The organism is Nocardia sp. NPDC003183, assembly GCF_053590715.1.
Genome location: NZ_JBSFTG010000003.1, coordinates 509,575 through 566,115 on the forward strand (window position 1 = coordinate 509,575; position 56,541 = coordinate 566,115).

Sequence of the window (56,541 nt, forward strand, 5' to 3'; positions counted from 1 at the left end):
CGAGCCGACGGCGCCGATATCGCGGTCGACTACACACTGCCGGATTGGCCGGCGAACGTACGCGCCCAGCTGGGCGGCCGGGCCGCGACCGTCGTGTTCGACGGCGTCGGCGGGCCGGTCGCCGAAGCCGCCGTAGACCTGCTCGGCCCCGGCGGCGCCCACCTGGTTTTCGGCTGGTCGGCGGGCGCTCCGGCACAGGTGGACACCGCCGCGCGCGGCATCACCTCCGAAACCGTGCTCGGCCCGCCGATGATCCAGCGGGCGGGCGGTGACCTGCGGGTCCTGTCCGAACGCGCCCTGGCCGGCGCGGGCACCGGCTTGTTCCGTCCCGCAGTGACCGAATTCCCACTGGCCGAGGCCGCCACCGCCCACCACGCTCTCGAATCCCGCTCCACCACAGGCAAAGTCGTGTTGATCCCCTGACAGGTCGAGATCATCGGGCTCCGGCGGTGGTGATCCGGCCGGAATCTCCGGTACCCGGGCCTGATGATCAACCGACCAGCTCACCGGTCGTCGGGCGCGTCCCCGAATGTCGGACGACGGGGCGAGGGTCGGTGGTGAAGACTGGACCTATGACCGACGCGCAGCCGCCCGCCGATCGTCGCCTCGCCGCTCAGTCGCTGGCCGCGAACGATCCGACCGGATGGTTCGAACCGCTCTACGCCGAGGCCGCCGCGGGGACCTCGGTGGTTCCGTGGGATCGCGACGTCCCCAATCCCCTGCTGGTCGACTGGCTCCGCACCGCCACCCTGCCTCAGGGAGCGCGGGCCGTGGTGATCGGCTGCGGATACGGCATCGACGCCGAATTCGTTGCCTCCCAAGGTATCCGAACCACGGCCTTCGACATCTCCCCCACCGCGATCCGTGGCGCCCGTGCCCGATTCCCGCATTCCCCCGTCACCTACAAGGTCGCCGACCTCCTCCACCCGCCGCCGACCTGGCTCCACGCCTTCGACCTGGTCGTCGAGTCGATCACCGTTCAATCCCTACCCCTGGACGTCCGCACCCACGCCATCACCGGTATCCGGGACCTCCTCGCACCCGGCGCGACCCTGCTCGTGATCGCCGACATCAGCCAGACCCCCGCGACCGCCGGCCCGCCCTGGCCGCTCACCCGCGCCGACATCGACTCTTTCACCGCCTCCGACCTGACCCCGGTCCGGGTAGAAACCGTCTCTCGTGCCGACGCCTCAGGTCTGCACCGCTGGCGGGCGGAGTTCCACCGCCCGCCGCGCACCGCCGACTGACACCGGGCAACGCCAGGCAGAAGCGGTCCGCGGGGGCGGCCGAACGCGGACCGAGCGCGCGAATCGCGATCAAGACCAGGCCCAGGGCCGCGTACAGCGTGAGAATGTCGCCGTCCCCCAGACGGAAGAGCGCCGAATCGGCGTCTCAGACGCCGGGCGCAGCGTTCTGTACGGGGCGACGCCACGTTGGGACGGTCAGGTAGGTCGCGGCGCGGAGCAACCACTCCACCGGGCCGTACGAATGACCGCGTAGCCACCAGGCGCTGAACGCGAGCTGGGCGGCGAAGGTGAGCAGGGCGATCGCGATGACGCCCAGGGGTGCGATGTCATCGGCGAGGGCTAGGCCGTATCCGGTGTAGACGAGCATCAGCACCACGGATTGCCCGATGTAGTTGGTGGCGGCCATGCGCCCGGCCGGGGCGAGCAGAGCGGTGCAGCGGCCAAGGCGTGCGGACTGCGCGGCGAGCAGGACCGCGGCGACATAGGCGAACGTCATGAACGGGTTCACCAGCATCTGCAGGCCGTGGATCACCGCGGGGGCGTGCCACCAGGTCATCGACTCGGCGAAGGTCATCGCCGAGATCGGAACACCGATGCCGAAGCCGATCACGAGTGCGCGAAAGGACCAGCGGCGCAGCGTATCCGGATCCGCGAACAGGTTGCGTTTGCCCGCCGCCATGCCGATCAGGAACATCGCCAGGCTCGGTACGCCCTGACTGAACCAGATCAGCAACAGGAACACCGGCGCGATGGCCGTCTGCGCGGAGAACGTCGATGCGAAGTCCGCGGTGTAGTCGGCCGACATCGCGGGCAGGTCGACGAGCTCGCCGAAGGCGAGAAGACCGGTACTGCCGGGCAGGAAGCTCCACGCCGACCACGTCGCGTACAGCACCACACCGGTGATCACCGCGGTCCGCGGCCGCAATTTGCGCAGCGCGATGAGGGTCAGGCACAGGAACGCGTACAAGGTGAGGATGTCGCCGATCCACAGCAGGTAGACGTGGACGAGTCCGATCGCCATCAGCGCGGCACACCGCCGCAGCAACCGCCGCACCGGCGAGGCCCCCGCACGCTGGGCCGCCGCGATCTGCAACGTGAACGAGTACCCGAACAGAAACGCGAACAGCAGGTAGAACCGCCCGGCGAACAGCGCGTCGACGGTGGCCCGTACCAGCAGATCGACGGTGCCGCCGAAACGCAGTACCGGATCCTCGCGCGTGCCTACCACCGACCACAGCGAGGTCGCCACGACCACGTTGGTGATCAGGATCCCGAACAGGGCGAACCCACGCAGGATGTCGACCTCGGCGATCCGCGATCCGGATCGCACTGCGGGCGAGCGTGTTCCGAGCGCGTCTGCCATGCACCGAGGGTACGCACGCCTCCCGGTCACATTCGTCCACCGTGCGAGCTATTTCGACGCCCTGTCGGAGTGACCCGCTCTCAGCCTTGCGGGGTATTGACAGCCGGGCCCGAGCAGGGGGCATCCCTGAGCCACCCGCGCCCGTCACGGTGCCACAATGGAGCACGATCACGCTCGGCAGGGACTCGCAACCACCACGGAGGCGGACATGCAGGCAGTTGTCATCGATGAATTCGGCGAACCGAAGGATGTGCTCACCGCACAGCAGGCGCCCACCCCCGACCCCGGGGCGGGTGAGGTGCGGATCGCGATGTCGCTGTCGCCGATCCACAATCACGATCTGGCGATCATCCGCGGCGTCTACGGCTATCGGCCGCCGCTGCCCGCGATCCCCGGAACCGAGGCGGCCGGCGTCGTCGAGGCGGTCGGCCCCGGTGTCGACGCACTTCAGGTCGGTCAGCGGGTGGCGATCGCCGGCGTCCGTGGCGCCTGGGCGGATTCCTTCGTCGCCCGCGCCGAACAAGCGGTGCCGATGCCGGATTCCGTGCCCGACGAGACCGCCTGCCAGCTGCTCGCCATGCCGCTGAGCGCCCTGATGCTGCTCGACGATCTCCAGGTGCGGGCCGGTGAGTGGATCGTCGTGAACGCCGCCAACGGCGCGGTCGGTCGCCTGCTCAACCTGTTCGCGAAGGAACGCGGAGTGCGGGTGCTGAGCCTGGTCCGCGGCCAGTCGTCGGTGCAAGCGCTGGAAAAGCTCGGCTACGGTCCCGTGCTCGACACCGAATCGGTGGGCTGGCTCGCCACGGGGGCCGACATCACCGGTGGCGAACCGATCGTGCGCGCCGTCGACCAGGTCAGCGGTCCGGCCGCGGGTGATCTGATGGCGCTGCTCGCCCCGCGCGGTGAACTGATCTCCTTCGGCGCGCTGTCGGGCAAACCACTGATCATCGACACCGGCGCCGTCATCTTCAAACAGGCTGTGGTGAAAGGATTCTGGGGCCAGCAGCGCAGTTCCGACATCGACCGAGCCGACTACGTGCGGTTGATCACCGAACTCGTCACCCTCGCCGCCGACGGCACCCTGCGACTGGATGTCCAGGCCGATTTCGCGCTCGCGCAGGCCGCCGAGGCCGCGGTGGTGTCCGAAACTCCCGGCCGCAACGGCAAAGTGGTCCTGCACGCCGGACCTCGCTGAACGCTCGGCCGGGCGGGTGAACGCGCCACTCACCCGGCCGAACTCTTTCCGGACTCCCAACAGCAGGCGAAATTTCCGCGATGGGCTGTTCCCGCGCGCCGTCAGCGGGCAGGATTCGCCGCAGGAGCAGCGGCGACGCCGCGCCGCTGCCGAGCAGAGGACTGAGCCGATGACCGCAGCACAGGCCCCCAATCCCGACTTCGCACAGCTGGTCCCCAGCGTCGTGCTGTCCATGCCCGCCGCCGCGCACCTGGGTTTCCACTTCAGCCGGGTCGAGCCCGGCGACGTCGAGATCGTGCAACCACACCGGCGCGAACTCACCCAGCACGACGGCTATTTCCAGGGCGGCGTCCTCGGCTCGCTCGCCGATTTCGCCGCCGGCTCGGCCGCGGGCACGCTGCTGCCCGCAGGCTGGGTGAACATGACCATCGACTACACCGTGAAGATTCTCGCGCCCGCCAAAGGGCCGAACGTGGTCGCCCGCGGCCGGGTGATCAAGCCGGGCGCACTGCTCACGATCGCCGCCGCCGACGTGTTCTCGGTGGAGGAATCCGGCGAAATCCTGTGTGCCACCGCGCTGGTGACGATGCGCAACGTTCGCCTCGCGGCGGCCTGAGCACCGGCGGCGAGCGACCCCATGCCGATCATCACTCTCGACGATGTTCCGATCTCCTATACCGACACCGGCGCTCCCTCGGGCACACCCGACGCCGCCACCGTGGTCTTCGGCCACGGATTGTTGTTCGGTGGCTGGATGTTTCGCGCCCAGCTCCAGGCCCTGCAAGGCGACTACCGGTGCGTCACCCTCGACTGGCGAGGTCAGGGCGATACCCCACCCACCGCCGGCGGCTATGACATGGACACTCTCACTGCCGACGCGGTGGGGGTGATCCGCGCTCTCGACGCGGGCCCCGTGCACTGGGTCGGGCTGTCCATGGGCGGCTTCGTCGGCCAACGACTGGCCGCCAGGCACGGCGAACTCCTGCGATCGCTCACGCTTCTCGACACCAGCGCTCAGGCCGAGGATCCCGCCAAGATCGGCGAATACCACCGGCTGGCCCTGGCGCTGCGCTGGCTCGGCATCCGCCCCATCGCCGGCCGGGTGGCCACGCACCTGTTCGGCCCCTCGTTTCGGGCTTCCGGCACCGGCAAGGAAGTCGTCCGCGAGTGGTCGCGTCGCCTGGCCGGAATCGATCGTATCGGCACCCGCAACGCCGTCCACGGTGTCACCGAACGCGGCGCCGTCGACGGCGAACTCGCGGCGATCACCGTCCCCACCCAGATCATCGTCGGCGCGGACGACGCCGCCACCCCGCTCCCGCATGCCCGCCAGATCGCCGCGCTCATCCCGCATGCCCGGCTCCACACGATCCCCGCGTGCGGTCACTCGAGTTCCCTCGAACAACCGGAGGCCGTCACCGAACTCCTTCGGGATTTCCTGGCATCGGTCGAGTCGAGCACCTCGACGACGGAGCCACGCACCACCTGATCGCGAATTCGTTTTCGTCACAGGGCTTTCCGTGCTTCCGGTGTGTACGGTCGATGCGCGTTCGGCCCGGCGCGGGTACCGTCGATTCGATGGCCGACCTCACCGCTTCCGCCCCTGTCGAGTCCATCGGCGCCGACTTCTTCGACGATCCGCACGCGCAGTACCGCCGGTGGCGCGCCGAGGGCCCCGTCCATCGGGTTCGCTTCCCCGACGATGTCGTGCGCTGGGTGGTCGTCGGCTATCCCGAAGCCAAGATCGCGCTCGCCGACCCGCGCTTGAGCAAGGACGCCGTGCAGCTCAACGCGATCCTGCACACCAAGCGCGACACCACGGCGACGGACCCGAATATCGTCGCGCTCCTGAGCCATATGCTCGGCACCGACCCGCCCGCGCACACCCGCCTGCGCAAGCTCGTGAACAAGGCTTTCACCAGCCGCCAGGTCGCCCTGCTGCGACCACGTATCGAGCAGATCACCGCGTCGCTGCTGGATGCGATGGGTGATCGCGACGAGGTCGATCTGATGAACGATTTCGCCAATCCCCTTCCGGTGACGGTGATCTGCGAGCTGCTCGGTGTCCCGTTCGAGGATCGCGCGGATTTCCAAGCCTGGACCAAGGCCCTGGTCACGGTGGTGGGCGAGGGCGAGCAGGACGAGCGTCCCGCCGCGTCGGCCGCGATGGTCGGCTATCTCGCGAAGCTGGTGCGCACCAAGCAGTCCGCACCCGCAGAGGATCTGCTGTCCCAACTGGTCCTCGCGGACGAGGAGGGCGATCGGCTCACCGATCAGGAACTGGTGTCGATGGCGTTCCTGCTGCTGGTCGCGGGCCACGAGACCACGGTGAACCTCATCGGCAACGGCGTCCTCGCCCTGCTCCGCAACCCCGAGCAGTGGCAGGCCCTGCGCGCCGACCTCACCGGTGTCCCCGCCGCGATCGAGGAATTCCTGCGCTTCGACGGCCCCGTCGACATGGCCACCGCCCGCTATACCGCGGAACCGGTCACGCTGGGCGACACCGAGATCCCCGCAGGCGAGATCGTCTACGTCGCCCTCTCGGCCGCCAACCGCGACCCCGCCCGCTTCGCCGCCCCCGACACCCTCGCCACCGACACTCCCACCGCCGGCCACCTCGCCTTCGGCCACGGCATCCACTTCTGCGTCGGCGCCCCCTTGGCCCGCGTAGAAGCCGAAATCGCCTTCACCGCACTCCTGCACCGCTACCCCGACCTGACCCTCGCCCCCACCGCCGACCTCCGCTGGCAAACCAGCACCCTCATCCGGGGCCTACTCGAACTACCGGTCCGGCTGCGCTGAGGCCGCTGACCGCCACCACGATGCAGATCGGCGCCCGGGTGGACTTTCCACCATCGGCCGATCACCCGGTGACAGCGTCGCCGAACCCCGCCAACGACTGACGACCACGACGAGCACCGATGGTGCGGTTCGTGGGTCGGTGGGGTCGAGATGATTGGACCGATCGACGTTCACTATCGCCCCGGCGCGGGGGCCGTGGCGGGCTCGACACTGGGCCCATGGCACGACTGCAGATCGAAGCGGTGTCGAAGAAGTTCGATGCCGAGTACGCGGTGCGCGAGGTGAGTCTCGACATCGCCGATGGTGAGTTCATGGTGTTGCTGGGGCCCAGTGGCTGCGGCAAGTCCACGTTGTTGCGGATGATCGCGGGGCTGGAGGAGCCGAGCGCGGGGCGGATTCTGGTGGGCGACGTCGACGTGACGGACGCGGCGCCACAGCGGCGGGATCTGGCGATGGTGTTCCAGAGCTACGCGCTGTATCCGCATCTTTCGGTGGCGCGCAATATCGGGTTCCCGTTGCGGGCCCGGCGCAGGCCACGGGCGGAGATCGCGCGGCGGGTCGCCGAGGTGTCGGCGACGCTGGAGATCTCGGCGCTGCTGGAGCGACGCCCGGTCGCCCTGTCCGGCGGACAGCGGCAACGAGTCGCGCTGGCACGCGCCATGGTGCGCGATCCCGGCGCGTTCCTGATGGACGAACCGCTGTCGAACCTCGACGCGAAACTGCGCAGCGCGACCCGCGCCGAACTGATCGCGCTGCACCAGCGCCTCGGCGCGACCTTCCTCTACGTCACCCACGATCAGGTCGAGGCGATGACGATGGCGACGCGCATCGCGCTGCTCAACCAGGGCCGCATCGAACAGTGCGGCACCCCGGAGGAGCTCTACGACCGCCCGCGCTCGACCTTCGTCGCCGGCTTCCTCGGATCGCCGCCGATGAACCTGTTCCCCGCCGTCGTCACCGCGAGCGACGGCCATATGACGGTGATGGCCGACGGCATCGATGCCGCCCTGGACATTGCCGAGGATTCCGGCGACGCCACCGCCGTCGTCGCCGGAATCCGCCCGGAACGCCTGCGGATCGACGACACCTCGACCGATGTCCGCGGGCGGGTACGGATGGTCGAGAACCTCGGCAGCGAAGAACTCGTGCACCTCGAGTCCGGCCTCTGCGTGCGCGCGGCGCGACCGGCCGGTGTCCGGGTGGGCGAGGACATCGCCTGCCGCGTCGACCCCGCCGACATCCACCTGTTCGACCCCGACACCGGCCTGCGGCTGACGTGGCAAGCGCCCAGCTCCCCCGCGGAACCGGCCGTCGACGCGGCCGCGATCCCCGTCCCCTGATTTCGGCACCACCCCGATGACAAGGATAGAACCACGATGAAACGCACACTGCCCGCGCTGGGCGTGGTGTTCACCGCCGCCCTCGCCCTCACCGGTTGCGGCCTCGGCACCACCGGGTCCACCGACGCCACCACTACCGCGCAGATTCCCGAACTGGCTGCCGACCAACAGGTTTCGATCGTCTTCGAGTCCTACAGCTACGGTGTGGCGGGCGCCTGGACCGACACCTTCAACGCCCTGATCGCCGACTTCGGCGCCAAGCACCCCAATATCAAGGTCACCGCGCAGAAGCCGCAGGGCAACAGCCCCAACCCGGCCACCGACACCGTCTCCAGCATCCAGAACCAGATGGTGGCGGGCACCCCACCCGACGTCGCCCAGCTCGGCTTCTCCGACCTGGACTTCACCATCCACCAGCTCAAGGCCAAGCCGCTGGACCAGCTGGTCGGCGCACCGGAAGTGAAGCAGAACTTCGACGGCGCCCGCCACGCGTACGCGCCACGCGCCCGCACCCTCGACGACTGGGACGGCCACACCTACGGCGTTCCGTTCGTCTTCTCCACGCCCGTCCTGTATCTGAACGCGTCGCTGTTCGCCGAGGCCGGTCTCGATCCCGCCAAGCCGCCCACCACCTGGGACGAGGTCACCACCGCCGCGAAGGCGATCGCCGACCGCACCGGCAAGGGCGGGGTCTACATCGACTGCCTGACCAAGACCGCCAAGGACTGGTGCTTCCAGTCGCTGGTGCGCTCCAACGGCGGCCGCGTGATCTCCGAGGATCGCAACACCCTCACCTTCGCCGACGCGCCCGCCGTCGAGGTCACCAAGATGGCGCAGAACCTCGTGAACAGCGGCAGCATGCCCAAGCTCAATCAGAAGCAGGGCTACGAGGCGTTCGGTCGCGGCGAGATCGGCATGATGCTCGAAACCAGCGCGTTGCAAAGCGTTTTCGTCACCGGGTCCAAGGGCAAGTGGGACCTGCGTTCGGCGCCGATGCCCGGTTTCGGCAGCAAAGCCGCCATCCCGACGAATTCCGGTGCGGGCCTGCACATCCTGTCCAACGACCCCGCGAAACAGCGGGCCGCGTGGGAACTGATCAAGCACCTGACCAGCGAGGATTCCTACAAGAAGATCGCGCAGAACATCGGCTACCTGCCGCTGCGGACCGGCCTGCTCGAGGAAGCGGGTGGGCTGAAGGAATGGGCCGACCAGAACCCGCTGCTGCGCCCGAATGTCGCGCAGCTGGCGAACATGGAGCCGTGGGTGTCGATGCCGGGCAACAACTATCTGCAGATGCGCGACGGCATGATGGACGCCGTCGAGGCCGTCGTGTTCCAGGGCGCCGACCCGCAGTCGACGCTCACCGCCGCCCGCACCGCGGGCACCGAACTCATGCCCAAGTCATGAGCGGGCTGACGATCGTCCAGATCACCGACACCCACCTGCGGCCCGAGGGCGAACTGCTCCACGGTGTCGACACCGCCGCCAATCTGACCGCGGTGCTCGACCGGCTGCGCGAATTCGGGCAGCGCGTCGACGTGCTGATCTTCTCCGGTGATCTCAGCGACAACGGTTCGCCCGAGGCCTACCGGCGGTTGCGGGCCGCGGTCGAGCCCGTCGCGGCCGATCTCGGCGCCGAGATCGTCTACGCGATGGGCAATCACGACGAACGCACCGCCTTCGGCATCGAACTGCTCGACCGCGACACCGTGGACCCGGATCTCCCACACGACCAGAGTGTCGAGATCGCGGGCGTGCGGATCATCGTGCTGGACAGCACCACACCGTTCCAGCACGACGGCAAGCTCGAGCCGGAGCAGCTGGCCTGGCTGGCCGAGCAGCTACGCACCCCCGCCCCGCACGGCACCGTGCTGGTGGTGCACCATCCGCCGCTGCGTTCCCCGCTGGCCACCCTGGACTTCCTCCGGCTCAAGGACGCCGAACAGCTGGCCGAGGTCGTGGCGGGCACCGATGTCCGGATGATCCTGTGCGGACACAACCACCTCACCGGCGCCTCGGCGCTGGCCGGGATTCCGGTGTGGATCGGTCCCGCGACGGCCTACCGGGTGGACCCCATGGCACCGGCGGGCAGGCACCGCGGTTTCGTCGGATTCGGGTTCAGCCGCGTTGACGTCACGGAGTCGACGGTGCTGGCCACCGCGATCGACGCCGCTCCGGCGCCGAAGGTCTATGACCGGCCGGAGTCGGAGATGCTCGAGCAGATCGCGGCGATCGTCGCCGCGCGGGCGGCGGTGCGGTAGATGTTCGTCATCGATGCGCCGGCGTCGCCGGTACCGCCGGTCGCGGCGACACCGGTGCGCCGGCGCCTCACCCGCCGCCATGTGGCCCGGTTCGTCGCGCCCTACCTCTATCTGAGCCCGGCACTGGTGCTGCTGGTGGTGTGGACCTATCAACCGCTGGTGCAGGCCCTGCAGCTGTCCACCTACTCGTGGAACCTGCTGCCGACCGCACCGATGACACCGGTGGGCACCGCGAATTACGAACGGCTGCTGGACCTTCCGGCGTTCTGGGGCGCCCTCGGTCGCACCGGGACACTGATCCTGGGCCTGTTGCCGTTCACGGTGGTGCTGCCGGTCGTGATCGCGATGGCGAGCAGACGGGTCACCGGTCGGGCGCGCACGATCTATCAGGCACTGGTGTTCGCGCCGTTCCTGGTCGCGCCGGTCGCGGCGGCGGCGGTGTGGCGCTGGTTGCTGCATCCGGGGACGGGCTTCCTCGCCCAGGTGACCGGTTCGGACCGCAACTGGGTGTACGAGACCGCGACCGCGCAGGGCGTGATCATCGCGATCACCGCCTGGCACCTGATCGGCTTCGCGGTGCTCGTGGTGTGGGCGGGCCTGGCCGGCATCAGCGGTGACTACGACGAAGCGGCCAGGGTCGACGGCGCCTCCCCCGGTCAGATCCGGCGCTGGATCACCCTGCCGCTGCTCTCGCCCACCGTGCTGTTCCTCGTCCTCACAACCGTGTTGCTCAGTCCCACACTGACTTTCCCGCTCATCGACTCGATGACCCAGGGCGGTCCCGCGCAGGCCACCACCAATATCTACTACCTGCTCTGGGATTACGCCTTCCACAGTTTCGACGCCGGTTTGAGCGCTGCGGCCGGTGTGCTGCTGTTCTTCGGCTTCGGTCTGGTGGCCGCGCTGCTGGTCTGGATCTCGGAAAAGGTTGCTGTCCATGACGATTGAACGACTGCGCGGGGCGGGCAGCCACCTGCTGCTCGCCGCCACGGCGCTGGTGTGCGTGTTCCCGATCTACTGGCTGTTCGCGACGTCGCTGCGCAGACCCGAGGACGTCACCTCGCTGTCGCCGATCCCGTGGCCCCTGTCGACGGCCAACTACCTCGACGCGGCGCAGAAGGTCGACATCGCCGGTCTGATCGCCAACACGTTCTTCGTCGCGGTGCTCTCGGCGGCGGGCCAGCTACTCATCGCGTTGCTGGCGTCGTACGCGTTCGCCATCTACACCTTCCCGCTGCAGAAGCTGCTGTATCTGGCGTTCGTCGGGGTGTGGCTGGTGCCGTTCCAGGTGACGATGCTGCCCAACTACATCCTGCTCAACCAGCTGGGCCTGATCAACACCCTGATCGGCGTCGTGCTGCCGACGCTGTGCTCGGCGCTGGCGGTGCTGCTGTTGCGCCAGCACATGTCGGCGTTCCCGAAAGAGCTCATCGCCGCCGCCAAGATCGACGGGCGCTCGTCGTGGTCGATCCTGTGGACCGTCGTGGTCCCGAACCTGCGACCCGCGCTCGCCGCACTCGGCATCCTGCTGTTCATCAACGCGTGGAACGAGTACTTCTGGCCTGCGGTCGTGCTGCGTCAGTCCAACAGTGTGCTGCAGCTGGGACTGCGTAGTTTCATGGGCACCGAAGGCGATCAGTGGGGGCCGATGATGGCGCTGGCGGGTCTGGCCTGCCTGCCGGTGCTGCTGCTGTATCTGGTGCTGCAGCGCCACATCGTCAATGCGTTCGTGCGGTCGGGATTGAAATGAACGACGACTTCACGCCGTCAAGACCTGGTCGTCGGCCAGGGCAGGTGCCGTGGACGCGAGGCAATCCAGAAACATCGCCACCGCCGGATTCTGTTCGTCGGCCCGCCACACCACGTGCAGATCCAGGGTCGGGACCGGATCGACCAGTTTCACCGCCACCGGGTCGGTGTCCGAGGACCCCATACCCGCCGACACCGCCCGTGGCAGCGAGGCGAATCCGACCAGTGGGCGCACCGAGACGATGTGGGCGGTGGCGCCCGGATCGTCGGCGATCTGGGTGATGTTCAGCGCGATCCGGGTCTGCGCGGCCGACCGCAGGATCGCGTCGTACATCGCCGGACACTGTTCACGGGCGAACAGCACGCAGTCCTGGTCCCGCAGTTCGGCGAACGGCACGTGCGAGCGGTGCGCCCAGCGGTGCTGCCTGCCGACCACCGCCACCAGCGGAATCCGGTGCAGCAGCCGCCGATACCGGAAATCGGCGGTGCTGGGGTGGCCGTAGACCATGGCCAGGTCGAGGGATCCGTCGGCCAGGGCGGCCAGCTGCGGCCCGGTTCGCTTCTCCCACAGCGACACCGAGATGCCGGGGTGGCGGTCGGTGAGCTGGGCCAGCGCGTCGGGCAGGATGTGCTTGCTGGCGGGCAGGTTGTAGCCGACGTTCAGGCTGCCGGCGCGACCGGCGGCGGTCGCCTTCGCGGCCTGGGCGGCCCGGTCGAGCTGGGCGATGATCTGGCGGGCCTGCAGCTCGAACTCCCGGCCCGCCGGCGTCAGCCGCACCTCGTGTGAATTGCGCGCGACCAGCTGCACTTCCAGGGATTTCTCCAGCTTCTGCAACTGAGCGCTCAGGCTCGGCTGCGTCAGATGCAGGCGCTGCGCCGCCCGTCCGAAATGCAATTCCTCGGCGAGCGCGATGAACGAGACGAGATGACGGAATTCCATGATGGCGGCTCCTGAAGTCGAACAGTCCCACGCTAGCGGCAGCGAACAACCTCCCGATGAATCCCGGACGCCCGGCAATGACCCTGCGCATTGCCGGGCGGTGAAGATCAGGAATTCGGGCCGTTCACCACGGCGTAGGCGAATCCGTCCCACCCTTTCGCGCCGACGGTCTGGATGACGGTCGCGTCGACACTCGGTTCGGCGGCGAGCAATTCGATCAGGTCGCGGCTCGCTCGGGCATTGGGATCCTCGGTCTGCTCGTCGGCCACCGCGCCCGCGCGCACCACGTTGTCGACGATGATCACCGAGCCCGGGTGGGTCAGGCGCAGCGCCCACTGCACGTAGTGGGAGTTGTTGACCTTGTCGGCGTCGATGAAGACCAGGTCGAACGGTTCGGTCAGATCCTCGGCGACACCGGGCAGGGTGTCGAGGGCCGCGCCCACCAGGATCTCGACGCGCTCCCCCACGCCGGCGCGGTCGAGGTTCTCGCGCGCGACCTTGGCGTGGCGGGGTTCGAATTCGAGGGTGACGACGAGACCGCCGTCACCGACCGCGCGCGCCAGCCACTCGGTGCTGTATCCGCCGAGGGTGCCGATCTCGAGGACCCGGCGCGCTTTCGCGGTGCGGGCCAACAGGTTCAGCAGTTTGCCCTGGGGCGGGGAGACGTCGATGGCGGGCAGCCCCGCGTCGGCGTTGGCGGTGAGTGCGGGCGCTCCCTCGTCACCGACGAGCGTGGTGACGAGGTAGCTGTCGACATCGGCCCAATCGTTGATCGTCATAGACGCAGTCTGCCACCGAGCGCGGGTCGGCACCGGCTCCTCGGCTGCTACTTCGCGGTCTCGACCTCGGTCACGCCCTGGATGATCTTCACCGCGCTCTGCGCCAGCATCTTCGTATCGATCAGCGCCTGTGCCAGTTTCACCAGCATCTGCGAGACCGTCACCGTGGCCAGCGAGATGTCGAGCAGCGCCCTGGCGATGAGCGCGGGGGTGGCAGTTCCGGCGGAGGCGATGAGCAGCGCGGTCATCTCGGCGAGCATGCCGGCGAGATTGCTCAGGATCTCGACCACGATCTCGCGCACTGTCTCGACGATGCCCTTCATCGCCGCGTTGCACTCCGACAGCACCTCGGCGACGGCTGCCTTCTCGGCGATCTTGCCGGTCAGCTCGGTCGCCTTGGCCACGTAGGCTTCGGCCGCGGCACCTGCCCATTCACCGATTCCGGTGTCGAGCGCGGTCGCCCACTCCTGCGCGGTGGTCGTCAGACTCTCGGCGATCGCCTTCCACGAATCCGAATACGCCTGGACCATATCCGGGCTGCCGGTGATCGATTCCAGTGATTTGCGCACCGGTTCGACGTGTTCGAGCATCCAGCTCATCAGTTGCGAGCCGAGGAAGTTGAACGGGTCGAACTTCGCCAGCGTGGAGGTGCCCTTGATCGCCTTGCCGAACATCGTCGCCGCCGACGCCCAATCACCCGCGGTACCGGCCGCTTTGGAGATGGCGTCGACCTTGGTCATGATCGACCCGTCGCCGGTCATCGCGTTGTAGAGGCCGAGGCCGTTCTCCCAGGTGTCACCCTGGAGCGTGCCCTTCATGATGCCCGCGTCGGGTTCCTCCCCGCCCGTCGGCCGGCCCACGTTGCTGAACAGGAAGTTGTTTTCCTGGTAGTAGGTGTCCCGATAGTCGACGCCGTCTTGGAGCAGGTCGTTCTCGGGAGCTTCGCCGTCGTCGAAGGTGCTCACCGTGCCGGGCAGGACGGTGTGCTCGTTGAGGAACGTGCCCGCCGCGTTGGGTCCGTCGGCCATGGTCAGACGTTCCTTTCGATCTCGGCGGTCTTGCCCGTGAGATCGCCCGCCCGGGTGGTGTCACACGTTTCGAAGGTGTCGGCGGCGGTGCGGAGTTTGCCCGGCATCTCCGCGGCCAGGGTGTCGAGCTGCGCCAGTGCCTCGGTGATGTCGTCGTGGAGCGAGTTGAGGGTGCTCACCGCGTACGGCTTCACGAGCAGGCCGTAGCCGTCGTCGGCGTGGGCGAGATAGTTCGCCGCCTCGAGCGCCTTGGCGACCCCGCCGGACACGCCGTCCACCGAGCAGGCCTGTGACCTGATCGCCTCCAGATTCACATTCACCAGACTGGTCACGCGGAATCCCTCCTCCGGCGAACTCGGTCGAGTCCGCAGCTCTCGATCTAGTTGGACGCGCCCCGGCCCCGTTCGGTTCCCTCGAATGTGTGCCGGGTTGTAGCGGTGGCTACTGCAACCAGGATTTGCGCTGGTAGAACATGTCCTCGTCGGACGGCTCCTCGGGCGCGACAACCCGATCGCGGTCGGGTTTGCGAGTGGCGGGAGCCTCGGGCGCGGCCGGCCACGATGCGGCGGGGGCGGCCGGAGCGGCGGGCGGCGGCGACGGCGGGACGGGCGCCGACGCGGTCGGGTCCAGGTCGGGGAACCGGTCGCTGTACTGGCCGACGATCGCCTCCCCGGCCTCGTCGGTGCCGACCGTGTCATGGACCAGGCCGGTGACCTGGTCACGCAGGCGCGCCTGGGCGCGATGCGTGCAGGCCATGAGCTCGGCCGCCACGGCGGTGGGATCCATGCCGCGCACGGCGGCCGCCAAGGTGATCGCGGTGGTCGAACCGTTGGCGTCCACGGTGACGCTGATCCGGCCGTCGGCCGAGGTATCGGTGACGCTCACCGCGGTCATCTTGGCGTGCAGCTCCTGGTAGCGCTGCGCCTTCTGTTCCAGGTCCTCCGCCCAGCGCGACAGGTCCGCGGCGGCGTTGTTCAGGTCGTCCATGCTGTGTTCCCCTCCCGCCGGGGTCCCCGGCGCTGTGCGGCGGAAGGCGTGCCGAAACCCGCCCCGCTCGGATCGCGACGAGCCTAATGGACACAGCCGCGACAGCGTTCATCAGCCCGGCACGGACGCAGCGAAGACGGCGGTCAGAAAAGGAAGTAGCGCTGGGCCATCGGGAGTTCGGTGGCGGGTTCCTCTGCCCAGACTTCGCCGTCGATGCGGACAGTGAAGGTATCGGGGTCTACTTCGATGTGGGGCATGGCGTCGTTGTGGGGCATGTCGGCCTTGGTGACGCGGCGAGCGTTCTTGACCGGCACCAGCTTTCGGCGCACGTTCAACCGGTTCGCGAGGCCGTCGTCGATGGCCTGTTCGGAGACGAAGTGCAGGGAGGTCGCCGCGGCGGCCGGGGCCGCGGCGCCGAACATGGGGCGTGGAAGCACGGGCTGCGGGGTGGGGATGGAGGCGTTGGCGTCGCCCATCGCGGCCCAGGCGATCATGCCGCCCTTGAGGACCGCGTGCGGCCGGACACCGAAGAACGCCGGTTCCCACAGCACCAGGTCGGCGAGCTTACCGACCTCGATCGAGCCGATCTCGTCGTCGAGTCCGTGCGAAACCGCCGGGCAGATCGTGTATTTGGCGATGTAGCGCTGCACGCGGGCGTTGTCGGCCGCACCGTCACCGGGCAGGGCGCCACGGCGGCGTTTCATCACGTGCGCGGTCTGCCAGGTGCGCATCACCACTTCACCGATCCGGCCCATCGCCTGGGAGTCCGAGCCGATCATGGAGATGGCGCCCAGATCGTGCAGGAGGTCTTCGGCGGCGATGGTGGACGGGCGGATCCGCGATTCGGCGAAGGCCAGGTCCTCAGGGATCGACGGGCTCAGGTGATGGCACACCATCAGCATGTCGAGGTGCTCGTCGAGGGTGTTGACGGTGTGCGGCCGGGTGGGGTTGGTGGAGCTGGGCAGCACATTGAGATGGGAAGCGACAGTGATGATGTCGGGCGCGTGGCCGCCACCCGCACCCTCGGTGTGGTAGGCGTGGATGCCGCGGCCCGCGATGGCGGCGAGGGTGTCCTCGACGAAACCGGCCTCGTTCAGCGTGTCCGAGTGCAGTGCCACCTGCACGCCCGCCGCGTCGGCGACGGTGAGGCAGGCATCGATCGCGGCCGGGGTGGAGCCCCAGTCCTCGTGCAGTTTGAAACCCGATGCGCCGCCACGCAATTGCTCCCACATCGATTCCTGGCTCACCGTGTTGCCCTTGCCGAGCAGCACGATGTTCATCGGCCAGTGGTCCAGGGATTCCAGCATCCGCGCCAGGTGCCAGGAGCCCGGTGTCACGGTGGTGGCCTTGGAACCCTCGGCGGGGCCGGTGCCGCCGCCGATGAGCGTGGTGATGCCGCCACCGAGCGCCTCGTCCATCAGCTGCGGGCAGATGAAGTGGACGTGGCAGTCGATGGCGCCCGCGGTGAGAATGCGGCCGTTGCCCGCGATGATCTCGGTCGACGGGCCGACAACGAGATCGCGGTGCACGCCCGGCATCGTGTCGGGGTTGCCCGCCTTGCCGATTCCGCAGATCCGGCCGTCGCGAATGCCCACGTCGGCCTTGATGATCCCCCAGTGGTCGATGATCACGACACCGGTGATGACGGTGTCGGGGGCGCCGTCGGCGCGGGTCGCGCGTGACTGCCCCATCGACTCGCGCAGCACCTTGCCGCCGCCGAACACCGCTTCCTCACCGGCGAGTCCCGGTCCGCCACTGCGGTCTTCGGTGATCTCGACGATCAGGTCGGTGTCGGCCAGGCGAATACGGTCGCCGGCGGTCGGCCCGAACAGTTCGGCGTAGCGGGCGCGGCTCAGTTCGGTCATCGGCTCTCTCCCGGACGTCGCGGCGAGAGGCTTGCCGCGCGATGGTTGTCGGTCACCTCAGGCATCCAGGTGCCCGGGCGGGTTCATGCTGATGCCGTATACCTCGCGGGTACCACCGAGCGGAACCAGCGAAATCCGCTGCGGCAGACCGGGTTCGAATCGAACGGCGGTGCCTGCCGGGATATCGAGCCGGTGCCCGTGGGCGGCTTCGCGATCGAACTCCAGCGCGGCGTTGGACTGCGGGAAGTGCACGTGGCTGCCCACCTGAACGGGGCGGTCGCCGGTATTGACCACCTCGAGCTCGACGCGTACCGCGCCCGCGTTCAGTTCGATCGTGCCCTCGGCACAGAGGTATTCGCCGGGAATCATGGGTCTCGCCTATCCGATCGGGTGGTGCACGGTGACGAGCTTGGTGCCATCGGGAAACGTCGCCTCGACCTGCACGTCGTGAATCATCTCCGGCACCCCCTCCATCACATCCTCGCGGGTGAGCACCGATCGCCCCGACGACATCAGTTCCGCCACGGTCCGCCCGTCCCGTGCTCCCTCGAGCACGTGATCGGTGATCAACGCGATCGACTCCGGATGGTTCAGCTTCAACCCCCGCGCCTGCCTGCGGCGCGCCAGCTCGGCCGCATAGCTCAGCAGCAGCCGTTCCTGCTCGTGCGGCGACAGGCGCATACGTTCTCTCCTCGGCGGGTCGTGGTCGGTGAGCGACATTCTGGCACGTCGCCCGGCTGCGCGGCGACCGCCGCCGAGCGCGACCGGGGACGACCCCGAGGCGATTAACGAGATGTTAACGATGGGTCCGGGATCGGCCAGGGAACAGCCAACTCACCGGCCGAGCAGCGGGTGCGCCTGTGCCACGAATCGCCGCGCGACGAATATCACTGGAGCACACCACGACGCGCCCGTACCGTCACACCCATGAACGAGTGGACCGGCCTGCTCAACGTGGTCGACGTGGAAGCCACCTGCTGGGCGGGCGACCCGCCCGCCGGACAGGTCAACGAGATCATCGAGATCGGGATCACGGTGGTCGATCTCGCCACCCGGACCAGGGTGAGCAAGCACGACATCATCGTGCGCCCGACCAGGTCCACGGTGAGCGATTTCTGTACCGAGCTCACCACCCTCACCCAGCAGCAGGTCGACAAGGGTGTCGAGTTCGGTGAGGCGTGCCGCCGGCTGGCCGACGAGTTCGCGGCAGGCGAGCGGCCGTGGGCGAGTTGGGGCGATTACGACCGCAAACAGTTCCGCGCCCAGTGCGCGGCCACCGGCGTCGACTATCCCTTCGGCCCCGAGCACACCAACGCCAAACAAGTCTTCACCGAGTCCTACGACCTGCGACGACGCCCCGGCATGGACCACGCGCTCCGGATCGCCGACATCCCCCTCGAAGGCACCCATCACCGCGGTGACGACGACGCGTGGAACATCAGCGCGCTGGTCGTCGAGGTACTCGGCCGCGGCGGTTGGCGGGTCACCACCCTCGACTGATCCGAGGGCTACAGCCTCCGGAACTCGCGGATCACAGCCGAGCCAGCACTCTCACCGTTTCGTCGAAAAGCTTGATAGCCGCCGCGGAGTCGAAGGCAGGCCCCGCGGTGTCGAGCCGTGCGCCCTGCACGATCGCGACCAGTGGCTCCGTCGGCGGTTCATCCAGGACGCCCAGAATCGGACCGATCGCTTGATCGATCGATTGCGCTGTCGCGCGCATCGCCTCGACCCTCACTGCCATCTCCGCGTCATAGTCGCCCGACAGGCCGGTATCGACCACACCGGGGTGCAGCAGGACATAGCGCACGCGCGTCGAGGACGATCGGCGCGCGAACTCGATACCCAGTAGATCGTTGAGCTGTCCACCCTGGGACAGGGCACGCAACCCGTGGTAGTCACGCTCGAAACCCCAATCGTCCCAGCGGATCTCCTCGGTCCCGCTGCCTGGCCCCGCCACGTTCAAGACGACCGGGTCGACCGCGGAGTCGAACAGATCGATCAGTTCGTAGCTCAGCACGAAGCGACTCAGGTAGAACAAGGCGAAGGTGTATTCGAACCCCTCCACCGTGACCAGCCGCTCGGAGCGATAGTGCCGCGCGCACAGCACGAGGGCATCGAGTCGGGTGAAGTGGGCGCGCACGGACTCGATCGCGGTGCGCGTCTCGGCGATCGAACTCAGGTCCGCCCGCACGAAATGCGCACGTCGGTCCGCGCCGATGGCCGCCGCCGCGGCGAGGAGGTCCGCGCCCTTCGCCGGATCGCGCCCGATCACCACGACGGCATCGCCCTTGGCGAGTCGGTCCAGTGCGACCGCCCGCCCCAACCCGTCTGTCCCGCCCGCGACTACAACGTGCTTCACAAGGACCGATGTTATCGATCCCGGTACGCCGATGCCACCGGACTCGTACAGAAAGCTGAACTCACAGGTTCAGACCGGAACGACGCCGAACCCGGCAAGGCCGGGGGCTCCCATGGACCGCTAGGCGGCGAGGTTCTGGAGGCGGACCTGGCCGCGGGCGACGGTGCGGCCTTCCGCGTCGGTGATGACGACGACCCAGAGCTGCTGGCTGCGGCCACGGTGGATGGGGGTGGCCTCGCCGGTGAGGACGCCCTCGCGGACCGCACGCAGGAAGTCGGTGTTGTTGTTGACGCCGACGACCGAACCACGCTCGCCGAACCAGACGCCGCCGCCGACACTCGCGAGAGTTTCGATGATGGTGCAGTAGACGCCACCGTTCTGGATACCCGCGGGCTGATGCAGTTCGGGACGCACCTGCCATTCACCGCAGACCCGGTCGGGGGTGACCTCGGTGTAGCGCAGGCCGATGAGGTCGGTGAAGGTGCCTTCGCTGGCCTTGGTCATCAACTCGGGGGTGACATCGGCCAGGGACAGGGGCGTTTCGCTCATACCGTCCGGTTTACACCATCCGAAACGGCGCTCAACAGCCGGTAAGACGTAGCGGCGGGCTCCGTCTCGAAAACGGAGCCCGCCGCGGCAGGATGGCGGAGTCGACCGCAGCCCTCGGGACCACCGGCTCATCCGTACGCCGAGATCAGAGTAGGTCAGGCTTACCTAAGTCGTCAAGTGCTCGCGGATTTGTCTCATTAATGTCTCATAATTCGTCTCATAATTAGTCTTTGAGATACCGATACACGGTTGCTCGCGAGACGCCGAGCGTAGCGGCGATCTCCGCGGCGCTGCGGTGCTCGACCCGGCTCATCCTGCGCGCCGCGGCTACTCCCGCATCGTCGAGCAGTGCGGGCCTACCACGGTGCACCGCAGCAGCATTCATGTCGTCGGGGTACAGCAGATCCACCCCGGCCAGCACTTCCGCACGCAGAGCCGTCGGCGATTCGTCCGCGAACAACACCACCGGGTCGCTGAGCACGCCCAATGCCTGCACGGCGCGCACGCGATCGGACAGCGTCGGATTCGGTCCCGCTACCAGCACATTCGCGGCCAATACCAAGTCGCGGAACCGTTCGAAGATGCTGCCCGACGCGGCGAGCGCGAGATCGTTGACGTTGAGGCGCAGCAGATATCGATGCTCGATGTAGACCTCGAGAATGCCTTCGAGCGCCTGCCTGCGGGCGACCCGCGGATCGGGGTCGGCCGCTGCGGCCAAGGCGGCGGCGAGGGCGACGAGCAGCGGCTCGGCCAGTCCGGCGAGAATGTCGTACTTGCTCGGAAAGTGGTAGAGGACACCAGCCTTGGAGATGTCGAGCTGGTCGGCGATCGCCCGCACCGTCGTGCGGTGGTAACCGTGGGCGCTGAACAGATCCATCGCGACGGCAAGAATGCGCTCCCTGGTGCCGACCGCTGCGTCATCACTCATCGGCGCATTCTATCCCTTGACTGACCATCGGTCAGGAGCCTACGGTGAAAACTGACCAACGGTCAGTCACTGAGGAGTCGTCATGTCGACCAATTCCCGCATTCTCATCTCCGGCGCCAGCATCGCCGGGCCCACTCTCGCCTACTGGCTCGTCCGCCAGGGGTTCCGTCCCACCGTCGTCGAACAGGCTCCGGCGCTGCGCGCGGGCGGCAACGGCGTCGATCTGCGCGGCGCCGCGGTCGGTATCGCCGAATCCATGGGGGTGCTGCCCACGTTGCGCGACCTCGCCACCGATATCCGGGCGCTCACCTTCGTCGATGCCGAGGGACGACGAGTCGCCGGTATGCCGACCAGCACCTTCGACGAGCCCGGCGATATCGAGGTGATGCGCGGCGACCTCGCCCGCGTTCTCCACGACGCCACCGCGCACGATGTCGACTACCGCTTCGGCGACACCGTCGACACCATCGCCCAGGACGGCGACACGGTCCAGGTGAGTTTCGCCGGTGGCACCAGCGCGGAATTCGACCTGGTCGTCGGCGCCGACGGATTGCATTCGCGCGTGCGCAATCTCGCGGTGCTGAGCGAGGCCGAGGCGGCGCACCCGCTCGGCATCGGCTTCGCGACCGCCACGGTGGATGTGAGCTTCGGCGCGCGGCGAGAGGTGACGCTGCACAATACGGCGGGCCGCGTCGCCGGGGTGTATCGATCCGGCAATCACCGAGACGCGCAAGCGTTCTTCGCGTTCCGCACCTCGCGCGAGTTCGACTTCCCGCGCGACCGGGAATCACAGATCGAGCTGTTGCGCGAGCAATTCGCCACCGCCGGCTGGGAAATCCCCACTCTGCTCGACGCCGCCACCGCCGATCCGACGTTCTATCTCGACGCGATGACACAGATCCGGATGCCGACCTGGTCGCACGGCCGCGTCGGCTTGGTCGGCGATGCCGCCTACTGCGCCACCGCGTTCTCGGGTTCGGGCGCCGCCCTCGCCATCGAAGGCGCGCATCTTCTCGCCACCGCCCTCGCCGAGAGCGACGGCCACACCGCTGCCTTCGCTCGCTACGAACACGCCTTCCGCCCGATCGTCCGCACTCGCCAGCGCTCGGTCGGCACCGGCAGCGCCATGCTCGTCCCCGCCACGAACACCCGGATCTGGCTGCGCAACCAGCTCACCCGGCTGATGGTGTTGCCACCGTTGGCCGCCCGCGTGTTCCGGGCGGACCCTCCCGCGGCGGGCCCGACCGATCCGCTGCGGCGCGTGACGCGCCGGTAGCCCGGCCCTGGGCTTGCTCAACACGATCGTAATACTCCATGATCGCTGTACCTCTATGTTTTCCGAGGCTTGTGTCGATGGTGAAAGCTCATGTTCTGGGCGTACGACGACCAGGGCTGGGCGCGGCGAGAGAGGCAAGATTTCGTGAGTAGTAGTCGTATTCCCCGATGGGCCGTGCAGGCGGTGATGTGCGCGGCGGCGGTCGGGGCCGCGGTCACAGCACCCGTTCAGGCCGAACCACTGTGGCCCGGCGGGCCCGATGTGCCCGGCGTGCCCGCCATCATTCCCGCCCCGCCGCCGGAGCCCGTGGTGGCTCCGTGCAGCGAGAAAGCCCGTGCGTGCCTGCAGTTGTCGACCAACAACGCGTGGTTGATGGACAACGGCAAGGTCACCTTCGGGCCGAGCCCGATGTCCCACGGCCGCCCCGGTTACGAAACGCCGCCCGGAGTCTTCAAGGTGGCCTTCAAGAAGCCGTTCCACTGGAGCACGCTGCACAACGCCCCCATGGAGTACGCGGTCTTCTTCAACGGTGACATCGCCTACCACATCGGACCCACCGAGGAGCAGTCCCACGGCTGCATCCGCCTGACCCCGGAAGGCGCCAAGGCGCACTACGAGTGGCTGGAACCGGGCGACATCGTCGAAGTCGTTCCCTGAGTTCTGCGTCGTGACAAGGGGAGGCCGGTCAGTCGCCGGCCTCCCCTTGTCACGTCACCGACGTGGTCAGGGCGTCGAAGAGCCAGAGTTGGGTGGTGCCGGAGGTGGCGGTTTCGCCGGTGAGAGTTGTTGTGAGGTGCCAGTATCGGCGGACTCGGTGGTCTGCGCCCGCGGCGTCGACGAGGAGTTGGCGGCGGAAGGACGGGGTGTCGTGGCGGTCGCGGGCGGTGGCGTGGATCGCGACGTAATGGTCCAGTTCAGGGCCGGAGTGGGGTGGGTGGCCCGCGGTGACGAGGGGCGCGACCGCGACGCAGGCATCGGCTACGTCGAACAGGAGGCGCCGTTCGTCGCGGATGCCGGGGGTGCTGCGGTGCCGGATGGTGTCGTACACGGCGGTCGCGATATCCGGATTCGAGGCCACGGCAATCAGTTCCGCGTAGGCGAGGAGGTGTTCGGGGTGGGCGCCGGGTGCCAGTTCGGGGACGTTCATGCTCAGGAAACCGTCGATGGCCGCGGCCGGTAGCGGGGTGAGTTGGCGGCGCCAGAACGTGACGAGGACATCGTGGGCCGCGCGCGGATCGACCACGGCGGCAAGCAGATTCAGGCGTTCGTCATGCCGGTCGGGAGCGGCCGATTCGACGGCGCGCAGGAGCGCCCGACGACGATTCAACGCGTCGAGTTCGTCGTCGACGGCGACGCGTTCGGCCGCGATCACCTCGGCGAGCGAGCGAGTGCCGTCGAGCACGTCCTCGATCGCCGCCAGTCCGATGCCGAAGGAGCGCAGCCGGCGTAGCAGCACCAGCCGGTCGACCGCGCCGGGTTCGAACACTCGGTGGCCGGTGGGGGTGCGCGCCGCGTCCAGCAGGCCAGCGTCGCAGTAGTACCGGACCGTTCGCACCGCGACGCCAGTCCTGGTGGCGAGCTCGCCGATCGTCAGATATGTGATGTGAGTCACTTTCGCTGGCACCTCCACCTCGGTGGAACTCCTACGGTACCGAGGACGCCGACGCGAAGGAGAACCGACGATGACCCGACCGGACACGAGGAACGACACGATCTGGCAGGCGGTGGCCGACGAACGCACCACCCTGGTCGAATTGCTGCGCGGCCTGCCCGCATCGGCGTGGGACACCGCGTCCCTGTGCGAGGGGTGGCGGATTCGGGACGTTGTGGCGCACCTGGTGCTGGCCACCCGCGTCACGGTCGCGGCCTTGCTGGTGAACCTGATCCGCGCGCGCGGCAACACCGACCGCCTCATCCATGACACCGCTGTCCGGCACGCCGACCGGACACCGACCGCCGAGTTGCTCGCCGAACTGCGCGCCACGATCGACTCCAGGGCCATCCCGATCGGCACCACACCGGTCGATCGGCTGATGGATCTGCTGGTGCACGGGCAGGACATCGCCGTCCCGCTCGGCATAGACCGGGTGATGCCACCTGCGCCAGCGCAACTCGCACTGGACCGGGTATGGACGATGGGCGCCCCTTTCCACGCGCAGAATCGGCTGGCCGGATACTCGTTGCGAGCCACCGACAGCTCCTGGACCGCGGGCAACGGCGCACCGATCACCGGCACGGCGGCAGAACTACTGATGGTGGTCACCGGCCGCACCTCCCCCGATGAACGAGTCGACCGGCGGTAACCGCCGACGCGCAACTCCGGAATCCCCGACAGATTTCACGTAATACTCTGCAGAGCAGTGGATACAGCGATCCGCAGCACCCGGCGAACTGGGGCTGCGGATCGCTCTCGGTCGATGAGATCGCGCGACCGTCAGACAGCGACGGTGGGTCGCTCGGCGACACCGCCTGCCGCCGAAACCTCCTTTGTCTCCGCATTTTCCGGCACCGAGGTCGCCCCGGCCGGGATCCGGCGCAGCAACGCCACCGCCAGCACCGCACCGGCGGCCGAGAGCACAGCAGCGGTCCACGCGGCGGCGTTCAGTCCGTTGGTGAACGCTTCCCGAGCAGCCAGTACGAGCGAATCGGCGAGGTCGGCGGGCAGCGACTCGGCCGAACTCAGCGCTGCCGGAAGGGTTTCCGAGGCAGCTCCCTCCGCCTCGGACATGTCGGCGCGGTAGATGGCCGCGCCCACGCTACCGAGCAGCGCGACGCCCAATGCCACGCCCAGGTCGCTGGCGGTACTGTTCACGGCCGAGGCCGCGCCTGCCTTCTCCGCCGGGGCCGCACCGATGACCAGGCCCGGGATCAGTGCCATCGCCGGGGCGATGCCCGGGTAGAGGACGTAGAAACCCACGATGAGCAGCGGTAGCCCGGCAACACTATCGACCTGGGTGAGCACCAGGTAGCCGACCGCCGAGACCGCCAGGCCCGCGGCGATGAGAGAGGCGGGACGAATGCGGCGAGCGAGCGCGGGGGTGACGGTGGAAACGATGACCAGGCCGATGGCAGCGGGCAGAATCCACAGCCCCGCCTGCAGCGGCGACTGGGCCGCGACCAACTGCAAGTACTGGGTGAACAGCAGGTATACCCCGCCCAGGGCGACGGCGGCCAGCATGTACACGCCGAGCGACCCACTGAACGTGCGATTCGCGAACAGTCGCACGTCGAGCAGCGGATCGGCCAGGCGCAGCTGCCTGCGGACGAAGACCACCGCGAACACCACACCGGCGAGCAGCGTGAGCAGCGATTCGGCGGCGAATCCGGTCTCGGCCAGCTTCTTCACGCCGTAGACGAACGGCAGCAGCGCGGCCAGCGACAACGCGACACTGATCGGATCGAGTCGACCCGCGCTCGGCGCACGGTATTCGGGAATCAGCACCGGTACCGCGGCAACGACGACCAGCATGACCGGCACACCGATGAGCATCGACGCACCCCACCACAGCGAAGCGAGCATCAGACCACCCAGCAGCGGCCCGAGCGCCACACCCGCCGACACCGACGCGGCCCAGAGACCGATGGCGGTGGCGCGCTGCCTGTCGTCCCGGAACATGGTCGTGATCAGCGACAACGTGGCGGGCATGACGGCAGCCGCACCGAAGCCCATCACCGCTCGGGCGGCGATCAGCAGTTCCGGGCCCGGCGCGAACGCGGCCAGGATCGAGGCGGCGCCGAACAGCACGGCTCCGGCCAGCAGCAGTCGGCGACGGCCGAGCCGGTCACCGAGGGTGCCCATGGTGACGAGGAAACCGGCCATCACGAAACCGTAGATGTCGTTGATCCACAGCAGCTCACCGCTGCTCGGCGACAGATCGGCGGCGATATACGGGGTAGCGAGGAACAACACGGTCATGGTCAGGAACAGCAGGACTGTCGGCAGGAGCAGGACCGCGAGTCCCAGCCATTGGCGGGTACCTGCCCGCTCGGGGACATCGGTGAACTCGGACATCAGGAGTTTCCCTTCGAGGACGATTCGAACTGCGACCGACAGTGCCGGGCCGTGCTGCAGGAACCCTTCGGGTCGACTCCAGACGACCTCGAGCGGTTACGTGAGGCGATGATCGAGGCGCGGCGGGGCTCGCCGTGCGTGGTCGGGTCGGCGGCCGGGCCGTTTAGGGTGGGTGACATGCGTTTCGGAGTGCTCGGTCCCTTGGCGGTCTGGACCGACGAGGGACGATCCGTGCGGGTTCCAGAGCTCAAGGTGCGGGTTCTGCTCGGCGCGCTGCTGGTCGAACCGGGCCGGATCGTGCCCACCGACCGGCTCGTCGAGCATCTGTGGGATACGGCCCTGCCCGCCAACCCCGCTGGTTCGTTGCAGACGCGAGCCTCACAATTGCGCCGGGTTCTCGGCGACGCCGAGGTGGGCGGGCGCGAGCTGCTGGTCTCGCGCTCCCCCGGCTACCTGCTCGAGGTCGCCGACGGCTCGGTGGACTCCCAGACCTTCCAGCATTTGCTCCATCGGGCGCGTGCCACCGACGACACCGCCACTCGGGCAACGCTTCTCACCGAAGCGCTGGCGTTGTGGCGGGGCGAGGTCCTGGCCGACCTCGCCGATCACGAGTTCGCGCGGATCCCGGTGCTGCGGTGGGAGGAACAGCGCCTCACCGCGGTCGAGGAACTCGCGCAGACCCGGATCACCCTCGGGGAGCACGATCAGGTCGCCGACGAACTCGGCGAACTCACCGAGCTCCATCCGCTGCGGGAACGGTTGCGCTCGGCCCACATGCTGGCGCTGTACCGATCGGGACGACACGGCGAAGCCCTGGAAACCTACCGTCGGCTGCGCGAACACCTCGCCGAAGAGCTCGGACTCGATCCCAGTCCCGAGCTCACCGCATTGCATCGTGCTGTGCTGGAACAGGATCCGGCTCTCGGCGCGCCCGCGCGGCCCGCACCCGCGACACCGGTGACACCACGCCGGAACCTGCCCGTCGCGCCCACCTCCCTGATCGGGCGCGCGGACGATCTCGCCGCGGTCGAGGCGCTGGTCACTGCCGAACGACTGGTGACGCTCACCGGGCCGGGCGGTGTCGGCAAGACCCGCCTGGCACTGGCCACCGCGGCCGCGCATCCGGCGCGCGACGGCGTGCTGTTCGTCGAGCTCGCCGGACTGTGCCTGGGCACCGACACCGACAGCGCGCTGACGACGATCACCGAAGTCGTGACGGGCGCCTTCGATGTCCGTGACGATTCGGCCGGTTCGAGCCCGTTCCCCGCGCCCGGCAACGGCACTCAGCTCGACCATCTCGCCGAGGCGGTGCGGGCCAAGCAGGTGCTGCTGGTGCTGGACAACGGCGAGCACGTCGCCGACGCGGCCGCCACGGTGGTGTCACGCCTGCTCGCCGCCGCACCGGAGCTGCGGGTGCTGGTCACCAGTCAGGTGCCACTGAATATCGCGGGCGAGCACATCCGGCCGGTGGCGCCGCTGGCCCTGCCCACCGCACCCGCTGCCGGACCGGGGTCGCGCGAGGTGGAAACCTCACCTGCCGCACAGCTTTTCGTCGAACGGGCCCGCTCGCGCGCGCCCGGCTTCGCCGTCACCGACGACAATGCGGCGGCGATCGCGACGATCGTCACCCATCTCGACGGCTTGCCGCTGGCACTGGAACTGGCGGCGACGCGGGTCCGCGCGCTCGGGGTGCACGTGCTCGCCGAACGGATCGAGGACCGTTTCACACTGTTGTCGTCCGGCTATCGGGACGCACCCGATCGCCAGCGCACCCTGCGCGCGGTGATCGACTGGAGCTGGGAACTGCTCGATGAGCCAGAACGTGCTGTGCTGCGGCGGCTTTCGGCCCACGCCGACGGCGGCACGCTGGAATCGGCCGAAGCCGTCTGCGCCGGTGGCGACATCGCGGTCGCCGAGGTCGCGGAGTTGCTCGCTCGTGTGGTCGAGCGCTCCCTGATCATCACCCCCGCCACCGATACCCGCCCGCGCTACCGGCTGCTGAAGTCGGTCGCCGCCTACGGTGCGGACCGGTTGCGCGACAGCGGCGAGGAACCCGACACACGAGGGCGCCATCTCGCCTACTACCTCGCGTTCGCCGAACTGGCCGACCAGCACCTACGCACCGGTGACCAGCGCCGCTGGCTGTCTCGGCTCGACGCGGAGTCGGCCGACCTGCGACGGGCACTCGAGACCGCCCGTGCCGCGGGCAGGTCCGAGGACGCGCTGCGGTTGGTCAACGCCCTCGCCTGGTACTGGGTGATGCGCGGACGCCTCGCCGAGGGCATCCGGTCACTCGGCATCGCTCTCGCGGTATCCGGCGAGACCGAGCCCGCCACACGCCGGGTTGCCCTGTTGTGGCGCGGCGCTCTCGAGATCGGCGCCGGCCGTACGGTCGATTCTCTGCCGGCCCTCGCTGCGCGACCCACGCCCGCCGAACTGCGTGCCCGCTGGTACCTCGCGCACGTCTACTCCGGATTCGCCGCCCACCAGGGCATGGACGACGCGGCCCACCTGCGAGATGCCTTCGCCGACAACGCCGATGACTGGGGCATCGCGGCGGCCTCGGTGTCGCTGGCGCGCGACGCCTTCGCCCGCGGCGACCTGATCGGCCTGAGCGAGCACGCCGAGCGGAGCCGGGAGCTGTTCGCGAAGGTGGGCGATCGCTGGGGTCAGGCCATCGCCGGATTCCTGCTCGGCAGCCACGCCGAGGTGACCGGCGACCTCGACACCGCCCGTGACCACCACCGCGGCGCGCTGGCCACTGCCGAGGAACTCGGCCTGTGGACCGAAGTCGGCGAGCGGCTCACCTCGCTCGGCCGGATCGCGCTGCTGCGCGGTGAGCTCGACCGCAGCGCCGAACTGCACGAACGGGCCCGTCGGGTGGCGGTCGACCAGGGACACCTCGTCGGGGAAGAATCCGCGGTACTCGGGCTCGGTCTGGTCGCGCGCCGCCGCGGCGACCTGGCGGCGGCGCGCGAGTACCTCGGCACCTGGCTGGACTGGCATCTGCGGGCCGGGTCGCATTTCGGCGCCGCCCTGATCCTCGCCGAACTGGGCTTCACCGCCGAACTCGCCGGTGACGCCGGCGAAGCCGAGCGCCAGCACCTGCGTGGACTCGCCTGCGCCCTGCGCACCGGCGACCCCCGTGCCCACGCACTCGCGCTGGAAGGCCTGGCCGGAGCCCGGTCGCTCGCCGGATCTTCCGCCCACGCCGCGCGGCTACTCGGTGCCGCCGATGCACTGCGTCGGTCCACCGGCGCCCCGCTGCCCGAGGCCGAACGCGGCGATGTCGACCGCATCGAGGCACGCATCCTCGCCGACATCGGAACGAACCAGTTCGCCGACAACCTCGCCGAGGGTGAGCGAGCCGAACCCTCGACCCTGCACCTCGCGCAAGTCCCGAACCTGCCCTGAGCCCACTGCGGACGCTGTCGACCGACCTCGATCGCCCGACCGCCTCGAGTAGGCCCTGAGTCCGGCCGAAGCCCTCCCGGGCACGGTGAATCCATGACTCACACCGTGACCGACAGCCCCGATCCCCCGGTGACCGACCACGTCCGCCGCTACCTCGCCACCGACGGGCGTGCCGGCTTCCTCGACGGCGGCACCACCGACCTCGTCCTCACCACCGTCGGCCGCCGCGCCGGCGTGCGCGTCGAGGAGCGGTAGTGAGCAACCGCACCCGCGCCCGCGTGCACACGTTCGCCGATATCAAACCCGATTTCGACGCCATCGTCGGCGCCGTCAACTACGCGACCATGACCACCGTCGACGCCAAGGGACGCCCACGGTCGCGCGTCCTGATTCCGGTCTGGGAAACCGATACCGACCACCCGGCGGGCTGGCTCGGAACCTATCGCACACCGGTGAAGGCCGCCCATATCGCGGGAAATCCGCATGTGACGTTCTCCTATTGGAGCCCGGCACAGAACACCGTCGCCGTCGACGCGGTCGCCGAATGGACCGATGACCCCGGCGAGCGCGCACACGTGTGGGACCTGTACCGGCACGGCAGTCCTCCCGGCGCCGGCTACGACCCCGGACAGTTCTGGCAGGGTGCCGACGACCGGGCCTTCCAGGTACTTCGCCTCACACCGTGGCGCATCCAGGTGCTGCGGCGACAAGATCTGGTCAGCGGAATTCCGGCACGTCTCTGGCGCGGCCAACTCCAGGGGGATTGACAGATCCGGCGGCGAACGCGGTCGTTCATCGTCGGATCCGACGGGACTGGACGTCTGTACAGGTCACGGCGCGATTCTTCGTGACGGGTACCAATACCCATCGGCACTTCCATCAGGAAGGATCTCTGCCCGAATTGCGCGAATCGGACGATTTCCTTGCCGTAGGAAATGAGCGGAGCTACGTTACCCCCATCACAACAGAGATCTGATTGTGATCCACATCCCGGCCGACGGTACGACCATTTTCCGGCGGGATGCTTACCGATCATGCAAGGAGATTCACCATGGGTTCGCTGACGGAAATAATGATGGCCGCAATTGCGGGACTGGGCTCGATGGTGGAGGGCGACGGCCTTCTCGCGGTCTTCCTCGGCTCGGTCGAGGCCTTCTTCCCGTAAACGCGCCACCCGGCCAACGATAATTTTTTCATCACCCGAGGAGAAGACACATGGGATCCCTGTACGAATTGATGGCGACCGGCGCAGGCAGCTTGAGCGACGCCGTCCTGCCTTTCATTCAGGCGCTGATCACGGTCAGCGGCGGTACGCCGACGCCAGGTAAGTAATACACGGCAACACAGTCGGGGGCGGGCCGTTGACGGTCCGCCCCCGACCCATTCCTACCCACCATCCATGCCCGTGTCAACGCGTCATTTCAATAGCTGATCGACATGATTCACACCGGGTCTGCGTCGGAAAAAAGAGGATGGCCGACATCGGCCTGATCGCCGGACATCCAGCACAGCGGCGAACCACTCGACAACAGACAGCTACGGAACTACGGCCGTTTCACCCGATGCGGCCAGAATCCCTCATCGAAGAACCTCACGCCGCAAGCCACCGGCCCCAGCCGCCCAGCCTCACCGAACCACCGCAGATCAGACTGTCCAGAACCGATATCAACCCCCCTTGACATACTTGTGGCGAACGGGATCGTTCGCGGCCAGATCCCTGTTTACTGTGCCAGACAGTCGCAGTAACTACAGGTCACACGCAGTCCGGACAGAGAACATGGCAACCGCCGAGCAGCTTCCATCAGGAATGAAAAAAATGAACGATTCACGGTGAGTGAAACATCGCCTTGCCACACATCTGCGACGGCGCTACGTTACCGGCATCACATCAGTTACCGATGGTGATAACCACCCGAAGCGAGGGGGCCACCCCAGTTCCGGGGGCTAGACAACAGCGCAAGGAGATACACCATGGGCTCGTTCGATGAGCTGCTACTCGGCGTCCTGGGCGGAATGGCGTCCGCGAACTCGGGCGACCTCCTGCTCGGGACTTTCCTGGGCTCGGTGGAAGCGTTCTTCCCGTAACCCGACAACCCGTCGGCACCGTCGATTCAGCCCAGATGCTGAATTTCCCCATATTCAGGAGTAACACGTGGGATCCTTTTACGAATTGTTCGCGACGGGGATGGCCAGCCTCGGCAACGGCGCGCTGCCGTTCGTCGACGCCCTGATCAGCCTGAGCGGCGGCACGCCCATCGGCGGCGCATAACCACTGGCCGAGCGGGCAATCGCCGTCGATTCCCGACACTTCACAGCCATTTATCCGGCTGTGATCAGACCTTTCACATGAGCAAGGAGTTTTACGATGGGTTCACTGACCGAGATCATGATGGCCGCCATCGCCGGACTGGGTTCCGCGGCCGAAGGCGACGGCCTGCTCGCCGCCTTCCTGGGTTCGGTAGCAGCCTTCTTCCCGTAAACCCGGCCCACATCGGCACTTCGGCTCGTTCACCGAGCCCGATCCACCTCATCACCAGGAGTTAGACATGGGTTCCCTCTACGAACTGATGCAGACCGGCGCCGGCAGCCTCAGCGACGCGGCTCTGCCCTTCATCCAGGCGCTGATCAGCGTGAGCGGTGGCACGCCCACCCCGGGCAAGTAGATCCAGCGCAGGTAGTTCAGCGCGGAAGCGGGGTCGGCCACGGCGTGGCCGGCCCCGCTTCCGCCCCGAGAAGTCAGCAGGCTCGCAACACCATGAAGAACGAAATGCTCCGCGCGATCATGTCGGCCATCTGCGTCTTGGCTGTGGCCTCGACGCCCCTGTTCGTCGACCGCGCGCAGGCTTCGGCCGCGCCCGGCGCGCGCCTGATGAGCCAGACGCAGTCCGGCCAGGTCGCCGACATCAGCGTCTACTCCCCCGCCATGGATCGCACGATCGCCCTGCGGGTGCTCCGGCCGGTCGACACCTCGACCCCGGCACCGACGCTGTATCTGCTGAACGGCGCGGGCGGCGGCGAGGATTCGGCCAACTGGCCCGGTCAGACCGATGCCGGTGGGTTCTTCGCGGACAAACACGTCAACGTCGTCATCCCGATGGAAGGCGCGTTCAGCTACTACACCGACTGGCAGCGACCCGACGCCGGCCTGGCGAAGAACCTCGAGAACAACGGCAACAACATGTGGACGACGTTCCTCACCCGGGAGCTGCCGCCCGTGATCGACGCCGCCTTCGGCACCGACGGCGTCAACTCCCTCGCCGGTATCTCGATGGCGGGAACCTCGGTCCTCGATCTCGCGATCCAGGCGCCCGACCTGTACCGCAGTGTCTCCGCGTACAGCGGGTGCGCGATGACCAGCGATCCGATCGGCCGGGCCTTCGTCTCCCTCGTCGTGCGGATGGGCGGCGGCAACACCGAGAACATGTGGGGTCCCGAGACCGACGCCGCCTGGCGCGAGCACGATCCCTACGTGCAAGCCCATCGTTTGCCGAATATCCCGATCTATATTTCCGCGGGCACCGGGTTGCCGGGACCACACGACACGTTGTCGAATCCGCGCGTGCATATCAACGGAAAGAATCCGACTTCGATTCTCACGAATCAAATGCTCGTCGGCGGCGGTATCGAAGCCGCGACGGCGTATTGCACCGCGAATCTGGCGCAGCGCACCCGAGAGCTCGGCCGCACGAATATCACCTACAACATCCGACCGACCGGTACCCACTCGTGGGGCTATTGGGAGGACGACCTCCACGCCTCCTGGCCGATGATGGCGACAGCCCTGGGCCTATGAGCGCCGAACTCCGGGTGGGCTCCCGGCGACTGAGTCCGCGCGACGCGGTGTTCGTCTACGACGAGACCGACCGGCATCTGTCGAACATCGTCGCGGTCTACTTCGCCGACGCGTCGGGCCACGCCCCGCTGACGATCGCCCAGGTACTGGACTGGGCGCGCGCGAGCATCGGGCACGCGGAACTGTTCCATCGGCGCTTGCGGCGCGTCCCGATGGATCTCGATCTGCCGTACTGGGAGCCCGACCCGACCCTGTCGGTGCGCGACCACGTCACCCTGGACCTCCCCGGTTCGTGGGACGACGCCCGCGCCCGGATCGCCGAGATCACCTCCGCCCGGATGGATCTGACACGACCACCATGGGAGATCCATGTGCTGGACCGCGTCGAGGGCGTACCGGCGATGCCGGGCACGACCACGGTCGTGGCGCTGAAGTTCCACCACAGCGTCGGCGACGGCGTGGCGACCCGGGCGCTCGAGCGGCGGCTGTTCGGCACCGAACCCGCCCCCGCGATCCGGCTCGACGAGGCGCGGCCGCTGACCACCGCGGCACGCACCGCGGGCGCGCTCGCGGCGGCGCCGGTACGCTTCGTCGCCGGTCTGCGCCGTGCGCGGAAGGCGCAGGACGAGCTGCGGGCCCTGATCGATGCGGGTACCGTCCACGATCCGGTCGCCGAGCGCCCGGCCACCCGATTCAACCGGGACATCGGTGCGGAGCTGACCTTTCACCTGTTGCCGATCCCGATGCCGGAGGTGCTCGCCGCGAAAACCGCGGCGCCTTACCGGGTCACGATCAACGACCTGATGCTCACGACGATCTCCGGCGCACTGGCCACCTACCTCGCCGAGCACGACGAAACACCCGACGGCGCGCTGGCCGCCATGGTGCCGATGTCGATGCGCGGTGTCGCCGAATGGGATTCGGCGAATCAGCTCAGCCAGATGATCGTCGACCTGCACACCGATATCGCCGACCCGATCGAGCGGCTGACCGCGATTCAGCAGTCGGCGGGCCGCGCCAAACAGCGCACCGCCGACCCGGTGGTGCAACGCACCGACCGGCGGGTGCAGACCGCGCCCGCGCTGCTGCTGCGCGCCGCCGGATGGGCAAGGGCGCAACGGCGTTTCGACGACGCGGCGACAGTGCCGTTCTGCAACACCACGATCAGCAACGTGCCGCCGGTGACCGACACCCTGGTCTTCTGTGACAGGCCGGTTCGTCGAGCGGTCGGGTCACTGCCCATCCTCGACGGCGACGGCCTGCGTCACCTGATCACCTCGCAGGGTGAGGAGATCGTCATCGCGGTCACGACGAACGCCGCGATGATGCCGGACCCGGAGCACTACGGCGAGTTGATCCTCGCCTCGTTCCGCGCACTGGCCGCCGCCCTGCACGCCCTCGGAAAAGCGGCGCCGACCAGCGCCTGAGCGGCGGCCGCCCGTATCCGCGATCACCGGATTCGCGCGGCGGATACCGACGTGAGATCCTGATGATCAACCGTCCAGATATGACTAGCGCTGCAGGCAGCTGCTGCGGCGCACCGGGAGACCGCGTTCCTCGAAGGCACCGAGCAGGAGCTGGCCACGGCGCGCGCCCGCGGAGACATCGGCGCGTGCCAGATCGGGGACGTAGGTCGCCGCGCCGATGATGGATTCGCCCACGAGGGTCCAGAACCGGCGAGCGGGCAGACCGGAGCAGCGAGTGAGGACCGATTGCAGCGGGATCAGCGACGACGCGCAGCGTTGGGCGAGCCAAACCGCCATGGCGGCTTCACAGGGGAAGGCGACCGCACCCGGCTCGGGATCGCAGTCGACGACGCGAATCGTGGTGTCGGACAAGCCCGCCCAGTCGATGCCACCGTCGTTGTCGTGGTGGATCCACAGGTTGTCGCGGCCCGGATCCCAGGCGTGCGCGTCCATCACGAACAGTGCCGTGACGCGGCCTGCCACGGCGTGGATGAGCGCGGTGGCCACCACTTCGGCGGCGATCTCGTCGTTGATCATCTCCGCGGCGTGCCGTCGGTACATCAGCTCGACGCGGCCCTCGGACAGCCCGTTGGGCACATGCCACCATCGCCGTTTGCCCTGCCCGCTCATCGCCGCGACGGCGTACACGCGCGGATGCTCGGGTTGCAGCGCTTGCAACCTGGCACAGGCGCGGTCGAACGCGGCGGTGGTGCGGGACGTAGCGGTGGTGACGGGCTCGGACATCGAACCTCCTCGAACGTTGGTTCCCGTGACGATGATGTCTCGGAACATAGGTTAGGCTTACCAGACTTCACAAGTCGTGTCCGGTTTCGAGGCAGGAGAAGTTCGTCGCCGTGATCCACCCTGGCACCGTCAGACGTCGTCGTCTGACCGGGCTTCTGCTGCTCGTTGTCTTGCTCACCGTGGCGGTGGTGGCGAGCATTGCCATCGGCACCCGCTCGCTCGCACCCACCACGGTGTTCGACGCCGTCACGCACGCCCTCGGCTGCGTCGGCGGCCCGTTCCACTGCCCGGCCCGCTCCACCGCCGAGGAAATCGTGCGTGAGCTGCGTCTGCCGCGCACCGCATTGGCCCTGTTCGCCGGAGTGGCGTTGGGCGTCGCGGGCGCGCTCATCCAGGGGTATACCCGGAATCCGCTCGCTGATGCCGGATTGTTAGGACTGAATGCGGGCGCCGGTTTTCTCGCGGCGCTGAGCATCTTCCTGTTCGGGTTCACCGCACCCGCGCAATACATCTGGTTCGCCTTCGCCGGGTCGGCGATCGCGGGGGTGATCGTGTTCGGGGTCTCCTCGATCGGCGGGGGCAAGGCGAGTCCACTGAGCCTGATCCTGGCCGGCGCGGCGGTGACCGCCTTCCTCCAGGCGATGACGAACGCGATCATCGTGCTCGACAACGCGGCGCTCGACACCTATCGGTTCTGGGTGGTCGGCAACGTGGCCGGGCGCGAAGCGGAAGTGTTCTGGGAGGTCCTGCCGTTTCTGGTGATCGGCCTCGGCATGGCCATGGCCGCGGCACCCAGCCTGAATCTGCTGAGCCTCGGTGACGATGTCGCCCGCGGACTCGGCGTCGACGTCACCCGGGCGCGGGCCTTCGGCCTGCTCGCGGTGGTGCTGCTCAGCGGCGGGGCGACCGCGGCGATCGGGCCGATCGCGTTTCTGGGGCTGGTGGTTCCACACATGGCCCGGACCATCACCGGACCCGACAACAAGTGGCTGATCCCCTATTCCGGGCTGCTCGGCGGGTTGCTGCTGCTCGTCGCCGACGTCGCCGGGCGGGTGATCGCCCGGCCCGGCGAACTCCAGGTCGGGGTGATGCTGGCCGCCATCGGCGCGCCGTTCTTCATCGCGTTGGTGCGTCGCAAGAAGTTGGTGGCGCTGTGAGTGGGGTCGAGATGGGCAAGGCCGCCGACCGGGTCGCCGCCGAACCCGCGAACGCCGACCGGGCAGTGACCGAGCTGCGCCGGGTGCGACCCGCACTGCGGGTCGGGCCGGTGTCGTTGGTGCTGCGGCCGGTCGTGTTCGGCGTCGTCGTGGCACTGGCGGTCGCGGTGTTCGCACTGTTCTGCCTGGACATCGCCGTCGGTGATACCCCTATCCCCCTGGGACGCGTCCTCGACGTGCTCGGCGGTGGCGGCACCCGATCCCAGCGCTTCATCATCATCGAATCACGATTGCCACGGGCGCTGACAGCCGTGGTCGTCGGAGCCGCGCTCGGATTGTCGGGCGCGCTGATGCAGTCGATCCTGCACAACCCACTGGCCGGGCCGGACGTCCTCGGCATCACCACCGGCGCCAGCGTCGGCGCCGTCGCGGTGCTGGTCGGCAGCGGTGGTGCGACAACCGGACTGGTCGCGACCGTGGGAGCCCCGATCGCCGCGCTGACCGGCGGCCTGATGACCGCGGTCGTCATCTATCTACTGGCCTGGGGCCGCGGAGGCGGCGGCGAACGCGGGGTCACCGGGTTCCGGCTCGTCCTGATCGGCATCGGCGTGAACGCGGTCCTGATGTCGGTGATCAGCTGGCTGCTCACCCGCGCCAGCCTGACCGATGCCGCCCGTGCCCAGCTGTGGCTCACCGGGTCGCTCAACGGAGCCGACATGTCGAGGGTCGTGCCCGCCGTCATCGCGCTGTCCGTCATGACCGTGGTGTCGCTGGTGTCGGCGCGCACGCTGGCCGCGCTGCGCCTCGGCGAGGACTCGACCCGAGTGCTCGGTGTGCGGATCCAGTCGCAACAGGCACTGCTCATCGGCGCGTCGGTCGTGGCGGCTTCGGTGGCGACCGCCGCCGTCGGGCCGGTCGGATTCGTCGCCCTCGCCGCACCGCAGATCGCGAGAATGGCGCTGCGGACCGCGGGTGAGCCCCTGATCGCCTCGGCGCTGACCGGTGCCGCACTGGTCGCGGGGGCCGATGTCATCTCGCGCGCACTCCTGCCCGTCGACCTGCCGGTCGGTATCGTCACCGCCGCGCTCGGCGGACCGTTCCTGCTCTACCTGCTCGTCCGCATGAATCGGAAGGCCACGCTCTCATGACCAGCCCCGCTCATCGCCTCGCCGCCGACGCCGTGTCCCTCGGCTACGGCGAGCGGGTGATCGTCGACGAGCTCAGCCTCGACATCGCGCCCGGCGTGGTCACCACGGTCATCGGCCCCAACGGCTGCGGCAAGTCGACACTGCTGAAATCGCTGGGCAGGCTGCTGCGCCCCAGCGCGGGACAGGTCGTCCTCGACGGCAAGGCCATCTCGTCGATGAAGACCAAGGACGTGGCCAGGGTGATCGGCATGCTGCCGCAGACTCCGGTCGCGCCCGAAGGGCTCACCGTCGCCGATCTGGTCGCGCGGGGGCGTCATCCGCATCAGTCCTGGTTGCGGCAGTGGTCGGCCGACGACGAGACCGAGGTCGCGGCCGCGCTGGCCCAGACCGGTATCGCCGACCTGGCCGACCGGACCCTCGACGAACTCTCCGGCGGCCAGCGCCAGCGCGCCTGGATCTCCATGGCGCTGGCCCAGGGCACCGACATCCTGCTCCTCGACGAGCCGACCACCTACCTCGATCTCGCGCACTCGCTGGAAGTCCTCGACCTCGTCGACCGCCTGCACGCCGAGTTCGGGCGCACGGTGGTGATGGTGCTGCACGATCTCAACCTCGCCATCCGCTACAGCGACGAGCTCGTGGTGATGCGCGCGGGCGCGATCGTGGCGCGAGGCAAACCGGCCGACATCGTCACTGCCGAACTGCTCGCCGAGGTCTTCGGGCTCGAGGCCACCGTCCTGACAGATCCGGTCTCGGGGCGGCCGATGATCGTCCCGATCGGCACCCGGCACGTGCACGGCGCGGTCGGGTATGACGAATGACACACAGCAAACACCCCGTTACGACAATCTGTAGTACGCATGTTTGTCGTTGAGGCCGTAAAATCGGTGGGATGGCAGGTCTCGGCGAACTCGAAAAAGCGGTCATGGACCAGTTGTGGTCGGCCGATGAGCCACTGACGGTGCGGCAGGTCCACGAAGCGCTGGCCGCGCGGCGCGAGCTCGCGTACACCACGGTGATGACGGTGCTCCAACGACTGGCGAAGAAGGACCTGGTGGTTCAGCGACGCGACGATCGCGCGCATCGATACGCACCGGTTCACAGCCGCGACGAACTGGTCGCGAGCCTGATGGTCGACGCCTTGCAACAGGCCGACGCCGCAGGTAGTCGCGCCGCGGCGCTGGTGCACTTCGTGGAGCAAGTGGGCAAAGACGAAGCGGATGCGCTGCGCGAGGCACTCGCCAAGCTCGAATCCGACGAAAACAGCGGCTAGACTCCCTGGCGGCTCTCACAATGGAGTGAGCGCCCCTGGCCCCACAACGCAGTGAGCAGAGTCGATGAACGCAACCGCGGCAGTCTTTGCTGGTCTCGCCTTGCTTCTCGCAGGGCCGGTACCAGCGCTGCTCAGTCGCGCTACCTGGGTGCACCGCAGCCCGCGCGCGGCGCTGGTGTTGTGGCAGGCGATCGCGCTGGCCGCCGTGCTCAGCGCCTTCGGATCGGGGCTGGCCATCGCCAGCCTGCTGCTCGTGCCCGGCCCTGACGGTCGGCCCACCACCTCGCCCACCCAGGAGATCGACGCGCTCGGTCTGCCGCTGTGGACGCTGTATGTGCTGGTCTTCGCTCTGACCCTGATGGTCGGCGCCCGGCTGATGTTCTCGATCGTGCGCGTCGGCGTGCACACCCGGCGCCGCCGCTCCCGTCATCGCATGCTGGTCGACCTGCTCGATCAGAGCGGTCCGGTGCGCCGCGCCGCCGACATCCGCGTGCTGGCCGCCACCGAACCCATCGCCTACTGCCTGCCGGGCCTTCGCCAGCGGGTGGTGATCAGCGAAGGCACGCTGACCAGCCTCGACGACTCCGAGGTCACCGCCATCGTGAGCCACGAACGCTCACACCTGCGCGCACGCCACGATCTGGTGCTCGAGGCGTTCACCGCCGTGCACGAGGCTTTTCCCCGGGTTGTCCGCAGCAAGGCCGCGCTCGGCCAGGTGAAACTGCTGATCGAACTACTCGCCGACGACTCCGCGGTGAAGGTCACCGGGCCCAAGCCGCTGGCCCGCGCCCTGATCGCCTGCGCCAAATCCACCGCACCGCAGGGCGCGCTCGCCGCGGGCGGACCGAGCACCCTGATCCGCATCCAGCGGCTCGCGAGCACCACTGGAGACGTGAGAGTCGCCACCGCCGCCTACCTCGGCTCGGCCGCGATTCTGGTCGTGCCGACACTGGCTGTCGCGGTGCCGTGGCTGCAGGAGCTCAACCGGCTCTTCCGCGGCTGACCTGGCGATCCGCCGCTGGTTCTCCCCCCGTGCGGCCTAGGTGCCGACCGCACCACCGCTCCCTGCTGCGCAGCGGCACAGACCTTGCCACAACCACTTCGCTGACCAGCCTGTTTACCCAACCGAGCCCGAACACGCCTATCCTGGGAGACCGGTCCTTCCTGCTGGGCCGCACCCCGCTCACGCCGAGGCGCGTATTCGGGTAATCGGCGCCGATCATCGTTCGGCGCGATTCGCAGCCCAACGAAAGGCCACCTTGACCAACTCTGCCGTGCCCAACGAACCGACCTTCGCCGAACTCGGCCTGCCCGTCGAACTGGTGCAGACCCTGCGCAACGCGGGCATCGACAAGCCCTTCCCCATCCAGGCCGCCACGATCGGCGACGCCCTGTCCGGGCGTGACGTGCTGGGTCGCGGCCCGACCGGCTCGGGCAAGACCCTCGCCTTCGGCCTGCCGATGCTGACCCGCCTGGCCGAGGGCTCGCAGTCCAAGCCCGGTCGCCCGCGCGGCCTGGTACTGGTACCGACTCGCGAACTGGCTACTCAGATCGAGAAGGCCCTGGAAGACGCCGCCCGCTCGTTGGGCCTGCGCGTGGCCTCCGTCGTCGGTGGCGCACCGATCAAGCGTCAGGCCGACCGCCTCGCCCGCGGTGTCGACCTGCTCATCGCGACCCCCGGTCGCCTCGACGACCTGATCAAGCAGCGCGCCGCCGACCTGTCGGACGTGACGATCACCGCGCTCGACGAGGCCGACCACATGGCCGACATGGGCTTTTTGCCCCAGGTCACCCGCCTGCTCGACCGCACCCCGAAACAGGGTCAGCGCCTGCTGTTCTCGGCCACCCTCGACGGTGACGTGGACAAGCTGGTCAAGCGCTACATGCACAACCCGGTGACCCACTCGACCGCGCCCGCCGAGGCCTCGGTGAGCACCATGACCCACCACCTGCTCTACGTGCGCGACAAGAACATCAAGCGCACCGTGGCCACCGAGATCGCCGCGCGTGAGGGCCTGACCATCATGTTCGTGCGTACCAAGCACGGCGCCGACCGCCTCGCCAAGCAGCTGCGCGGCGCCGGCGTCGACGCGGGCTCGCTGCACGGCGGCAAGGCACAGAACAACCGTGTGCGCACCCTGGCGGCCTTCGCCGACGGGTCGGTGCCGGTGCTGGTCACCACCGACGTCGCCGCGCGCGGTATCCACATCGACGGTGTCTCGCTGGTCGTGCACTTCGACCCGCCCGCCGAGCACAAGGCCTACCTGCACCGTGCCGGGCGCACCGCGCGCGCCGGGGAGGACGGTGTCGTGGTCACCCTCGTCACCGACGAGGAGCGCAAGGACGTCGCCGCGATGACCCGCAAGGCGGGCGTGCGCACCGACGGTGTCGACGTGCGCCCCGGCGACCGGAACCTGGTGGAGATCACCGGCGCTCGCAAGCCCAGTGGGATCGCACTGGCCGCGCCGGTCGCCCCCGCGCAGCCGACCCGCTCGGCGAACGGGGGCGGGCGTACTCGTCGTCCGCGCACCGGTGGCGCTCCGGCCGCCGAACCGGGCCGTGGCGGCGCGCCGCGCCGTGAACGTCCGGCGCACGAGCCGCGCACGCGCTCCGGTGGACACGCCCGCACGGGCGACACGCCGACGAATTCTCGTCGTCGCGCCGCGCGTCCGGCCGCTCCCGCCGCGCACCGCAACCGCACGGCAAACTGAATCAACGCGTGGCCGAACCGATTACGGTTCGGCCACGCGTCTGTTTCCGGGTACCCGAACCCCGCGACTCTCGTTCGTAGATCAGCGCCGGCGAGCGCCGGAGCGCGCACACTGAGCCCGTGACGAACCACGAGATCGCCACCATCGTGTGCGCGCTGATCGCGGCCATGTTGATCGCGCTGGGCGCGGTAGCACAGCAGCGGGCGGCCGCGGCGGTGCCCGAAGGCACGCCCCTGCTCGGCGGACTGCTCCGCAGCCCACGCTGGTGGTCCGGAATCGTCGGCGACACCGGTGGTTACGCGATGCAGGTTCTCGCGCTGGCATTCGGCGCGGTGCTGGTGGTGCAACCGATTCTGGTGAGCGCCTTGGTCTTCGCGCTGCCGCTGTCCGCGCGGCTGAACGGGCAGCGGATCACCGCGCGTGCCGCCACGACCGCTTTGATCCTCGTCGCGGCGCTGGCGCTGTTCCTGATCGTGGGCGATCCGACAGCGGGCGAGGACACGGCACCCTTCCGGGAATGGTTGGTGCCCTTGGCGATTCTGCTCGGCGTCGTCGGGGGCGCGGCCGTCGCCGGGCTGACGATCAGCAGCCGGTCGGGACAGGCGCTCGCTCTCGGCCTCGCCGGCGGCGCGCTGTTCGGGATGGCGGCCGCACTCACCGATCGCGTGGTCACCCTGTTCGGTGACGGGATCGGCGCGGTGCTCGGCGGGTGGCAGACCTGGACGCTGGTGGCCGCGGGACTGCTCGGCGTGTACCTGCAGCAGCGCGCATTCCAGGCCGGACCGCTGTCGGCCTCACTCCCCGCGGCGACGATCGCCGAACCACTGGCCGCCGCGTTCCTCGGCCTCACCGCTCTCGACGAGCACCTGCGCACCAGTGGTCTCGGACTGGTCGTCGTCGGAGTCTGTGTCGTCGTGATGTGCGCGGCGACCGTGGCGCTGTGTCACACCAGAGCGGTCACCGCCGAGCCCACGCGCTGACACCTCGCGGGATTTGCCCGCCGCTGGGCTCACAGGGCTACTATCAATCAAGTGCGATTTCTTCCGGGACCCCAGCCGCCGTATGACCTGACCTACGACGACCTCTTCCTGGTCCCGAACCGGACCGATGTCGCGTCCCGGTTCGATGTGGACCTGGCCAGCGTCGACGGGACCGGTACCACCATCCCCCTCGTGGTCGCGAACATGACCGCGGTCGCGGGCAAGCGGATGGCCGAGACCGTCGCCCGCCGCGGTGGCATCGTGGTACTTCCCCAGGATCTGCCGATCCCCGCGGCCGCCGACACCATCGCGTTCGTCAAGAGCCGCTCGCTCACCGCCGACACCCCCGTCACTCTCGACCCCGATCGTTCGGTGTCCGACGCGGTGGCGCTGATGCACAAGCGCGCCCACGGCGCCGTCGTGGTCGTCGAGGACGGCAAGCCGGTCGGCGTCGTCACCGAGGCCGCCTGCGCCGATGTGGACCGGTTCGCGCGCCTGCGCGAGGTCGCGTTCACCGACTTCGTCCAGGTGGCCGTCGAGGCGTCCCCGCGCGACATCTTCGACCGCCTCGCCGAGGCCCACGCCCAGCTCGCGGTGCTCACCCACCCCGACGGCACCCTCGCGGGCGTGATGACCCGCACCGGCACCGTCCGCGCCGGCATCTACACCCCCGCGGTCGACGCGAACGGCAAGCTGCGCGTCGCCGCCGCCGTCGGCATCAACGGCGACGTGGCCGCCAAGGCGAAGGCACTGGCCGAGGCTGGCGCCGATGTGCTCGTCCTCGACACCGCGCACGGCCACCAGACCAAAATGCTCGAATCTTTGCGCACCGTCGCCGATCTCGGTCTCGGCCTGCCCCTGGTCGCGGGCAATGTGGTCTCCGCCGAGGGCACCCGCGATCTGGCCGAGGCCGGCGCGACCATCATCAAGGTCGGTGTCGGCCCCGGCGCCATGTGCACCACCCGCATGATGACCGGCGTCGGTCGCCCACAGTTCTCGGCCGTGGCCGAATGTGCCGCCGCGGCAAAGGAACTCGGCGTGCACGTGTGGGCCGACGGTGGCGTCCGACACCCCCGCGACGTGGCGCTGGCGCTGGCCGCGGGCGCGTCGAACGTGATGATCGGTTCCTGGTTCGCCGGTACCTACGAGTCCCCCGGCGACCTGCGCATCGACCGCGACGGCAACAAGTACAAGGAGAGCTTCGGCATGGCGTCCAAGCGTGCTGTCGCCGCTCGTACCGCCGCCGACAGCAGCTTCGACCGCGCTCGCAAGGCACTGTTCGAAGAGGGCATCTCCAGCTCGCGGATGCGTCTGGATCCCGAGCGTCCCGGCGTCGAGGATCTCATCGACCACATCTGTTCGGGTGTGCGCAGCTCGTGCACCTACGCCGGTGCTCGCTCGCTGCCGGAATTCCACGACAAGGCCGTGCTCGGCGTACAGTCCGCCGCCGGCTTCGCCGAAGGCCGGCCGCTACCCAGCGGCTGGTGAACCGCGCCCGCGGCGGCCGATCGAACCCTTCGATCGGCCGCCGTCGGCGTGCCGGGGCCGCGCCGCTGACGCATCATGGGTGGGCACGGATTACTATGGAGTTGCCGATCACGGCACATGCTCGACTCCCGCCTCGAAAGGATCCAGTTGTCACCCGCGTCCAAGGGCGCCACACAGGAGGGCTCCTCTACGGAGCCGGGTGACAAACCCGGCGTCCTCCTTTCCGCAGCGTCCGTTCGATCCCCCGGTTTCCCTACCGCGCCCCCACTCGGGTGGTGCTGAGGATGTCCATCGTTCTGACCGTGCTCAGCCTGCTCGGCTTTGTCGCACTCACTCTCGGAACGGCACTGTTCGTCGCCGCCGAGTTCTCCCTCACCGCACTGGAACGCAGCACCGTCGAAGCGGCCGCTCGGGAAGGTGACACCCAGTCACGCCTGGTGAAACAGGCCCATCACACCCTGTCGTTCCAGCTCTCCGGCGCTCAGCTCGGCATCACCATCACGACGCTGATCACCGGCTACATCGCCGAACCCGTTCTGGCCCGGCTGCTCGATCCGCTGCTGGACGGCATCGGGTTGAGCGAAAACGCCTCGCACGGCGTCGCCTTGGCGCTGGCCCTGATCATCGCGACCTCGCTGTCGATGATCTACGGCGAACTGGTGCCCAAGAACATCGCGATCGCCGAGCCGATGATGGTCGCCCGGCTCACCGCGGGTCCGATGATCGGCTTCTCCGCCCTGTTCAAGTGGCTCATCCGTTTTCTCAACGGCGCCGCCAACTGGGTGGTCCGCAGGCTCGGCATCGAACCCGCCGAGGAACTGCGCTCGGCCCGCTCGCCTCAGGAACTCGGTTCGCTGGTGCGCACCTCCGCCATGCGTGGCGCGATGGATCAGCGCACCGCGCAGGTGATGGACCGCTCGCTGGAATTCGGTGAGCGCAGCGCCGAGGACCTGATGACACCGCGCGTGAAGGTCGAATCGCTGGACCGCCACGACACCATCGCCGATCTCATCGCCGCCGCCGCGCGCACCGGCTACTCCCGGTTCCCGGTGGTCGACGGCGACCTCGACAACACGCTCGGCGTGGTGCACGTCAAGCAGGCGTTCACCCACCCGGGTGAGCTGCGCAAGCAGATCCAGCTCAGCGACCTCGCCGTCGCGGTGCCGATCGTGCCCGCCAGCCTGGACGGCGACGAAGTCCTCGAGCGCGTCCGCGCCGACGGCATGCAGGTGGCTCTGGTCGTCGACGAATACGGCGGCACCGCGGGCATGGTGACCATGGAGGACCTGATCGAGGAGATCCTCGGCGACGTGCGCGACGAGCACGACGAGGAGGAGCGCGATGTGCGCCGGGTCTCCGACGGCTGGGACTGCTCGGGTCTGATGCGCATCGACGAGGTGTCGCGCGCGACCGGCTACGACGCACCCGAGGGCGAATACGAAACCCTCGGCGGGCTGGTACTGGCCCAGCTCGGCCGCATTCCGGTGACCGGCGACGAAGCGGTGCTGCCCGAATCCCGCGGTTCCGGGGGCGGCTGGATCGCCCGGGTGGAACGGATGGACGGACGGCGCATCGACCGGGTGCGGTTGATCCCCGTCGACGCGGCCGCCCTCTCGGCACGGGAGAACGCTCATGGGTGACCTGTTCGGAATCTTGCTGACCGTCGTACTCCTGGCGGGCAACGCGTTCTTCGTCGCCGCCGAGTTCGCCCTCATCTCCGCCCGCCGTGATCGGCTGGAAGCCCTTGTCGCCCAAGGCAAGAAGAAGGCGCAGACGGTGATCGAGGCGGGTGAGAACCTGTCGATCATGCTCGCCGCGGCTCAGCTGGGCATCACCATCTGCTCGATCCTGCTCGGCCGCGTCGGCGAGCCCGCGATCGCGCACCTGATCGAGCGCCCGTTCGAACTGCTCGGCCTGCCCGATGAGTTGCTGCACCCGGTGGGCTTCGCGCTCGCGCTCACCGTGGTGGTGATCCTGCACATCCTGCTCGGCGAGATGGTGCCGAAGAACATCGCCCTGGCCGGTCCGGAACGCTCGGCACTGCTGCTGGTGCCGGTCCACCTGGTGTGGTTGCGGATCGCCCGACCGCTGATCGCGCTGTACAACCTGGCCGCGAACATGACGCTGCGGATGATGCGCATCGAGCCGAAGGACGAACTCGACGCGACCGTCTCGACGGTGGAACTGGCCGAGATGATCGGCGAATCCCGCTCCGAGGGGCTGCTCGACGAGGAGGAACACCGCAGGCTCACGCAGGCCCTCGGCACCTCCGACCAGGTCGTCGGCGATGTGATGGTGCCGCTGGCCCAAGCCAGATCGGTGCCGCTGATCGGCAACGGCACCACCCTCGGTGAGGTCGAGGCAGCGGTGTCCGAAACCGGTTTCTCGCGCTACCCGGTCGCCGCCTCCGACGGCTCCCTGGTGGGTTACCTGCACATCAAGGACGTCCTCGACGAGGTCGCCGACGACAACGCGGGCCCGGACACCGTCATCCCCCGCACCGATATCCGCCCGCTGCCCACGGTGAGCACCGGAACTCCGCTCTACGAGGCGCTGGCCCGGTTGCGCCGTACCAGCAGCCATCTGGGACGGGTGGTCGACAGCCGCGGCAACACCGTCGGCGTGGTCGCCCTGGAGGACCTGATCGAAGAGTTCGTGGGCACCGTGCGCGACGGAACCCACCGCCTCGCCGAATAACCCGGATCGCGAAAACGGCCCGACCAACCGGTCGGGCCGTTTTCGTGTGCCGAGGGGCCTGGCGGATCGCCGACCCGGCTACACCTGGTCGCCGGGTCGGCGATCCAGCGTCCCGAGGCCGTGGATCAGAATGCTCACGGCGACGTCGATCAGTTCGTCGAGCGGCAAGGGTGCGTCGGCCAGCGTCCAGTCCACCATCAGCTCGGTCATCCCGCCGGCGAACAGCATTGCCGCGATCGCCAAGCGATCGGTGGCGGGAACATGGAAGTAGGCGTCGGCGAAACCGGCGATCAGCTGGGCGAATTCGTGCATGACCGCGCGCCGGTGCACCTCGAGCTCCGCGCTGACTCCCACGACCTCGATGAAGATGACCCGGGCGCGGCGCGGGTCCGCGGCCACGGTCCGAACGAAGGCGTCGACACTGGCGTGTGCCTGGGGAGCCAGATCGGGTTCGGCACCCGCGAGCGCCGCCAAGGTCGCGGCGCGGACCTGGTCGATCTGACCGTCGTAGACCGCGCGCAGCAATGCCTCACGATGAGTGAAGGACTCGTAGAAGTACCGCTCGGTCAAACCCGCGCGGTCGCAGATCTTCTTCACCGAGGACGCCGGATAGCCGATGGTGCCGAACAGTTCCAGGCCGGCCGCGAGGAGAGCGTCTCGACGCTCAGCGCTTCGACTCTCCTTGTCCCGCCCACCGTAGCGGCGCGACGGAGCTCGGTTCCCGGACGGAGCGTCGGTCTCGGTCACTGTCCTCCCGCATCCGGCTACCTGATCTAGAAGGTCTCCATCCTAGTCATCGGCCCGCGGTGGGATCGCGATCGTCCCGTAGTCGAGTCCGCCGTGGGTGAAAGTCGGCACGACCGGCCACTGCCGCTTCCAGTTCGCGCATTCCGAGGAGGCGATGACTTGCAGCCAGCGCGGATCGCGCGGTGACCGGGAAGCCATGGTCTTCTCCTTGACCATGGAATCGTATTGATCCAGCGAGTCTTCGAGAGTGTTCGCGTTGAGGACGACTTCGCGGCCGTAGAACTGCGCCTGCTGCCGGACCCCGGGAATCCTGGACAGTTCCGGTTGCCAGCTGTCGGCGGCCATCCCGTTCTCCGAGGACACCCACACACCGTCGGGCGTGTTCACGCACAGCGAGTGGTTCCCGTCGGTGTGCCCGGGTGTCCACAGCAGGCTCACCCCGACACCCAACTCGACGTCACCGTCGAGGATTTGCAGCCGCTCGGCGGGGACGCCGTCCATACCGCCGTCGACGTACCATGCCCACTGCATCGGGTGCACCGATTCCAGCGTGCCGAGTTCGGTGCGCTGCACGAGCATCCGCGCGTTCGGGAACAGCGGGTCACGCGGGCCGGACTCTCCGTCGATCGGCACGTCGCTGCCCATGATCATGCGGATGTCCTGCACGTGCAGATGGTCGAAGCTGACGTAGTCGACATCCTCGTTGCGCAGGCCCAGCCGGGGCAGCACCGCCTCGGGATCGTTGTAGTACTTGACGAACAGCGACTCCGCGCGCAGCGTGCGCGAGAGCTTCTGCAGTTTCGCGTAGAACGGGGCCTTGCCCGATCCGGCCGCGACGGTGGGCTCCCAGACCAGCGTTCGGAGCGTGCCGTCGAATCCCTCGAACTGGACCACGAACATCCGGTTGATGATCGAGATCATCGGGTTGGGGCCGATCGAATAGCCCTGGAACGCGAATCGCTGCGGATACGGGGCGGCGGCGATGTCGAAGCTCTTGACCGCACGCACCTGCCCCTGCCGGAGGAACCGCTCGCGGTAGCGGCGCGCGCCTTCGCGCACCGCCTCGAGCCGGTCGCCGCGCGGCCACACGTCGTGGACACCGGCGAACTCCGGTATCGGCCGGATGTGGCCGAGAGCGTCGGTTGTGGTCATGTCCGGTTTCCTGTCGTCGGCGTGGGTGGAGGTTCGGTGGGGCCACAGACCTTGTGTTCATAGTCGACCCGACTCGATGAATCATGAACGGCGGCAACCTGATCCGGGACCATGCCGAGCAGGACACGGTCGCGCAGGGCGGCCGGGAGCACGTTCACCGCGCGCAGCAGCGCTCCGATGTAGCGGGGCACTGTCACTTCGAATCGCGGGTGTTCGATCGTCCGGAGGACGGCGCGGGCAACGTCGGCGGGCTGGAGCAGTGCCACCGCGCCGGTGGCGGTGCCGGTCGCCAATTCGGTGTCCACGACGGTCGGCATGATCACCGAGAGTTCGACCCCGCTGCCGCGCAGTTCCGCGCGGACCCCGCTCAGGTAGCCGAAGACGGCGTGCTTGGTCGCGGCGTAGGAGGACTCACCGGGCGGGGCGAGCTTCGACGCGGCGGAGGCCACAGTGACGATGTGCCCGGCGCCTCGCGCACGCATGGCCGGTGCGGCGAGGGTCACCCCGTTGATGACGCCGTGCACGTTCACGTCGAACTGTCGTCGCCGCGCCGCCTCGGGTTCCCGATCGAACGGGCCGACCCACATCACCCCGGCGTTGTTGACGAGCACATCGAGCGGTCCCCACACCTGCTCGACGGCGGCGAGGAACGCCGCGAACGAAACCCGGTCGGCGACATCGACACCGAAGCCCCGCACCTGCGCACCCAGTTCCGTCGCGGTGGCGCGGGCCGCCGATTCGTCGATGTCGCCGATCGCGACGCGCTCGCCCGCGCGGGCGAGCTGCGCGGCGATCTCCCTCCCGATCCCACGCGCACCGCCGGTCACCGCGATGACCTGCCCTTTCATTGCCTGTCCCAATTTTGACATGAAGTCATGTCAACAAAGTACAGGACAATCGGGCATTTTGACATGAGTTCTTGTCAGTTGGCCTGTTTCCCGAGATGATGCACGGCATGGATCGAAATCTCAGCGCGACACCGTCGCGCGCCAGCCGAATCGTGGCGGCGGTCATGCTGCTGACAGTGCGCCGACTGGGCTCGCGGCTTCCCGCCACTCGCGCGGGCGTCCGCATCGGACGCGCGGCAATGCACGGGTTGCGCCTGGTCATGCCGTCCTGGACGGTGGCGCGTTTTCCCGTCCACGAACACGCGGACACCGAATTCGCGGTCCGCGGCGAATGGGTGAACGCAGTACCCGAGCCACACGAGCCGGTCGTCTACTACCTGCACGGCAGTGCGTACTTCTCCTGTTCGCCGGGCACCCACCGCGGCCTGGTCGGGCGGGTGGGTCGCGCGAGCGGACGCCCCGTGTTCGCCGCACGGTACCGGCTCGCGCCCGAGGACCCGTTTCCCGCGGCACACGAGGACGCGCTGCGTGGGTACCTCTGGTTACTCGCCCGCGGGCATCGACCCGCCGACGTCGTCGTCGCCGGAGACTCTGCGGGCGGGCACCTGGCACTGGCCCTCGCCGGTGAGCTGGCCCGGCGCGGACTTCCACAACCGTCCGGGCTGGTGTTGTTCTCGCCGGTGGCCGACCCCACCTTCGGGCTGGCCGCGACGAAGGAACCGGGCGTACGCGACCCGTACGCCTCGGCCACCACCGGCAACCGGCTGGTCGGCATGTACGTGGCGGGGTCAGACCTCGCCGATCCTCGCCTGGACGTCGCGGCGGGGATCGTCCCCGGCTTTGCGCCGATGCTCATCCAGGTCGGCGGGCTCGAGGTCTTGCAGGCCGACGCCGAACACCTCGCGGCGACCGCCCGCCGCGTCGGAGTGCGCTGTGACCTGCAGATCTGGCCCGGCCAAGTCCACGTCTTCCAGGCCGGCTATCTGGCCGTCCCCGAAGCAGTCGCCGCCTTGGCCGAGGTCAGCGCGTTCGTCACCGGGATCGAGCGAGCGAGCGGCCCGCCGGATCGGATGCCCGCCTGATCAGCCGGCGTCGGCGGGTGCTCATCGAGGGAGCAGCGGCCGGGCGCTGTGGGTGCCCGCCCGCCGCCCCGAGAAGATGCAGTCGGCCAGCGAGAGGCCACTGATGTAGGAGTTCGAACAGACCCCGACCGCGGCGCGCCCCGCGGCGAACAGTCCCGGCACTACTCCCCCGCTCTCGAGGCGCACAGCGCCGGTGTCCTCGTCCACCAGCAGGCCGCCGAGGGTGAGCATCGGCATCGGATAGGTGAGCCGCGCCTTGAACGAGATATCCAGCAGGGCGAACGGTCCGGTGCGCAGCGGGCGGCGGATGTCGTCGGGCTTGCCCAGCGGATCGGGGCGGTCGTCCTCGATGGCACGGTTGTGCGCGTCGAGGGTCGCACGCAGGGCGGACCGGTCGATACCGGCGCGTGCGGCCACCTCCTCGACGGTGTTCCCCGAGACGCGCCCGATCCGCAGCAAACGCTCGGTCTGCATTCGCTGGAACCACACCGACTGGGTACCGATCTGACCGCGAGCCTCGGCCTCCAGCTCCGCGTCGACGAGCAGCCACGCGCGATGACCCGAACTGGCGGCGATGGCCGCGCCCAGGGCCGCGCCGTAGCGAGACTCGTCGATCATGCGCTCGCCCAGGGCATTCACCGCGATCGCTCCGAAGAAGGCGCTGGGCGGCGCGATGAACCGCCAGGTCGACAGCGCGTCCATCTTGCCGCTCGCCGCACCGATGTCGAGCGCCATGGTGATGCCGCTGCCGTCGTCGCCGGCGCTCCCCAGCGGCAGTCCCTGCGACCACGGATACGCGGGGGCGTGCCGTGCGACCATCTCCCCGTTCGCGATGAACCCACCCGTGGTGAGCACGACGCCGGATCTCGCCTGGATCCGGACCGGCACACCGTATCTGCGCTCGATCCGGGCCAGCAGCTTTTCCACCGCCCGGCGCAAACCCTGGTGATACACACCGGGTTTCGCCGAGATCCGGGCGAGCGCGGCGAATCGGCGCCGTACCGCCGCGGGCGCGTCGGCGATCGTGAGCGCCTCGATGCCCGTCACGCGCCCGTCCTCGACAACGAGCCGAGTCGCCCTGGTTCCGGTACGGACGCGAACGCCGTGCTCGGCCGCCGACGCCGCCAGCGGCCCGAACAGCGCCTTGCCCGAGACGCCGGGACCGTGCGTACGGTGACCGCGTTGACGCGGTTTCGCGAGATCGCGGTAACCGCCGGAGTTCTCGCTGCCCGAGTAGTACAGGTAGTAGTCATCGGTCGGATAGGACGTCTTGTACGGGCACACCGAGGGCTGGAAGGGCACGCCGTGCCCGGTCAGCCAGTCGATCATCGCCGGGGACTCTTCGCAGAATCGGCGCAGCGTCGCGGCGCTCACGGCGTCACCGACCTCGGCCTGCAGGTACGCGAGCATGGTGTCGACGTCGTCGTCGATGCCCGCGTCGCGTTGCACCCAGGTGCCGCCGCCCGCGTACACGATGCCACCGGACAGCGCCGTAGCGCCGCCACCCAGATACCGGTCGACGGCCAGCACTTCGGCGCCGGATTCCCGCGCGGCCAGCGCTGCGGCCGCACCCGCTCCGCCGTATCCGACGATTACGACATCGGCTGCGTCATCCCAGGCCCGCACTTGTCCACCCTTCCGAGCACGGGCCGACCGCATCGTCGCCCGATCAGCCGAACTATAACGTGTTCTAGATTTTCGGCACCATTCGAGTCGCGGGACAGCGGGCCGTCAGGACATCAGTCCACGGCCGGTGGTGAGGGGTAGATCGGTGGCGGTGAGCAGACCGGGGCGGGCCTCGACCACCGCCGAGACGGCACTGACCAGGCGGGCAGCAGTGCCGACCACACCGGCGAGAGCGTGGTCACCGTCGCTGGTGAGCTGCAGGTCCAGGCGGTAGTCGGGTTCGCCCTGGATTTCGACGCGGTAGCCACCCTTTCCGGTCGGCTGTGGCCAATCGGGAGCCAGGTCGGGGTGCAGACGGGTGACGTGCTCGAGAGTCAGCACCTCGCGGTCGGCGCGGATGCCGTGGACTTGGAAGCGCAGCGCGGCGGCCGTACCCGCGGCGATGGTGTGGTCGCCGACGGTGAGATCACCGGTGGCCGGCAACCGTTCGAAATGTTGTGTGACCGAATCGAGTTCGATGTCGAGCGCGGCGGCGAGCTGCCGGATGACGCTGCCCCAGGCAAGGGTGAGGACGCCGGGTTGCAGCAGCATGGGCAGGGCATCGAGGTCACTGCCGAATCCCATGATGTCGAAGACGACCTTGGGATTGTCATAGGTGGAGTAGTCCATGATCTCCGAGCAGATGATGCGGTCGATCCGCTCGGAGCCACTGGAGAGCAGCAGGGGCAGCCAGTCGTTGGCCCAGCCCGGGTCGATGCCGTTGACCCACAGGGACGCACCGCCCTCCTCGGCGGCCGCGACGATCGGGGCGATCGCCTCGTCGGGCAGGGTGCCGTACGGGTATTGCAGGAAGACAGGGCTGCTGGAGACCACATTGATGCCGGCGCGCAGGAACCGTTTCAGGTCCTCGACCGATTCCATCAGCCGGTCGTCGGCCATCGCGGTGTGCACGATGCAGTCGGGTTTCAGGGCCAGCAGGGCGTCGGCATCGGTGGTGGCGGTGATGCCGGTGTCGACGGACAGCCCGGCGAGCTCGCCCGCGTCCTTCCCGGCTTTGGCCGAGCTCGACACCCACACGCCGACGAGCTCCAGTTCGGGCCGGGCGATGATGGAACGCAGTGCTCGCGCACCGACGTTTCCGGTGCTCCATTGGATTACACGGTAGGTCATGTCAGATCCTTTGCGCGGGAGTGGATCACAGGTCGGGCAGGCCGAGTTCGAAATTGGGGCTTTCGATGCCGCCGTCGACCTCGAGAATCTTGCCGGTGACATAGCCGCCCGCGCGTGAACTGAGGTAGACGATGGCCGCCGCGATTTCCCAGGGCTCGCCGAGCCGACCCAGCGGGGTCGCGGCTTCCATCGTGGCCTTGATCTCGGGTTGACTCGCAACGACATCCAACGCGGAGGTGAGTACCGACCCCACCGCGATGGCATTGACGCGGATGCGTGGAGACAGATCGGTGGCGGCCAGCCTGGTCCAGTGCGCGAGAGCGGCTTTGGCGGTGCCGTAGGCGAGGAAGCCACGGCCCGCGGTGCGGCCCATCATCGAGGAGATGCTGACCACCGAGGCGTTGTCCGACTCCAGCAGGTGCGGCACCGCGGCCTGGGTGAGCGCGTGCGCGGTGGACACATTGAAGCGGAAAGCCTCCTCCAGGAACTCCGGGGAGGTGGTCATGAAGGTATTGGGCATGGTGCCGCCGACATTGTTGACCACGATGTCGATACGGCCCAGTTCGGCGGCGGCGGTGTCGGCGAAGGCCTTCACCGCGGCCAGGTCGGCGAGATCCGCCGTCACGGTCACAGCACGGCGGCCCAGGGCACGGATCTTCCCGGCGACCTCGTCGAGCTGTTCGGTGGTGCGGGCGGCGATGGCGACGTCGGCACCGGCTTCGGCGAGCGCGAGCGCGGTGGCCGCGCCTATACCGCGGCCCGCTCCGGTGACGATGGCAACGCGACCGTCGAGCCGGAAGGCATCCAGGATCATGGTGCAAGCTCCTCTCTGAGATGGCCGCATGTGGCTGCGGTCACACTGCATCTTTAAGAGATTTCGCTTAACTGTCAATGAGTACTTCTCAATCCTGTTGATGAACGGCTACTGTTCGATCTGTGGCAGCAACAGCAGCGCGGGAACGCCTCATCGTCGCGGCGGAGCGTCTGATCGCCGAGCACGGACGGTCGGTACCGCTGCGCGATATCGCCGCTGCCGCGGGTCAGCGAAACAATTCAGTGATCCAGTATCACTTCGGGTCCCGCGACGGGCTCATCGCGGCGGTGGTCGAGTTCCGGCTGGCGACATTGGAAGTGCGGCGGCTGGAATTGCTCGCCGAACAAGCGGGCTCGGGTCGGCCACCAGGCTTGCACGGATTGCTCGAAGCCTTGGTGGTGCCGATGTTCGAGCTCGGCGAGCGGCACGGAATTCGCCACTACGCGCGTTTTCTCGAACAGATCCAACCCCATCCGTCGATCTCGGATGCGACCAATCTCGACAGCGCGGGGCGCACGTCGGTGCGCGTCATCATGCAGGGCCTCGACCGCGAGCTCAGCGCCTTGCCACCACGATTGCGGGTTCGGCGGCTACGGGCGCTGACCACCATGCTTTTCGCGCTCCTGGCCGATCACGAACGTGCGGCCGAAGCAGGGGATGCACGGGCCACGGATACACAGGCGTGGGCAGAGATCATCGACATGCTCGCCGGATCACTCGCCGCCCCCGTCAGCACCGGTGGTGTGCTGACGCACGACGCCCGGGTGAGCTGACGTCACCCGCTCGACTCGCCGGACAGATACCGGCGGGCGTTCCACACCGGCACCTGACAGCGTCGGCCCAGCAGTTGTGCTGTTCACCGGTGGCTACCGCTGCCGTCAGGTGGCTACCGCGGCACCGCGGCGCGATCCCGAACGCATCGCCGGTCAGCGCGACGGCGGAGGCGAGTCCGGATCGCGGTGCAGGAGCCACCAGGCGACGATGAGGTCGTCGGTCCGGCCCAGATCGAGGCCGGTGAGGTCGGCGAAGCGCGTGAGCCGATTGCGGACGGTATTGCGGTGCAGGTACAGCCTGGCCGCCGTGTCGTCGACGCGTTGATCGCAGTCGAGGTAGGTCTCGACCGTGCCGAGTATCTCCTCGGCCCCAGCATGGCGTCGCAGCGGCGCGAGATGCTTGTCCGCGAGCAGTCGCGCGGTGCCCTCGGCCTCCCCGAGCAGCGGCAGCGGGCCCAGCGATCCGAGATCGACCAGGCCGCTCCTGCCGTGCCGCACCGCGAGGTCGAACGCGCGCCGCGCTTGCCGGTACGACGCCGTGGCGTCACCGAGCAATACCGCGGAGCCGACCGCGACCACGCTGCCCTCCGGCAACGCGTCCGGAGTCCGCGGCAGCAGGGCGACCAGATGCTGATCCACGACCGTGTCGACGACCGGGAGCTTCGCCGTCGAACCCCGCGCTCGCAACGCGGCGAGCAGGTCCGTCGCCGCGGCGGTACCGTTCCACGCGGCGCAGGCGATCCGGTACCGATGCTCGGGATCGAGCCGGTGATCGCGC

The 56,541-nt window shown here is 68.5% G+C and carries 54 protein-coding genes (2 of these 54 cut by a window edge); 32 read left to right on the forward strand and 22 right to left on the reverse strand.

Features of this window, described 5'->3' with window-relative positions; genetic code table 11:
* Together ACWDXS_RS14240 and ACWDXS_RS14245 are read left to right on the forward strand one after the other, a co-directional pair.
* Positions 1-423, forward strand: partial view of a zinc-binding dehydrogenase gene (locus ACWDXS_RS14240; protein ID WP_449965674.1) — the 3' end only. Its footprint begins 549 nt before the window's first position; the window shows 423 of its 972 coding nt (coding positions 550-972); the start codon falls outside the window, past its left edge; it ends in the stop codon at positions 421-423.
* A 149-nt stretch (positions 424-572) separates the two neighbouring features.
* Positions 573-1,247 carry a class I SAM-dependent methyltransferase gene (locus ACWDXS_RS14245; RefSeq protein ID WP_378988376.1) on the forward strand — a complete coding sequence of 225 codons (675 nt, stop codon included), beginning with the start codon at positions 573-575 and terminating at the stop codon, positions 1,245-1,247.
* A 145-nt stretch (positions 1,248-1,392) separates the two neighbouring features.
* Here the strand turns inward: ACWDXS_RS14245 and ACWDXS_RS14250 are convergent, their stop codons facing one another.
* Positions 1,393-2,610: a DUF418 domain-containing protein gene (locus ACWDXS_RS14250; protein WP_449965677.1), complete on the reverse strand. Its 1,218-nt coding sequence runs from the start codon at positions 2,608-2,610 to the stop codon at positions 1,393-1,395.
* Positions 2,611-2,818: 208 nt separating this feature from the next.
* Here ACWDXS_RS14250 and ACWDXS_RS14255 point away from each other — a divergent pair, with 208 nt between their 5' ends.
* From ACWDXS_RS14255 to ACWDXS_RS14295, 9 genes are all read left to right on the forward strand, one after another.
* A complete protein-coding gene (locus tag ACWDXS_RS14255; RefSeq protein ID WP_449965680.1) occupies positions 2,819-3,805 on the forward strand; it encodes a zinc-binding dehydrogenase in 987 nt (328 codons plus the stop codon).
* Between the two features lie 169 nt (positions 3,806-3,974).
* Positions 3,975-4,421, forward strand: coding sequence for a PaaI family thioesterase (locus tag ACWDXS_RS14260; RefSeq protein ID WP_378988382.1), 447 nt, complete (start codon positions 3,975-3,977; stop codon positions 4,419-4,421).
* A gap of 21 nt (positions 4,422-4,442) precedes the next feature.
* Positions 4,443-5,294, forward strand: a complete 852-nt coding sequence (locus ACWDXS_RS14265; protein ID WP_449965684.1) for an alpha/beta fold hydrolase — start codon at positions 4,443-4,445, stop codon at positions 5,292-5,294.
* An 89-nt stretch (positions 5,295-5,383) separates the two neighbouring features.
* A complete protein-coding gene (locus ACWDXS_RS14270; RefSeq protein ID WP_449965686.1) occupies positions 5,384-6,607 on the forward strand; it encodes a cytochrome P450 family protein in 1,224 nt (407 codons plus the stop codon).
* A 218-nt stretch (positions 6,608-6,825) separates the two neighbouring features.
* Positions 6,826-7,947 (forward strand): ABC transporter ATP-binding protein, encoded by a 1,122-nt coding sequence (locus ACWDXS_RS14275; protein ID WP_378988388.1) that lies wholly within the window; start codon positions 6,826-6,828, stop codon positions 7,945-7,947.
* Between the two features lie 36 nt (positions 7,948-7,983).
* Positions 7,984-9,354 carry an ABC transporter substrate-binding protein gene (locus ACWDXS_RS14280; protein WP_449965689.1) on the forward strand — a complete coding sequence of 457 codons (1,371 nt, stop codon included), beginning with the start codon at positions 7,984-7,986 and terminating at the stop codon, positions 9,352-9,354.
* Entirely contained in the window at positions 9,351-10,208 is an 858-nt protein-coding gene (locus ACWDXS_RS14285; RefSeq protein ID WP_449965692.1) for a metallophosphoesterase, read from the forward strand. The genes ACWDXS_RS14280 and ACWDXS_RS14285 overlap by 4 nt, the downstream gene beginning before the upstream one ends.
* Positions 10,209-11,156 carry a carbohydrate ABC transporter permease gene (locus tag ACWDXS_RS14290; RefSeq protein ID WP_378988395.1) on the forward strand — a complete coding sequence of 316 codons (948 nt, stop codon included), beginning with the start codon at positions 10,209-10,211 and terminating at the stop codon, positions 11,154-11,156.
* A complete protein-coding gene (locus ACWDXS_RS14295; RefSeq protein WP_378988397.1) occupies positions 11,146-11,958 on the forward strand; it encodes a carbohydrate ABC transporter permease in 813 nt (270 codons plus the stop codon). The genes ACWDXS_RS14290 and ACWDXS_RS14295 overlap by 11 nt, the downstream gene beginning before the upstream one ends.
* A gap of 9 nt (positions 11,959-11,967) precedes the next feature.
* Here ACWDXS_RS14295 and ACWDXS_RS14300 read toward each other — a convergent pair whose 3' ends face one another.
* From ACWDXS_RS14300 to ACWDXS_RS14335, 8 genes are all read right to left on the reverse strand, one after another.
* Positions 11,968-12,897 (reverse strand): LysR family transcriptional regulator, encoded by a 930-nt coding sequence (locus ACWDXS_RS14300; RefSeq protein ID WP_449965697.1) that lies wholly within the window; start codon positions 12,895-12,897, stop codon positions 11,968-11,970.
* 107 nt (positions 12,898-13,004) lie between these two features.
* Positions 13,005-13,676: an O-methyltransferase gene (locus ACWDXS_RS14305; RefSeq protein WP_379315529.1), complete on the reverse strand. Its 672-nt coding sequence runs from the start codon at positions 13,674-13,676 to the stop codon at positions 13,005-13,007.
* Between the two features lie 47 nt (positions 13,677-13,723).
* Entirely contained in the window at positions 13,724-14,704 is a 981-nt protein-coding gene (locus ACWDXS_RS14310; RefSeq protein WP_378988401.1) for a hypothetical protein, read from the reverse strand.
* 2 nt (positions 14,705-14,706) lie between these two features.
* The gene (locus tag ACWDXS_RS14315) at positions 14,707-15,036 is read right to left on the reverse strand and encodes a type VII secretion target (protein ID WP_378988403.1); all 330 of its coding nucleotides are present in this window, start codon (positions 15,034-15,036) and stop codon (positions 14,707-14,709) included.
* A 109-nt stretch (positions 15,037-15,145) separates the two neighbouring features.
* Complete coding sequence (locus ACWDXS_RS14320; RefSeq protein ID WP_387443136.1) at positions 15,146-15,691, reverse strand: YbaB/EbfC family nucleoid-associated protein; 546 nt, start codon at positions 15,689-15,691, stop codon at positions 15,146-15,148.
* 143 nt (positions 15,692-15,834) lie between these two features.
* Positions 15,835-17,556: an urease subunit alpha gene (locus tag ACWDXS_RS14325; protein ID WP_449965704.1), complete on the reverse strand. Its 1,722-nt coding sequence runs from the start codon at positions 17,554-17,556 to the stop codon at positions 15,835-15,837.
* Between the two features lie 57 nt (positions 17,557-17,613).
* The gene (locus ACWDXS_RS14330) at positions 17,614-17,925 is read right to left on the reverse strand and encodes an urease subunit beta (RefSeq protein ID WP_378988409.1); all 312 of its coding nucleotides are present in this window, start codon (positions 17,923-17,925) and stop codon (positions 17,614-17,616) included.
* Positions 17,926-17,934: 9 nt separating this feature from the next.
* Complete coding sequence (locus ACWDXS_RS14335) at positions 17,935-18,237, reverse strand: urease subunit gamma (protein ID WP_101467224.1); 303 nt, start codon at positions 18,235-18,237, stop codon at positions 17,935-17,937.
* A gap of 246 nt (positions 18,238-18,483) precedes the next feature.
* On the opposite strand from ACWDXS_RS14335, the gene ACWDXS_RS14340 reads away from it, so the two are divergent.
* Positions 18,484-19,056, forward strand: a complete 573-nt coding sequence (locus ACWDXS_RS14340; RefSeq protein WP_449965709.1) for an exonuclease domain-containing protein — start codon at positions 18,484-18,486, stop codon at positions 19,054-19,056.
* Positions 19,057-19,087: 31 nt separating this feature from the next.
* On the opposite strand, the gene ACWDXS_RS14345 is transcribed toward ACWDXS_RS14340, so the two are convergent.
* The 3 genes from ACWDXS_RS14345 to ACWDXS_RS14355 form a co-directional block, all read right to left on the reverse strand.
* Complete coding sequence (locus tag ACWDXS_RS14345) at positions 19,088-19,915, reverse strand: SDR family NAD(P)-dependent oxidoreductase (RefSeq protein ID WP_378988413.1); 828 nt, start codon at positions 19,913-19,915, stop codon at positions 19,088-19,090.
* Positions 19,916-20,035: 120 nt separating this feature from the next.
* Positions 20,036-20,419: a PaaI family thioesterase gene (locus ACWDXS_RS14350; protein ID WP_449966229.1), complete on the reverse strand. Its 384-nt coding sequence runs from the start codon at positions 20,417-20,419 to the stop codon at positions 20,036-20,038.
* A gap of 268 nt (positions 20,420-20,687) precedes the next feature.
* Positions 20,688-21,392: a TetR family transcriptional regulator gene (locus tag ACWDXS_RS14355; protein WP_449965712.1), complete on the reverse strand. Its 705-nt coding sequence runs from the start codon at positions 21,390-21,392 to the stop codon at positions 20,688-20,690.
* An 82-nt stretch (positions 21,393-21,474) separates the two neighbouring features.
* Here ACWDXS_RS14355 and ACWDXS_RS14360 point away from each other — a divergent pair, with 82 nt between their 5' ends.
* Positions 21,475-22,668 (forward strand): FAD-dependent monooxygenase, encoded by a 1,194-nt coding sequence (locus tag ACWDXS_RS14360; protein ID WP_449965715.1) that lies wholly within the window; start codon positions 21,475-21,477, stop codon positions 22,666-22,668.
* Positions 22,669-22,812: 144 nt separating this feature from the next.
* Positions 22,813-23,325 carry a L,D-transpeptidase gene (locus tag ACWDXS_RS14365; RefSeq protein WP_378988419.1) on the forward strand — a complete coding sequence of 171 codons (513 nt, stop codon included), beginning with the start codon at positions 22,813-22,815 and terminating at the stop codon, positions 23,323-23,325.
* A gap of 49 nt (positions 23,326-23,374) precedes the next feature.
* On the opposite strand, the gene ACWDXS_RS14370 is transcribed toward ACWDXS_RS14365, so the two are convergent.
* Positions 23,375-24,280, reverse strand: coding sequence for a MerR family transcriptional regulator (locus tag ACWDXS_RS14370; RefSeq protein ID WP_378988422.1), 906 nt, complete (start codon positions 24,278-24,280; stop codon positions 23,375-23,377).
* Positions 24,281-24,350: 70 nt separating this feature from the next.
* On the opposite strand from ACWDXS_RS14370, the gene ACWDXS_RS14375 reads away from it, so the two are divergent.
* A complete protein-coding gene (locus ACWDXS_RS14375) occupies positions 24,351-24,971 on the forward strand; it encodes a maleylpyruvate isomerase family mycothiol-dependent enzyme (RefSeq protein WP_449965720.1) in 621 nt (206 codons plus the stop codon).
* A gap of 131 nt (positions 24,972-25,102) precedes the next feature.
* Here the strand turns inward: ACWDXS_RS14375 and ACWDXS_RS14380 are convergent, their stop codons facing one another.
* Positions 25,103-26,680 (reverse strand): MFS transporter, encoded by a 1,578-nt coding sequence (locus ACWDXS_RS14380; RefSeq protein ID WP_449965723.1) that lies wholly within the window; start codon positions 26,678-26,680, stop codon positions 25,103-25,105.
* A 177-nt stretch (positions 26,681-26,857) separates the two neighbouring features.
* On the opposite strand from ACWDXS_RS14380, the gene ACWDXS_RS14385 reads away from it, so the two are divergent.
* The 5 genes from ACWDXS_RS14385 (at position 26,858) to ACWDXS_RS14405 (ending at position 35,314) form a co-directional block, all read left to right on the forward strand.
* Entirely contained in the window at positions 26,858-30,094 is a 3,237-nt protein-coding gene (locus ACWDXS_RS14385) for a BTAD domain-containing putative transcriptional regulator (RefSeq protein ID WP_449965726.1), read from the forward strand.
* Between the two features lie 93 nt (positions 30,095-30,187).
* Positions 30,188-30,349, forward strand: a complete 162-nt coding sequence (locus ACWDXS_RS14390; protein ID WP_387443118.1) for a hypothetical protein — start codon at positions 30,188-30,190, stop codon at positions 30,347-30,349.
* Positions 30,349-30,861: a pyridoxamine 5'-phosphate oxidase family protein gene (locus tag ACWDXS_RS14395; protein ID WP_449965731.1), complete on the forward strand. Its 513-nt coding sequence runs from the start codon at positions 30,349-30,351 to the stop codon at positions 30,859-30,861. The genes ACWDXS_RS14390 and ACWDXS_RS14395 overlap by 1 nt, the downstream gene beginning before the upstream one ends.
* A 2,015-nt stretch (positions 30,862-32,876) precedes the next feature.
* Positions 32,877-33,887, forward strand: coding sequence for an alpha/beta hydrolase (locus tag ACWDXS_RS14400; protein WP_449966232.1), 1,011 nt, complete (start codon positions 32,877-32,879; stop codon positions 33,885-33,887).
* Positions 33,884-35,314: a wax ester/triacylglycerol synthase family O-acyltransferase gene (locus ACWDXS_RS14405; protein WP_449965734.1), complete on the forward strand. Its 1,431-nt coding sequence runs from the start codon at positions 33,884-33,886 to the stop codon at positions 35,312-35,314. Before ACWDXS_RS14400 ends, ACWDXS_RS14405 begins: the two co-directional genes overlap by 4 nt.
* A gap of 84 nt (positions 35,315-35,398) precedes the next feature.
* On the opposite strand, the gene ACWDXS_RS14410 is transcribed toward ACWDXS_RS14405, so the two are convergent.
* A complete protein-coding gene (locus ACWDXS_RS14410) occupies positions 35,399-36,097 on the reverse strand; it encodes a hypothetical protein (RefSeq protein ID WP_378995192.1) in 699 nt (232 codons plus the stop codon).
* Between the two features lie 110 nt (positions 36,098-36,207).
* On the opposite strand from ACWDXS_RS14410, the gene ACWDXS_RS14415 reads away from it, so the two are divergent.
* From ACWDXS_RS14415 to ACWDXS_RS14460, 10 genes are all read left to right on the forward strand, one after another.
* On the forward strand, positions 36,208-37,254 hold the full coding sequence (locus tag ACWDXS_RS14415; RefSeq protein ID WP_378995194.1) for a FecCD family ABC transporter permease: 1,047 nt from the start codon (positions 36,208-36,210) through the stop codon (positions 37,252-37,254).
* Positions 37,255-37,265: 11 nt separating this feature from the next.
* Positions 37,266-38,402, forward strand: a complete 1,137-nt coding sequence (locus ACWDXS_RS14420; protein WP_449966235.1) for a FecCD family ABC transporter permease — start codon at positions 37,266-37,268, stop codon at positions 38,400-38,402.
* On the forward strand, positions 38,399-39,223 hold the full coding sequence (locus ACWDXS_RS14425; RefSeq protein WP_387443112.1) for an ABC transporter ATP-binding protein: 825 nt from the start codon (positions 38,399-38,401) through the stop codon (positions 39,221-39,223). The genes ACWDXS_RS14420 and ACWDXS_RS14425 overlap by 4 nt, the downstream gene beginning before the upstream one ends.
* 62 nt (positions 39,224-39,285) lie before the next feature.
* Positions 39,286-39,675: a BlaI/MecI/CopY family transcriptional regulator gene (locus tag ACWDXS_RS14430; protein ID WP_279537543.1), complete on the forward strand. Its 390-nt coding sequence runs from the start codon at positions 39,286-39,288 to the stop codon at positions 39,673-39,675.
* 64 nt (positions 39,676-39,739) lie between these two features.
* A complete protein-coding gene (locus tag ACWDXS_RS14435) occupies positions 39,740-40,678 on the forward strand; it encodes a M56 family metallopeptidase (RefSeq protein ID WP_379316511.1) in 939 nt (312 codons plus the stop codon).
* A 256-nt stretch (positions 40,679-40,934) separates the two neighbouring features.
* On the forward strand, positions 40,935-42,386 hold the full coding sequence (locus ACWDXS_RS14440; RefSeq protein ID WP_449965741.1) for a DEAD/DEAH box helicase: 1,452 nt from the start codon (positions 40,935-40,937) through the stop codon (positions 42,384-42,386).
* A gap of 119 nt (positions 42,387-42,505) precedes the next feature.
* On the forward strand, positions 42,506-43,366 hold the full coding sequence (locus ACWDXS_RS14445) for a DMT family transporter (RefSeq protein WP_379317646.1): 861 nt from the start codon (positions 42,506-42,508) through the stop codon (positions 43,364-43,366).
* A gap of 51 nt (positions 43,367-43,417) precedes the next feature.
* Entirely contained in the window at positions 43,418-44,854 is a 1,437-nt protein-coding gene (locus ACWDXS_RS14450) for a GuaB1 family IMP dehydrogenase-related protein (protein WP_378627213.1), read from the forward strand.
* A gap of 284 nt (positions 44,855-45,138) precedes the next feature.
* On the forward strand, positions 45,139-46,494 hold the full coding sequence (locus ACWDXS_RS14455; protein ID WP_379317440.1) for a hemolysin family protein: 1,356 nt from the start codon (positions 45,139-45,141) through the stop codon (positions 46,492-46,494).
* Complete coding sequence (locus ACWDXS_RS14460; protein ID WP_378995204.1) at positions 46,487-47,551, forward strand: hemolysin family protein; 1,065 nt, start codon at positions 46,487-46,489, stop codon at positions 47,549-47,551. Before ACWDXS_RS14455 ends, ACWDXS_RS14460 begins: the two co-directional genes overlap by 8 nt.
* A gap of 78 nt (positions 47,552-47,629) precedes the next feature.
* On the opposite strand, the gene ACWDXS_RS14465 is transcribed toward ACWDXS_RS14460, so the two are convergent.
* Genes ACWDXS_RS14465 through ACWDXS_RS14475 form a run of 3 tightly spaced genes read right to left on the reverse strand, consistent with a single transcriptional unit; the run spans position 47,630 to position 50,319 of the window.
* Positions 47,630-48,298, reverse strand: a complete 669-nt coding sequence (locus ACWDXS_RS14465) for a TetR/AcrR family transcriptional regulator (protein WP_378995206.1) — start codon at positions 48,296-48,298, stop codon at positions 47,630-47,632.
* Positions 48,299-48,340: 42 nt separating this feature from the next.
* The gene (locus tag ACWDXS_RS14470; protein ID WP_449965748.1) at positions 48,341-49,450 is read right to left on the reverse strand and encodes a hypothetical protein; all 1,110 of its coding nucleotides are present in this window, start codon (positions 49,448-49,450) and stop codon (positions 48,341-48,343) included.
* On the reverse strand, positions 49,447-50,319 hold the full coding sequence (locus ACWDXS_RS14475; protein WP_449965751.1) for an SDR family oxidoreductase: 873 nt from the start codon (positions 50,317-50,319) through the stop codon (positions 49,447-49,449). Before ACWDXS_RS14475 ends, ACWDXS_RS14470 begins: the two co-directional genes overlap by 4 nt.
* An 86-nt stretch (positions 50,320-50,405) precedes the next feature.
* Here ACWDXS_RS14475 and ACWDXS_RS14480 point away from each other — a divergent pair, with 86 nt between their 5' ends.
* Positions 50,406-51,380, forward strand: a complete 975-nt coding sequence (locus tag ACWDXS_RS14480) for an alpha/beta hydrolase (protein ID WP_449965754.1) — start codon at positions 50,406-50,408, stop codon at positions 51,378-51,380.
* A 21-nt stretch (positions 51,381-51,401) separates the two neighbouring features.
* On the opposite strand, the gene ACWDXS_RS14485 is transcribed toward ACWDXS_RS14480, so the two are convergent.
* The 3 genes from ACWDXS_RS14485 to ACWDXS_RS14495 all read right to left on the reverse strand — a co-directional run bounded on the left by ACWDXS_RS14485 (position 51,402) and on the right by ACWDXS_RS14495 (position 54,990).
* Complete coding sequence (locus ACWDXS_RS14485; RefSeq protein ID WP_449965757.1) at positions 51,402-53,039, reverse strand: FAD-binding protein; 1,638 nt, start codon at positions 53,037-53,039, stop codon at positions 51,402-51,404.
* Positions 53,040-53,111: 72 nt separating this feature from the next.
* The gene (locus tag ACWDXS_RS14490) at positions 53,112-54,176 is read right to left on the reverse strand and encodes an NAD(P)H-dependent amine dehydrogenase family protein (RefSeq protein WP_449965760.1); all 1,065 of its coding nucleotides are present in this window, start codon (positions 54,174-54,176) and stop codon (positions 53,112-53,114) included.
* 25 nt (positions 54,177-54,201) lie between these two features.
* Complete coding sequence (locus ACWDXS_RS14495; protein WP_379318348.1) at positions 54,202-54,990, reverse strand: SDR family oxidoreductase; 789 nt, start codon at positions 54,988-54,990, stop codon at positions 54,202-54,204.
* A gap of 122 nt (positions 54,991-55,112) precedes the next feature.
* Between ACWDXS_RS14495 and ACWDXS_RS14500 the strand changes: the two genes are divergently transcribed.
* The gene (locus tag ACWDXS_RS14500) at positions 55,113-55,763 is read left to right on the forward strand and encodes a TetR family transcriptional regulator (RefSeq protein WP_449965764.1); all 651 of its coding nucleotides are present in this window, start codon (positions 55,113-55,115) and stop codon (positions 55,761-55,763) included.
* Positions 55,764-55,916: 153 nt separating this feature from the next.
* Here ACWDXS_RS14500 and ACWDXS_RS14505 read toward each other — a convergent pair whose 3' ends face one another.
* Positions 55,917-56,541: the 3' portion of a PucR family transcriptional regulator gene (locus ACWDXS_RS14505; RefSeq protein WP_378995345.1), read on the reverse strand. The gene runs 569 nt beyond the window's last position; only the last 625 of its 1,194 coding nucleotides appear in the window; its start codon lies beyond the right edge, outside the window — the gene reads right to left on this strand; the stop codon is at positions 55,917-55,919.

What these genes read in the sequence shown, in the direction of transcription:
- ACWDXS_RS14245 (WP_378988376.1), top strand. Translation starts at nt 573, where the DNA reads ATGACCGACGCGCAGCCGCCCGCCGATCGTCGCCTCGCCGCTCAGTCG.
- ACWDXS_RS14250 (WP_449965677.1), bottom strand. Translation starts at nt 2,610, where the DNA reads ATGGCAGACGCGCTCGGAACACGCTCGCCCGCAGTGCGATCCGGATCG.
- ACWDXS_RS14255 (WP_449965680.1), top strand. Translation starts at nt 2,819, where the DNA reads ATGCAGGCAGTTGTCATCGATGAATTCGGCGAACCGAAGGATGTGCTC.
- ACWDXS_RS14260 (WP_378988382.1), top strand. Translation starts at nt 3,975, where the DNA reads ATGACCGCAGCACAGGCCCCCAATCCCGACTTCGCACAGCTGGTCCCC.
- ACWDXS_RS14265 (WP_449965684.1), top strand. Translation starts at nt 4,443, where the DNA reads ATGCCGATCATCACTCTCGACGATGTTCCGATCTCCTATACCGACACC.
- ACWDXS_RS14270 (WP_449965686.1), top strand. Translation starts at nt 5,384, where the DNA reads ATGGCCGACCTCACCGCTTCCGCCCCTGTCGAGTCCATCGGCGCCGAC.
- ACWDXS_RS14275 (WP_378988388.1), top strand. Translation starts at nt 6,826, where the DNA reads ATGGCACGACTGCAGATCGAAGCGGTGTCGAAGAAGTTCGATGCCGAG.
- ACWDXS_RS14280 (WP_449965689.1), top strand. Translation starts at nt 7,984, where the DNA reads ATGAAACGCACACTGCCCGCGCTGGGCGTGGTGTTCACCGCCGCCCTC.
- ACWDXS_RS14285 (WP_449965692.1), top strand. Translation starts at nt 9,351, where the DNA reads ATGAGCGGGCTGACGATCGTCCAGATCACCGACACCCACCTGCGGCCC.
- ACWDXS_RS14290 (WP_378988395.1), top strand. Translation starts at nt 10,209, where the DNA reads ATGTTCGTCATCGATGCGCCGGCGTCGCCGGTACCGCCGGTCGCGGCG.
- ACWDXS_RS14295 (WP_378988397.1), top strand. Translation starts at nt 11,146, where the DNA reads ATGACGATTGAACGACTGCGCGGGGCGGGCAGCCACCTGCTGCTCGCC.
- ACWDXS_RS14300 (WP_449965697.1), bottom strand. Translation starts at nt 12,897, where the DNA reads ATGGAATTCCGTCATCTCGTCTCGTTCATCGCGCTCGCCGAGGAATTG.
- ACWDXS_RS14305 (WP_379315529.1), bottom strand. Translation starts at nt 13,676, where the DNA reads ATGACGATCAACGATTGGGCCGATGTCGACAGCTACCTCGTCACCACG.
- ACWDXS_RS14310 (WP_378988401.1), bottom strand. Translation starts at nt 14,704, where the DNA reads ATGGCCGACGGACCCAACGCGGCGGGCACGTTCCTCAACGAGCACACC.
- ACWDXS_RS14320 (WP_387443136.1), bottom strand. Translation starts at nt 15,691, where the DNA reads ATGGACGACCTGAACAACGCCGCCGCGGACCTGTCGCGCTGGGCGGAG.
- ACWDXS_RS14325 (WP_449965704.1), bottom strand. Translation starts at nt 17,556, where the DNA reads ATGACCGAACTGAGCCGCGCCCGCTACGCCGAACTGTTCGGGCCGACC.
- ACWDXS_RS14330 (WP_378988409.1), bottom strand. Translation starts at nt 17,925, where the DNA reads ATGATTCCCGGCGAATACCTCTGTGCCGAGGGCACGATCGAACTGAAC.
- ACWDXS_RS14335 (WP_101467224.1), bottom strand. Translation starts at nt 18,237, where the DNA reads ATGCGCCTGTCGCCGCACGAGCAGGAACGGCTGCTGCTGAGCTATGCG.
- ACWDXS_RS14340 (WP_449965709.1), top strand. Translation starts at nt 18,484, where the DNA reads ATGAACGAGTGGACCGGCCTGCTCAACGTGGTCGACGTGGAAGCCACC.
- ACWDXS_RS14350 (WP_449966229.1), bottom strand. Translation starts at nt 20,419, where the DNA reads ATGACCAAGGCCAGCGAAGGCACCTTCACCGACCTCATCGGCCTGCGC.
- ACWDXS_RS14355 (WP_449965712.1), bottom strand. Translation starts at nt 21,392, where the DNA reads ATGAGTGATGACGCAGCGGTCGGCACCAGGGAGCGCATTCTTGCCGTC.
- ACWDXS_RS14360 (WP_449965715.1), top strand. Translation starts at nt 21,475, where the DNA reads ATGTCGACCAATTCCCGCATTCTCATCTCCGGCGCCAGCATCGCCGGG.
- ACWDXS_RS14375 (WP_449965720.1), top strand. Translation starts at nt 24,351, where the DNA reads ATGACCCGACCGGACACGAGGAACGACACGATCTGGCAGGCGGTGGCC.
- ACWDXS_RS14380 (WP_449965723.1), bottom strand. Translation starts at nt 26,680, where the DNA reads ATGTCCGAGTTCACCGATGTCCCCGAGCGGGCAGGTACCCGCCAATGG.
- ACWDXS_RS14385 (WP_449965726.1), top strand. Translation starts at nt 26,858, where the DNA reads ATGCGTTTCGGAGTGCTCGGTCCCTTGGCGGTCTGGACCGACGAGGGA.
- ACWDXS_RS14390 (WP_387443118.1), top strand. Translation starts at nt 30,188, where the DNA reads ATGACTCACACCGTGACCGACAGCCCCGATCCCCCGGTGACCGACCAC.
- ACWDXS_RS14400 (WP_449966232.1), top strand. Translation starts at nt 32,877, where the DNA reads ATGTCGGCCATCTGCGTCTTGGCTGTGGCCTCGACGCCCCTGTTCGTC.
- ACWDXS_RS14405 (WP_449965734.1), top strand. Translation starts at nt 33,884, where the DNA reads ATGAGCGCCGAACTCCGGGTGGGCTCCCGGCGACTGAGTCCGCGCGAC.
- ACWDXS_RS14410 (WP_378995192.1), bottom strand. Translation starts at nt 36,097, where the DNA reads ATGTCCGAGCCCGTCACCACCGCTACGTCCCGCACCACCGCCGCGTTC.
- ACWDXS_RS14420 (WP_449966235.1), top strand. Translation starts at nt 37,266, where the DNA reads ATGGGCAAGGCCGCCGACCGGGTCGCCGCCGAACCCGCGAACGCCGAC.
- ACWDXS_RS14425 (WP_387443112.1), top strand. Translation starts at nt 38,399, where the DNA reads ATGACCAGCCCCGCTCATCGCCTCGCCGCCGACGCCGTGTCCCTCGGC.
- ACWDXS_RS14435 (WP_379316511.1), top strand. Translation starts at nt 39,740, where the DNA reads ATGAACGCAACCGCGGCAGTCTTTGCTGGTCTCGCCTTGCTTCTCGCA.
- ACWDXS_RS14455 (WP_379317440.1), top strand. Translation starts at nt 45,139, where the DNA reads ATGTCCATCGTTCTGACCGTGCTCAGCCTGCTCGGCTTTGTCGCACTC.
- ACWDXS_RS14460 (WP_378995204.1), top strand. Translation starts at nt 46,487, where the DNA reads ATGGGTGACCTGTTCGGAATCTTGCTGACCGTCGTACTCCTGGCGGGC.
- ACWDXS_RS14470 (WP_449965748.1), bottom strand. Translation starts at nt 49,450, where the DNA reads ATGACCACAACCGACGCTCTCGGCCACATCCGGCCGATACCGGAGTTC.
- ACWDXS_RS14475 (WP_449965751.1), bottom strand. Translation starts at nt 50,319, where the DNA reads ATGTCAAAATTGGGACAGGCAATGAAAGGGCAGGTCATCGCGGTGACC.
- ACWDXS_RS14480 (WP_449965754.1), top strand. Translation starts at nt 50,406, where the DNA reads ATGGATCGAAATCTCAGCGCGACACCGTCGCGCGCCAGCCGAATCGTG.
- ACWDXS_RS14485 (WP_449965757.1), bottom strand. Translation starts at nt 53,039, where the DNA reads ATGCGGTCGGCCCGTGCTCGGAAGGGTGGACAAGTGCGGGCCTGGGAT.
- ACWDXS_RS14490 (WP_449965760.1), bottom strand. Translation starts at nt 54,176, where the DNA reads ATGACCTACCGTGTAATCCAATGGAGCACCGGAAACGTCGGTGCGCGA.
- ACWDXS_RS14495 (WP_379318348.1), bottom strand. Translation starts at nt 54,990, where the DNA reads ATGATCCTGGATGCCTTCCGGCTCGACGGTCGCGTTGCCATCGTCACC.